This window comes from Bradyrhizobium sp. CCBAU 45384 (assembly GCF_028128665.1).
Classification (GTDB): domain Bacteria; phylum Pseudomonadota; class Alphaproteobacteria; order Rhizobiales; family Xanthobacteraceae; genus Bradyrhizobium; species Bradyrhizobium manausense.
Window position 1 is genome coordinate 169,093 of the sequence record NZ_LBIZ01000120.1, and the last position, 56,093, is coordinate 225,185.

Annotated in this window: 55 protein-coding genes and 1 pseudogene (1 of these 56 running past the window's edge); 33 read left to right on the forward strand and 23 right to left on the reverse strand. The window is 63.8% G+C overall.

Annotated features, from left to right (window positions below; genetic code table 11):
* On the forward strand, positions 1 to 783 hold the end of the coding sequence (locus XH80_RS40535; RefSeq protein ID WP_271603454.1) for a methyl-accepting chemotaxis protein. The gene continues 1,293 nt to the left of window position 1, outside the view; only the last 783 of its 2,076 coding nucleotides appear in the window; its start codon lies beyond the left edge, outside the window; the stop codon is at positions 781 to 783.
* A 9-nt stretch (positions 784 to 792) separates the two neighbouring features.
* On the opposite strand, the gene XH80_RS40540 is transcribed toward XH80_RS40535, so the two are convergent.
* From XH80_RS40540 to XH80_RS40555, 4 genes are all read right to left on the reverse strand, one after another.
* Entirely contained in the window at positions 793 to 2,760 is a 1,968-nt protein-coding gene (locus XH80_RS40540) for a carbohydrate porin (RefSeq protein WP_271603455.1), read from the reverse strand.
* A gap of 356 nt (positions 2,761 to 3,116) precedes the next feature.
* Entirely contained in the window at positions 3,117 to 4,079 is a 963-nt protein-coding gene (locus XH80_RS40545; RefSeq protein ID WP_271603456.1) for a DUF1194 domain-containing protein, read from the reverse strand.
* Between the two features lie 196 nt (positions 4,080 to 4,275).
* Entirely contained in the window at positions 4,276 to 4,539 is a 264-nt protein-coding gene (locus XH80_RS40550; protein ID WP_271603457.1) for a hypothetical protein, read from the reverse strand.
* Between the two features lie 138 nt (positions 4,540 to 4,677).
* Positions 4,678 to 5,484: a creatininase family protein gene (locus XH80_RS40555; RefSeq protein ID WP_271603458.1), complete on the reverse strand. Its 807-nt coding sequence runs from the start codon at positions 5,482 to 5,484 to the stop codon at positions 4,678 to 4,680.
* Positions 5,485 to 5,622: 138 nt separating this feature from the next.
* On the opposite strand from XH80_RS40555, the gene XH80_RS40560 reads away from it, so the two are divergent.
* The 10 genes from XH80_RS40560 (at position 5,623) to XH80_RS40605 (ending at position 13,361) form a co-directional block, all read left to right on the forward strand.
* Positions 5,623 to 6,645 carry an ABC transporter substrate-binding protein gene (locus XH80_RS40560; RefSeq protein ID WP_271603459.1) on the forward strand — a complete coding sequence of 341 codons (1,023 nt, stop codon included), beginning with the start codon at positions 5,623 to 5,625 and terminating at the stop codon, positions 6,643 to 6,645.
* A 200-nt stretch (positions 6,646 to 6,845) separates the two neighbouring features.
* Complete coding sequence (locus XH80_RS40565; protein WP_271603460.1) at positions 6,846 to 7,661, forward strand: ABC transporter ATP-binding protein; 816 nt, start codon at positions 6,846 to 6,848, stop codon at positions 7,659 to 7,661.
* Positions 7,658 to 8,476, forward strand: coding sequence for an ABC transporter permease (locus XH80_RS40570; protein ID WP_271603461.1), 819 nt, complete (start codon positions 7,658 to 7,660; stop codon positions 8,474 to 8,476). Before XH80_RS40565 ends, XH80_RS40570 begins: the two co-directional genes overlap by 4 nt.
* Entirely contained in the window at positions 8,476 to 9,465 is a 990-nt protein-coding gene (locus XH80_RS40575) for a 2-hydroxyacid dehydrogenase (protein ID WP_220001362.1), read from the forward strand. Before XH80_RS40570 ends, XH80_RS40575 begins: the two co-directional genes overlap by 1 nt.
* Positions 9,465 to 10,157 (forward strand): AprI/Inh family metalloprotease inhibitor, encoded by a 693-nt coding sequence (locus tag XH80_RS40580; protein ID WP_271603462.1) that lies wholly within the window; start codon positions 9,465 to 9,467, stop codon positions 10,155 to 10,157. The genes XH80_RS40575 and XH80_RS40580 overlap by 1 nt, the downstream gene beginning before the upstream one ends.
* Positions 10,158 to 10,308: 151 nt before the next feature.
* Positions 10,309 to 10,710 carry a YciI family protein gene (locus tag XH80_RS40585; RefSeq protein ID WP_057744429.1) on the forward strand — a complete coding sequence of 134 codons (402 nt, stop codon included), beginning with the start codon at positions 10,309 to 10,311 and terminating at the stop codon, positions 10,708 to 10,710.
* Between the two features lie 34 nt (positions 10,711 to 10,744).
* Positions 10,745 to 12,025 (forward strand): RNA polymerase sigma factor, encoded by a 1,281-nt coding sequence (locus XH80_RS40590; protein WP_271603463.1) that lies wholly within the window; start codon positions 10,745 to 10,747, stop codon positions 12,023 to 12,025.
* 101 nt (positions 12,026 to 12,126) lie between these two features.
* Entirely contained in the window at positions 12,127 to 12,501 is a 375-nt protein-coding gene (locus XH80_RS40595; RefSeq protein WP_271603464.1) for a hypothetical protein, read from the forward strand.
* A gap of 95 nt (positions 12,502 to 12,596) precedes the next feature.
* Positions 12,597 to 12,917: a hypothetical protein gene (locus XH80_RS40600; RefSeq protein ID WP_271603465.1), complete on the forward strand. Its 321-nt coding sequence runs from the start codon at positions 12,597 to 12,599 to the stop codon at positions 12,915 to 12,917.
* Between the two features lie 138 nt (positions 12,918 to 13,055).
* Positions 13,056 to 13,361, forward strand: coding sequence for a hypothetical protein (locus XH80_RS40605; protein WP_271603466.1), 306 nt, complete (start codon positions 13,056 to 13,058; stop codon positions 13,359 to 13,361).
* 24 nt (positions 13,362 to 13,385) lie between these two features.
* Here XH80_RS40605 and XH80_RS40610 read toward each other — a convergent pair whose 3' ends face one another.
* The gene (locus XH80_RS40610; RefSeq protein WP_271603467.1) at positions 13,386 to 13,652 is read right to left on the reverse strand and encodes a bestrophin-like domain; all 267 of its coding nucleotides are present in this window, start codon (positions 13,650 to 13,652) and stop codon (positions 13,386 to 13,388) included.
* 78 nt (positions 13,653 to 13,730) lie between these two features.
* Here XH80_RS40610 and XH80_RS40615 point away from each other — a divergent pair, with 78 nt between their 5' ends.
* Entirely contained in the window at positions 13,731 to 15,284 is a 1,554-nt protein-coding gene (locus XH80_RS40615) for a serine hydrolase domain-containing protein (RefSeq protein ID WP_271603468.1), read from the forward strand.
* Between the two features lie 176 nt (positions 15,285 to 15,460).
* Here XH80_RS40615 and radC read toward each other — a convergent pair whose 3' ends face one another.
* Positions 15,461 to 16,174 (reverse strand): RadC family protein, encoded by a 714-nt coding sequence (gene radC / locus XH80_RS40620; RefSeq protein ID WP_271603469.1) that lies wholly within the window; start codon positions 16,172 to 16,174, stop codon positions 15,461 to 15,463.
* Positions 16,175 to 16,467: 293 nt separating this feature from the next.
* Here radC and XH80_RS40625 point away from each other — a divergent pair, with 293 nt between their 5' ends.
* Positions 16,468 to 16,908, forward strand: a complete 441-nt coding sequence (locus tag XH80_RS40625; RefSeq protein ID WP_271603470.1) for an antibiotic biosynthesis monooxygenase family protein — start codon at positions 16,468 to 16,470, stop codon at positions 16,906 to 16,908.
* 62 nt (positions 16,909 to 16,970) lie between these two features.
* Entirely contained in the window at positions 16,971 to 17,888 is a 918-nt protein-coding gene (locus XH80_RS40630) for a sigma-70 family RNA polymerase sigma factor (RefSeq protein ID WP_271603471.1), read from the forward strand.
* Positions 17,889 to 17,908: 20 nt separating this feature from the next.
* On the opposite strand, the gene map is transcribed toward XH80_RS40630, so the two are convergent.
* Positions 17,909 to 18,727, reverse strand: coding sequence for a type I methionyl aminopeptidase (gene map, locus XH80_RS40635; protein WP_220001371.1), 819 nt, complete (start codon positions 18,725 to 18,727; stop codon positions 17,909 to 17,911).
* 174 nt (positions 18,728 to 18,901) lie between these two features.
* Entirely contained in the window at positions 18,902 to 20,218 is a 1,317-nt protein-coding gene (locus tag XH80_RS40640; RefSeq protein WP_271603472.1) for a mechanosensitive ion channel family protein, read from the reverse strand.
* Between the two features lie 198 nt (positions 20,219 to 20,416).
* On the opposite strand from XH80_RS40640, the gene XH80_RS40645 reads away from it, so the two are divergent.
* Positions 20,417 to 22,210 (forward strand): potassium/proton antiporter, encoded by a 1,794-nt coding sequence (locus XH80_RS40645; protein WP_271603473.1) that lies wholly within the window; start codon positions 20,417 to 20,419, stop codon positions 22,208 to 22,210.
* 110 nt (positions 22,211 to 22,320) lie between these two features.
* On the opposite strand, the gene modC is transcribed toward XH80_RS40645, so the two are convergent.
* From modC to mepA, 5 genes are all read right to left on the reverse strand, one after another.
* On the reverse strand, positions 22,321 to 22,983 hold the full coding sequence (gene modC, locus XH80_RS40650) for a molybdenum ABC transporter ATP-binding protein (protein ID WP_271603474.1): 663 nt from the start codon (positions 22,981 to 22,983) through the stop codon (positions 22,321 to 22,323).
* A gap of 2 nt (positions 22,984 to 22,985) precedes the next feature.
* On the reverse strand, positions 22,986 to 23,681 hold the full coding sequence (gene modB, locus XH80_RS40655) for a molybdate ABC transporter permease subunit (RefSeq protein WP_271603475.1): 696 nt from the start codon (positions 23,679 to 23,681) through the stop codon (positions 22,986 to 22,988).
* A 13-nt stretch (positions 23,682 to 23,694) separates the two neighbouring features.
* The gene (gene modA / locus XH80_RS40660) at positions 23,695 to 24,474 is read right to left on the reverse strand and encodes a molybdate ABC transporter substrate-binding protein (protein WP_271603476.1); all 780 of its coding nucleotides are present in this window, start codon (positions 24,472 to 24,474) and stop codon (positions 23,695 to 23,697) included.
* A 173-nt stretch (positions 24,475 to 24,647) separates the two neighbouring features.
* A complete protein-coding gene (locus XH80_RS40665) occupies positions 24,648 to 25,151 on the reverse strand; it encodes a hypothetical protein (protein WP_271603477.1) in 504 nt (167 codons plus the stop codon).
* A gap of 315 nt (positions 25,152 to 25,466) precedes the next feature.
* A complete protein-coding gene (gene mepA, locus XH80_RS40670) occupies positions 25,467 to 26,426 on the reverse strand; it encodes a penicillin-insensitive murein endopeptidase (protein ID WP_271603478.1) in 960 nt (319 codons plus the stop codon).
* A gap of 529 nt (positions 26,427 to 26,955) precedes the next feature.
* On the opposite strand from mepA, the gene XH80_RS40675 reads away from it, so the two are divergent.
* Positions 26,956 to 29,043, forward strand: a complete 2,088-nt coding sequence (locus tag XH80_RS40675) for a putative bifunctional diguanylate cyclase/phosphodiesterase (protein ID WP_271603950.1) — start codon at positions 26,956 to 26,958, stop codon at positions 29,041 to 29,043.
* Between the two features lie 420 nt (positions 29,044 to 29,463).
* Here the strand turns inward: XH80_RS40675 and XH80_RS40680 are convergent, their stop codons facing one another.
* Positions 29,464 to 30,615, reverse strand: coding sequence for an acyl-CoA dehydrogenase family protein (locus XH80_RS40680; protein ID WP_271603479.1), 1,152 nt, complete (start codon positions 30,613 to 30,615; stop codon positions 29,464 to 29,466).
* Between the two features lie 189 nt (positions 30,616 to 30,804).
* Between XH80_RS40680 and XH80_RS40685 the strand changes: the two genes are divergently transcribed.
* Complete coding sequence (locus tag XH80_RS40685; protein ID WP_271603480.1) at positions 30,805 to 32,412, forward strand: amidase family protein; 1,608 nt, start codon at positions 30,805 to 30,807, stop codon at positions 32,410 to 32,412.
* A 31-nt stretch (positions 32,413 to 32,443) separates the two neighbouring features.
* Positions 32,444 to 33,190: a hypothetical protein gene (locus XH80_RS40690; RefSeq protein WP_271603481.1), complete on the forward strand. Its 747-nt coding sequence runs from the start codon at positions 32,444 to 32,446 to the stop codon at positions 33,188 to 33,190.
* A gap of 4 nt (positions 33,191 to 33,194) precedes the next feature.
* Here the strand turns inward: XH80_RS40690 and plsY are convergent, their stop codons facing one another.
* On the reverse strand, positions 33,195 to 33,863 hold the full coding sequence (plsY, locus tag XH80_RS40695) for a glycerol-3-phosphate 1-O-acyltransferase PlsY (protein WP_271603482.1): 669 nt from the start codon (positions 33,861 to 33,863) through the stop codon (positions 33,195 to 33,197).
* A 225-nt stretch (positions 33,864 to 34,088) separates the two neighbouring features.
* Here plsY and XH80_RS40700 point away from each other — a divergent pair, with 225 nt between their 5' ends.
* From XH80_RS40700 to XH80_RS40730, 7 genes are all read left to right on the forward strand, one after another.
* A complete protein-coding gene (locus tag XH80_RS40700; RefSeq protein WP_271603483.1) occupies positions 34,089 to 35,075 on the forward strand; it encodes a serine hydrolase domain-containing protein in 987 nt (328 codons plus the stop codon).
* A 132-nt stretch (positions 35,076 to 35,207) separates the two neighbouring features.
* The gene (locus XH80_RS40705) at positions 35,208 to 36,239 is read left to right on the forward strand and encodes an alpha/beta fold hydrolase (RefSeq protein WP_333968971.1); all 1,032 of its coding nucleotides are present in this window, start codon (positions 35,208 to 35,210) and stop codon (positions 36,237 to 36,239) included.
* Positions 36,240 to 36,320: 81 nt separating this feature from the next.
* Positions 36,321 to 37,283, forward strand: coding sequence for a tetratricopeptide repeat-containing protein (locus XH80_RS40710; protein ID WP_271603484.1), 963 nt, complete (start codon positions 36,321 to 36,323; stop codon positions 37,281 to 37,283).
* Between the two features lie 67 nt (positions 37,284 to 37,350).
* On the forward strand, positions 37,351 to 37,875 hold the full coding sequence (locus XH80_RS40715) for a hypothetical protein (protein WP_271603952.1): 525 nt from the start codon (positions 37,351 to 37,353) through the stop codon (positions 37,873 to 37,875).
* Positions 37,876 to 38,075: 200 nt separating this feature from the next.
* Positions 38,076 to 38,492: an SRPBCC family protein gene (locus tag XH80_RS40720; RefSeq protein WP_271603485.1), complete on the forward strand. Its 417-nt coding sequence runs from the start codon at positions 38,076 to 38,078 to the stop codon at positions 38,490 to 38,492.
* A gap of 623 nt (positions 38,493 to 39,115) precedes the next feature.
* Positions 39,116 to 39,367 (forward strand): DUF3551 domain-containing protein, encoded by a 252-nt coding sequence (locus XH80_RS40725; RefSeq protein WP_271603486.1) that lies wholly within the window; start codon positions 39,116 to 39,118, stop codon positions 39,365 to 39,367.
* Between the two features lie 63 nt (positions 39,368 to 39,430).
* The gene (locus XH80_RS40730) at positions 39,431 to 39,685 is read left to right on the forward strand and encodes a DUF3551 domain-containing protein (RefSeq protein ID WP_271603487.1); all 255 of its coding nucleotides are present in this window, start codon (positions 39,431 to 39,433) and stop codon (positions 39,683 to 39,685) included.
* A gap of 21 nt (positions 39,686 to 39,706) precedes the next feature.
* On the opposite strand, the gene XH80_RS40735 is transcribed toward XH80_RS40730, so the two are convergent.
* Positions 39,707 to 39,997, reverse strand: a complete 291-nt coding sequence (locus tag XH80_RS40735; RefSeq protein WP_271603488.1) for a hypothetical protein — start codon at positions 39,995 to 39,997, stop codon at positions 39,707 to 39,709.
* 247 nt (positions 39,998 to 40,244) lie between these two features.
* Between XH80_RS40735 and XH80_RS40740 the strand changes: the two genes are divergently transcribed.
* From XH80_RS40740 to XH80_RS40750, 3 genes are all read left to right on the forward strand, one after another.
* Complete coding sequence (locus XH80_RS40740) at positions 40,245 to 40,499, forward strand: DUF2933 domain-containing protein (RefSeq protein ID WP_271603489.1); 255 nt, start codon at positions 40,245 to 40,247, stop codon at positions 40,497 to 40,499.
* Entirely contained in the window at positions 40,499 to 41,176 is a 678-nt protein-coding gene (locus tag XH80_RS40745) for a methyltransferase family protein (RefSeq protein WP_271603490.1), read from the forward strand. Before XH80_RS40740 ends, XH80_RS40745 begins: the two co-directional genes overlap by 1 nt.
* A gap of 521 nt (positions 41,177 to 41,697) precedes the next feature.
* Entirely contained in the window at positions 41,698 to 43,104 is a 1,407-nt protein-coding gene (locus XH80_RS40750; protein WP_271603491.1) for an FAD-dependent oxidoreductase, read from the forward strand.
* Between the two features lie 20 nt (positions 43,105 to 43,124).
* Here the strand turns inward: XH80_RS40750 and XH80_RS40755 are convergent, their stop codons facing one another.
* A complete protein-coding gene (locus XH80_RS40755) occupies positions 43,125 to 43,583 on the reverse strand; it encodes a GNAT family N-acetyltransferase (protein WP_271603492.1) in 459 nt (152 codons plus the stop codon).
* 503 nt (positions 43,584 to 44,086) lie between these two features.
* Here XH80_RS40755 and XH80_RS40760 point away from each other — a divergent pair.
* Together XH80_RS40760 and XH80_RS40765 are read left to right on the forward strand one after the other, a co-directional pair.
* Positions 44,087 to 44,416, forward strand: a pseudogene (locus XH80_RS40760) (DUF3302 domain-containing protein); the annotation flags it as partial.
* Positions 44,417 to 44,599: 183 nt separating this feature from the next.
* Positions 44,600 to 45,748: an HlyD family secretion protein gene (locus XH80_RS40765; RefSeq protein ID WP_271603493.1), complete on the forward strand. Its 1,149-nt coding sequence runs from the start codon at positions 44,600 to 44,602 to the stop codon at positions 45,746 to 45,748.
* Positions 45,749 to 45,754: 6 nt separating this feature from the next.
* Here the strand turns inward: XH80_RS40765 and XH80_RS40770 are convergent, their stop codons facing one another.
* Positions 45,755 to 47,671, reverse strand: a complete 1,917-nt coding sequence (locus XH80_RS40770) for an adenylate/guanylate cyclase domain-containing protein (RefSeq protein WP_271603494.1) — start codon at positions 47,669 to 47,671, stop codon at positions 45,755 to 45,757.
* Between the two features lie 261 nt (positions 47,672 to 47,932).
* Between XH80_RS40770 and XH80_RS40775 the strand changes: the two genes are divergently transcribed.
* Both XH80_RS40775 and XH80_RS40780 read left to right on the forward strand, forming a co-directional pair.
* The gene (locus XH80_RS40775; RefSeq protein ID WP_271603495.1) at positions 47,933 to 48,418 is read left to right on the forward strand and encodes a hypothetical protein; all 486 of its coding nucleotides are present in this window, start codon (positions 47,933 to 47,935) and stop codon (positions 48,416 to 48,418) included.
* Between the two features lie 21 nt (positions 48,419 to 48,439).
* Positions 48,440 to 49,138 (forward strand): hypothetical protein, encoded by a 699-nt coding sequence (locus tag XH80_RS40780; protein WP_271603496.1) that lies wholly within the window; start codon positions 48,440 to 48,442, stop codon positions 49,136 to 49,138.
* 397 nt (positions 49,139 to 49,535) lie between these two features.
* Here the strand turns inward: XH80_RS40780 and XH80_RS40785 are convergent, their stop codons facing one another.
* The 3 genes from XH80_RS40785 to lepA all read right to left on the reverse strand — a co-directional run bounded on the left by XH80_RS40785 (position 49,536) and on the right by lepA (position 53,445).
* Positions 49,536 to 50,078, reverse strand: a complete 543-nt coding sequence (locus XH80_RS40785) for an AAA family ATPase (protein WP_442869208.1) — start codon at positions 50,076 to 50,078, stop codon at positions 49,536 to 49,538.
* 367 nt (positions 50,079 to 50,445) lie between these two features.
* On the reverse strand, positions 50,446 to 51,459 hold the full coding sequence (locus tag XH80_RS40790) for an ABC transporter substrate-binding protein (protein ID WP_271603498.1): 1,014 nt from the start codon (positions 51,457 to 51,459) through the stop codon (positions 50,446 to 50,448).
* Between the two features lie 174 nt (positions 51,460 to 51,633).
* Positions 51,634 to 53,445: a translation elongation factor 4 gene (gene lepA, locus XH80_RS40795; RefSeq protein WP_271603499.1), complete on the reverse strand. Its 1,812-nt coding sequence runs from the start codon at positions 53,443 to 53,445 to the stop codon at positions 51,634 to 51,636.
* A 114-nt stretch (positions 53,446 to 53,559) separates the two neighbouring features.
* On the opposite strand from lepA, the gene XH80_RS40800 reads away from it, so the two are divergent.
* Positions 53,560 to 55,185 (forward strand): glycosyltransferase family 39 protein, encoded by a 1,626-nt coding sequence (locus tag XH80_RS40800; RefSeq protein WP_271603500.1) that lies wholly within the window; start codon positions 53,560 to 53,562, stop codon positions 55,183 to 55,185.
* Positions 55,186 to 55,194: 9 nt separating this feature from the next.
* Here XH80_RS40800 and XH80_RS40805 read toward each other — a convergent pair whose 3' ends face one another.
* Positions 55,195 to 55,512 (reverse strand): HPr family phosphocarrier protein, encoded by a 318-nt coding sequence (locus XH80_RS40805; protein WP_057744504.1) that lies wholly within the window; start codon positions 55,510 to 55,512, stop codon positions 55,195 to 55,197.
* Positions 55,509 to 55,910, reverse strand: coding sequence for a PTS sugar transporter subunit IIA (locus XH80_RS40810; RefSeq protein ID WP_007597752.1), 402 nt, complete (start codon positions 55,908 to 55,910; stop codon positions 55,509 to 55,511). The genes XH80_RS40805 and XH80_RS40810 overlap by 4 nt, the downstream gene beginning before the upstream one ends.
* Positions 55,911 to 56,093: the final 183 nt, after the last annotated feature.

Consider the following 56,093-nt stretch of genomic DNA (forward strand, 5'->3'; position numbering starts at 1 on the left):
GTCGCGTCGGCCTCCTCGGAGCTGGAGATTTCAGCGGGAACGCTGACGAGCGCCGCCGATCAATCGGAAAAGGTCACCGCCACCGTCGCGGCGGCCTCCGAGCAGGCCTCCACCAACGTGCAGACCGTTGCGGCAGCGGCGGAGGAGATGGCCTCGTCGGTCGACGAGATCGGCCGGCAGGTTCAGGACTCCGCGCGCGTCGCCGGGGAAGCCGTGCAGCAGGCCGAGCGGACCAACGATCATGTCGGCGAGCTCGCCAAGGCGGCGGGGCGGATCGGTGACGTCGTCGAGCTGATCAGCCAGATCGCGGGCCAGACCAACCTTCTCGCCCTCAACGCCACCATCGAGGCGGCGCGGGCCGGGGAGGCCGGACGCGGCTTCGCGGTGGTCGCCTCCGAGGTCAAGGCGCTGGCCGAACAGACGGCCAAGGCCACCGGCGAAATCAGCCAGCAGATCTCAGGCATCCAGGCCGCGACCGAGGAGTCCGTCGGCGCCATCAAGGCGATCAGCGACACGATTACGAGGATGTCGGAGATCGCATCCGCGATCGCCTCGGCGGTCGAGGAGCAGGGCGCGGCGACACGCGAGATTTCCCGCAACGTGCAGCAGGCTGCGCGCGGCACCCAGCAGGTTTCCGCCAGCATCGTCGACGTGCAGCACGGCGCAAACCAGACCGGATCGGCATCCGCCAACGTCCTCGCGGCAGCCAGATCGCTGTCCGGCGAAAGCACCCGTCTCAAGAGCGAGGTCGGAAAGTTCCTGGACGCGATCCGAGCCGCGTAAGACGCGTGCTCAGAACTCCCCGTGCAGCCGTCCCGAGAACACCGAGACCGGCCCGCGATCGGCATTGTAGGCGGGATTGACGATGAGCTGGTAGTCGGCGGTAAACGTCAGCGCCTTGTTCAGCGCATAGGCGTAATAGGTTTCCAGCACGCGCTCGTTCCGGTAGTTGAGCGCGCCGTCGCCGATCAGCGGACCGAGACCGCCGGCGGCGATGAAGTCACGATGGTCCTGCGAGAGGCCGTTGACGGCGCCAGCGATGGCGACGACGTCGTCGGGCCGGCCCCATTTGGTGCCCTTCACCGAGACGCCGCCGGATAGGCTGCGGTCGATATCGGTGAAGGCCATGATCTCGTTGCGGCCGTCGTTCCAGCTCCAGCGGCCGAACACGCCGATGTCATCGGTGATCGACTGTTCGAGGTTGAGCGCATAGCCGTATTTGAGGCGGCCGCGCCGGGTCTGGGTGATGTCGACGCCGAACGCGGGGTTGTCCAGCGTCTCGCGATAGCTGCCCGAGAAGGCGCTGTTGACGAAGCCGAGCGTGCGCAGCTTGCCGGGCCGGCCGAACAGCGAATAGCGCGTCTCAAGCTCCACGACATATTCGCCGCGACGGCCGATGTTCATGTCGAAATTGTTCGAGTTGGATACGGCGTCCATCAGGAAGTAGCCGCCGCGCAGTGCCCATTGCTTCTGGTTCAGCTCGGCGGTGGCGCCATAGCCCAGGCCGAGCTTGTCGGCGGCATAATCGAAAGCGCCGGACGCCCAGATCGACCAGTTCATGAAGTCTTTGCGCGGATCGTGCGCGTAGGCATTGCCGTCGAACACGTCGACCACGGAGAACTTGCCGACCTGCAAGGTCAGTCGCGAGATGTCGGCCTTGCCGGCGAGTTGAAGCTGGCCGCTGGCAAGCTCCTCCTGCTCGCCGCCGAAGCCGAAGGTCTGGCGCACGAACAGCCGCGAGGCATTGAAGTGCGGATAGGGGAAGCCGGATTTCTGCGCTTCGCCATTGGGAAAGCCCCCCGCGCCCGTGGTGTTGTTGAAGCCGAATCCCTGCAATAGCTCCGGATTGAAATAGACCTCGCCGCCGTCCCACAGCCGCGCATTGAGATAGAGCGAATTGCTCCAGGTCTGCTGGAAATCCGGCGACGGGAGCAGGCTGTTCGTTCCGGTATAGGGCGCGTGGAACGCCGGGTAGCCCTGCCCCAGCACGGTCGACTGGCCGTGAATCTCCCAGCGGCTCGATTCGGTGTCGGTGATATCCGACTTCGGATTATAGGTCGGCATATCAGGCCAATCGATCTTGCGATTGAGGCCGATCCGCAGGCTCTGGAAATCCATCGACGACGAATATTGCCCGCCTGATGGGAACGTGACGTTGGCGTGCTCGAACTTGCTGTAGAGATATTCGAGCCGCGCGCTCCAGTGCGGCGCGAAGGCGTATTCGACGCCGCCGCCCGCGATCCAGCCGAACCGGGTGTTCAGCACCTTCTCTTCATTGCCGCCCGTCGGCGTCGAGAGAAAGCGCTCGCCGGCGAAGGCCGCGCCGCCGGTCGCGTAGAACAGCCAATTGCCAGTGCTGTAACCGAGACGGGCGCGCAGGCTCGCGACATAGTCCCAGCGCTCTTCCGCGCTCGACAGCGCCGTCGCAGCCGACGACACGACATGGTTGGAGGGCAGGTAGTTCGGAAAGGAGATGTCGCCCTCCAGGCCGAGCAGCAGGCCAGAGTTCAGGCGCCAATTATAACCGGCTTGCACGCCCCCGGTCGCGCCGGTGAAGACGTTGTTGTCGGTTGCAACGGTGGGATCGGTCAGCGTCGCCGACGAGGTGCCGCGGGTGACGCCGACATGCGCGCCGATATAGAAGCCGGTCCAGTCATAGACAGCCTTCAGCGCTGGCGCCTTCAGGGGCAGGTCGGCGGCGCTGGAGGCCGCGGGAAAAGCCAGCACGCCGGCGGTGATCGCCGCCGCCGTCCGCCGCAACTGCTGTCGGTGACTTCTCAACGTCAAAACGCACGCCCCCAAGCAAGCCCCCAAAGACGCGAATGTAACCCAGCCGCCGCGACATCCCTGCCGATTCGCGACGACCCTGTCATCAGGGTCCTGGCTGTTCACGCGATCGAACGAGATGAACTCGTTTCGACGCGATTTCATCCCCGCCCCGCACTCGTCCAGAATTTATTGCTAATAATTCGCAATAGCAACTCGTGCAGAATGTCGCAGCGGATGGTTGGCATCCTTATGTGACGGTATTGCCACAAACTCCCGGCCCGGAAAAAGGATGACCCCCTCCCGGGGCCAAACTTTTTGGATAACGCGCGCCGGCGGGCGGAACGCAGCTAGCAGCCGCGGCAGATGCCCTTGATCTTCTTGGCGAGCAGCGCGTCCTCTTTCTTCGCGTCATCATTGGCCATCGGATTGTTCGCCGCCGGGTCGATCGCCGCCGGACTTTTGGCCGGCGGGCCAAACGTCGCCGGAGTGTTCGACAGCCACCGCTCCTGCCAGAGCTTCTCTCCGATCGTGCAGAGAATCCGCGGCTCCTTGTCACCGGGCCGGGCAGTCGATCCATTCGGCGTGCGGCCCGCAACCACAAGCGCCAATTGGGTCCGGGTCGCATCGTTGAAGTTTCCGCGATCGGTGATCGGTAAAGCAAAGGCACCTGAGCCTCCGATCACACAATCCTCATAGTACCAATCGAGATGGTCCATGTGGTTGATATCAGTTGGACCGAGCGGTGCAGTGGTCATCACAGGCAGGGCGGTGATGACGATGCCCTTCTGCACTGCTGTGTCACGCGCTGTGGCGACGGGACCGCCATTGTTGTTGGGGCCATCGCCCGAAATATCGATGACACAGCGTGCCCCGCGGCAGGGGTTCTGCTCGAACAGCGGCACGGCGAAATCGATCGCGCTCGAAATCGACGTGCGCGAGCCACGGCGGATCGGGGCCTGGCGGAGTTCAGTTGCCACGGCCTGCGCCGATTCCAATCCGTCAATCTGGCGCCAGGGGACGACGATCCTCTGATCGCTGGTGGATGCCCATTCGAAATAGGTCAACGCGATCTTGCCAATCGGGCCGGCCCGCAGGGATCGAAGAAATTCCGGCGATTCGATGGCCTTGGCAAAGCCTTCGCGTTGAGCTGCCAGGTCGGCCGGCTCCATCGAATACGAAACGTCGACGGCTATGACGAGTTCGAGGTCCACGGAGGGGTGGCCATCGTCCTGGGCCGCCGGCTGCGCAAATGCCTGCGTTGATGTCAGCGTTGCGATCAAGATCGATCCAATGACATCCCGCCAGTTCATGCTCGCTCTCCACCTGCCGGTTCGTATCGTGGCACGCGGAACGTGCAAGCGGAAGCAGCGGCCCGTCGCTATGGCCCGGAAAAAGGATGACCCCGCCCGGGGGGACAGCCGGGCGGGGTCGGGGGCACGACACGGGGTGGATGAGGCGCCCGTGCCGGACGCAGGATCCACGTAAGATCGGCCTCAGAATCTCGGATCAGTAGCAGGTACGAACGCGGCCGATGTACTGGCCGAAGGCGTTGTACTGGGCCACCCAGCCGCAGCGGTGATAGCCGTAGTAATAGGGTTCGTTGCTGGCGGCGATCGCGGTGCCGACGATGGCGGCGGTGGCGATGCCGGCGCCGACGCCCCAGCCCCAGCCGAGCGGCTTGGCTTGAGCGGTCGAGGTCGTGGAAGCGATAGCAGCGGTGATGGTGAGGGTCGCGAGAGCGACGGCGGCAATCCTGGTCTTGATCGACATGTGAAACTCCATCCGGGTTGAGGCGGCCGTTGTGGTCCGCGTGCCCAATTGGACGGAGGCTTGGCCGATCCGGTTCGAAGATGCTCGGCCCGGCTCGGAAAACCGGCGCTTTCGCCAGTGATTTCAGATGGATGTAGGCTAGCCGAGCGGGCCCTTGGCGAGCCTGCTCACGTCGAATTTATCGACCTCGGCGAGCAGCTCGCAAAAGGCGCGCGCGCCCTGGTCGAGCAGCTGCTCGCCTTTCTCGGGCACCGCCAGCGTGGCGTTGCCGACGGCGCCGCTCGCGTTGAGATCCTGCGCCTGCCAGGCAAAGGGTGCGGGCCGTTGGGTCGAGAGCCAGCGATATTGTTGCTCCATCGCGATGCTGCTCGCGGCAAAATCCGCGATCGCATCAGCGCGCACCTGGTCGGGATAGCGCGCCAGCATGATCGAGGTCTCGACCGCGCCACCGTGAATGCCATGGCGCACTTCATCCGATGGGAACAGCTTGTCGGCAGCCGACAGCCGCGACCACGACGTCGTCACCGCGAACAGTTTTTGATGCGCGCGAAGATCCTGCGCCACCAGCATCATCGCCGCGCTGTTGCCGCCATGGCTGGTGATGATGACGAGCTTTTTGACGCCACGTCGCGCGATGTCCTCGCCGATCCCGGTCCAGCGCCTCAGCGCCACTTCATTCGGCAGCGTCTGCGTGCCAGGATAGTCGATATGCTCGGTGGAGATGCCGACGCGTTCAATCGGCAGGAACGTCACCGGCAACGTCGCGGGCAGCAGCTCGCGCACGCGCGCCAGATAGGCTTCGGCGATCAGCACGTCGGTCTCGAGAGGCAAATGCGGGCCGTGCTGCTCGGTTGCCGCCAGCGGCAGCACCGCGATCCAGCGCGAAATGTCCGCATGGCTCGCATCGGCCCAGCGGATCTCCGTCCAGTCGCGGGAAGGCGTCATCAAGGTTTCTTTGCCCGAATTTGTCACGTAGTTTGGGTTATCAGGGGACGCGGGCCCGGCCGGTTCGCGTCCTCTGATATGTTGCGGTTTTATCGCGTTGTTGTCACATCGGCTAGAAGGGATCCACGGAGTGCATTCATGAGCCCTTCCCATCTGCGGCGAGCATTAACGGCGGGCTTGCTGGCCTCTGTCGTATCGATCCTGCCGGCGCGCAGCGAGACCCTGGACAAGGTCAGCTTCGGCACCAACTGGGTCGCCGAGGCCGAGCATGGCGGCTTCTTCCAGGCGCTCGCCGACGGCACCTACCAGAAATACGGGCTCGACGTCACCATCGTGCCCGGCGGCCCGAACGAGAACAACCGGATGCTGCTGATCGCCGGCAAGATCGATTTCTTCATGGCGGCGAACACGCTGATGTCGTTCGACGCGGTGGCCAACAACGTCCCCGTCGTTACCATCGCCGCGATGTTCCAAAAGGACCCGCAGGTGCTGCTGTCGCAGCCGGATGCGAAGGTCACCAAGCTCGAGGATCTCAAGCCGCTGACCCTGTTCGTCTCCAAGGAGGGCATGAGCAGCTATTTCCAGTGGCTGAAGTCAGAATATGGGTTCAGCGAGAAGAACGTCCGGCCCTATAATTTCAATCCGCAGCCCTTCATCGCGAACCCGAAGAGCGCCATGCAGGGTTACGTCACTTCCGAGCCCTTCGCCGTCGAGAAGGCTGCGGGCTTCAAGCCCAACGTCATCCTGCTCGCCGATGCCGGCTTCAACACCTATTCGACCTTGATCGAGACCCGGCGCGACATCGTCGAAAAGAAGCCTGACATGGTGCAGCGCTTCGTCGATGCCTCGATCGTCGGCTGGTACAATTACATCTACCGCGACAATTCCGCCGGCAATGCCATGATCAAGAAGCTCAATCCTGAAATGACCGACGATCTGCTGGCCTATTCCGTCGCCAAGATGAAGGAATATGGCATCGTCGATTCCGGCGACACCCTCAGGAGCGGCATCGGCGCGATGAGCGACGAGCGCTACACCTCATTCTTCAACAAGATGGTGAAGGCCGGCGTGGTGAAGGGCGATCTCGACTTCCGCAAGTCCTACACGCTGCGCTTCGTCAACAAGGGCGTCGGCGTCGAGCTGCGCCCGAACAAGCCGTAGGCTATGCCGAGGTTAAACAACGGTGGGGCGGCATCGTTCACCTCTCCCGTAGGGAGAGGTCGCATCGCATCGTTAGATGCGATGCGGGTGAGGGGTTACGCTCTCTCATGGGACCTGCGCCCCCTCACCCGGCGCTGCGCGCCGACCTCTCCCCGACGGGGAGAGGTGAAGAGCGTCCGCGACGCAACAGTCGGCGCCCAATGGTAGAGCGCAAACCTTCGTCGACAGTCGAGGCCAGCCTGACGGCACTTGCCGTCAACCTGGGCGGCGTGACGAAGGTCTACGACAACGGCGTCATGGCGCTGGGTCCGCTCGATCTCGCGGTGCCCAAAGGCGAGTTCATCTCGCTGCTCGGCCCCTCCGGCTGCGGCAAGTCGACGGCGCTGCGACTGATTGCGGGGCTCAGCCCGGCATCATCGGGCGCGGTGCGGGTGTCGCGCCATGAGGGTGATGTCCAAATTGGTCATGGCATCGGCTTCGTGTTCCAGGAGCCGACCCTGATGCCGTGGACCAGCGTGCGCGAGAACGTGCGGCTGCCGCTGAAGCTCGGCGGCATTGCGAAGGCGGAAGGGCGGGCGCGCGCCGATGCGGCGCTGGCGAGCGTCGGGCTTGCCGATTTCGCCGACGCCTTTCCGCGCGAATTGTCCGGCGGCATGAAGATGCGGGTGTCGCTCGCCCGCGCGCTCGTCACCGATCCTGATATCCTCCTGATGGATGAGCCGTTCGCCGCGCTCGACGAGATCACGCGCTTCCGCCTCAACAACGATCTGCTCGCGCTGTGGCGCAGCCTCGGCAAGACCGTCATCTTCGTCACCCATTCGGTGTTCGAATCCGTCTATCTGTCGCAGCGCGTCGTGGTCATGACGGCGCGGCCCGGCCGCATTCAGGCCGACATCCGCATCGAGACCGTCGAGCCGCGCGGCGAGGAGTTCCGGACGTCCACCGCGTACTCTGACTATTGCCGGCGCGTCTCGGCCGCGCTCGCGCCGTCCTATTCAGGGCAGTCGACCCTATGAACGCGCAACCTGCCGTCCCCGCAAAGCCGTCGGGCGCGCAAAGCGCGGTGCGCTTCGTGCTGCCCGTCATCGTGTTTGCGGCCGGTCTTGCCGTCTGGGAACTCGTGGTTCGCATCAAGGAGATTCCGCCTTATGTGCTGCCGGCGCCGTCGGCAATTGTCCTGACCCTGATCAAGGACTGGGCGGTGTTGTCACAATCGCTCGCCACCACGCTGCTGACGACGCTTGAAGGGTTCGTCGCCGCAAGCATCGGCGGCATCGCGCTGGCGCTGTTGTTCAACCAGTCGAAATGGGTGGAATATTCGCTGTTCCCCTATGCCGTCGTGCTGCAGGTGACGCCCGTCATCGCGATCGCGCCATTGCTGCTGATCTATCTGGAGCAGCAGACCGCCGTTGTCGTCTGCGCCTTCATCGTCGCCTTTTTTCCGGTGCTGTCCAACACCACGCTCGGGCTCAATTCGGTCGACCGCAATCTCGCCGGGCTGTTCCAGCTCTATGGCGCCTCGAAGCCGCAGACCCTGCGCTTCCTGAAGCTCCCTGCGGCGCTGCCCTATATCCTCGGCGGCCTGCGCATCGCTGGCGGCCTGTCGTTGATCGGCGCCGTCGTCGCCGAGATCGCGGCGGGAACGGCGGGGGCCGGCTCGGGCCTTGCCTACAGGATCGCGGAATCCGGCTATCGCTTGAACATACCCCGCATGTTCGCGGCGCTGCTGTTGTTGTCGCTGGCCGGGATTGTCATCTATGGGGTGCTGGCGCTAATTTCCCACCTTGTTTTACGGCGCTGGCATGAGAGCGCGCTTGGAAAGGAAACCTGATGTCTACCGGTTCGATTTCGTCCGACAAGATCGATCTTCTGATCTATGGGCCGGCGCGGCCGATCCTCGAGAACGGGTTTTCCGATCATTTCGTCGTGCACAAGGCCGAGACGCGCGGTGACCTCGAGCGGCTGACGCCGGCGATCCGCGACAAGATCCGCGGCGTGGCGGTGACCTATCACACCGTTCGCGCCGACAAGGATTCGCTGTCGCAGCTGCCCAAGATCGAGATGGTGGCGAGCTTCGGCGTCGGCTACGACCATATCGATGCCAAATACGCCGCCGAGCACAACATCATCGTCACCAACACGCCTGACGTGCTGACCGAGGAGGTCGCCGACGTCGCGATGGGCCTTCTGATCGCCACGTTGCGCGAATTCATCAAGGCCGATCGTTACGTGCGCTCAGGCCTCTGGCACACGCAGAACTATCCGCTCAGCGTCGGCTCGCTGCGCGATCGCAAGGTCGGCATCGTCGGCATGGGCCGGATCGGCCAGGCCATCGCGCGCCGGCTCGATGCCTCGCTGGTGCCGGTGGTCTATCACTCGCGCAATCCGTCCAAGGATGTCTCCTACAAGCACTATCCTGACCTGATCGAGATGGCCAAGGCGGTGGACACGCTTGTCGTGATCGTGCCTGGCGGCGCCTCGACCGAAAAGATGATCAATGCCGAGGTGCTGAAGGCGCTCGGCCCGCGCGGCGTGCTGGTCAACGTCGCCCGCGGTTCTGTCGTCGACGAGCAGGCGCTGGTCCAGGCGCTGAAGTCAGGCACCATCCTCGCCGCCGGCCTCGACGTGTTCGCGGCCGAGCCGAACGTGCCTGATGAACTGAAAGCCATGCAGAACGTCGTGCTGCTGCCGCATATCGGTTCGGCCTCGGTGGTGACGCGCAACGCCATGGACCAGCTCGTGGTCGACAACCTCAAATCATGGTTCTCCGGCAAGCCGCCGCTGACGCCGGTTGCCGAGACGCCGTTCAAGGGGCGCTGATGCAAGTTGTTCGGGCCGTTGCATTCGCCCTCGCGGCCCTGTTGGCCGCGACCGGCGTCGCACATGCGCAGGATGCGACAACCCTGAAGAAGGAGATGGTCGGGCAGTGGGAGCTCTCGACCACCGAACGCAGCAAGACCTGCGTCGTCACGATGAAGGGCGATGCCGCCGCGCAAGGCTTCAGGCTCGAGCTGGAGCCGGCCTGCAAGGCCGCGCTGCCCTTCACCAAGGATATCGTCGCCTGGAGCATCAAGGGCCTCGATATCGTCCGCCTGCAGGATGCGTCAGGTGAATCCGTGATCGACTTCACCGAGGTCGAGGCCGGCATCTTCGAGGGCCTGCGCCAGGGCGAGGGCGTCTACATCCTGCAAGATCTCGCCGCCGCCCGCTCGATGGCCAAGTCGATGGACCAGATGATCGGCGACTGGGCGATGGTCCGGGGCAATGGCCAGCCGATCTGCGGGATAACGCTGACCAACACGGAGGCCGATCAGGACAATTTCCAGGTCTTCCTCAAGCCGAAATGCGATGCGGCCATTGCCCAGTTCAACCCGACGCAATGGCGGCTCGAGCGCGGCCAGATCATCCTGATGTCCAAATCAGGCGAGGTCTGGCAGTTCGAGGCCGACGACAATGCGCAATGGCGGCGGGTTCCAGACACGGCCGATCCCCTGATCATGCTGCGCCAATAGGCGCGGTCCGTTAACTTTTCTGCCCCGCAATTTTCCAGTGGTCCAATTTTTTCTGAGGCCATGTCGATCCGGCCCCGGCTGGATCGTCATCTGGGTAGCGAGCTGATCGCGCGGCCGAACCGGCCGCGTCTCGCTTTACCAGGAGTTTTGCATGCGCTTCATGTACATCGTCACCTCCAGCCAGCCCATGAAAGGCCCCAGCCCCGCGCTGATGGAGGCCATGCAGAAAATATCCGAGCGGGAAATCAAGGCCGGCCGGATGCTCGACAATGGCGGCTTGATGCCGCTTGCATCAGGCGCCCGTGTGCGCATCGTCGACGGCGAGCTCAGCGTGATCGACGGTCCCTTCATCGAGGCCAAGGAAGTGGTCGGCGGCTACGCCATTTTCGAGCTGCGCGACAAGGCGGAGGCCCTGGCCATGGCCAAGGAATTCATGCAGCTCCACCTCGATCACATGCCGGGCTGGGACGGGACCTGCGAATTGCGGGCGTTCGCCACGCCTGATGTCGACGGCGCCTGCGAGGTGAACGCGAAGGCAGCTGCCCACGCCTGATGGACGACAGCATCGCGCGTCATGGTCGGCGGCGATGACGGCCGCCGACATCGATCAAGCCGTCCGTGCCACGATTCTCGCAACCTGGCGCGTGGTGCAGCCGCGGCTGATCGCGACGCTGTCGCGGATGCTGCGCGACGTGCCACTTGCGGAAGAGCTGACCCAGGACGCGCTGGTGGCGGCGCTGGAGGCGTGGCCCATCACGGGCGTCCCGGACAATGCCGGCGCCTGGCTGATGACAGCAGCGAAGCGCCGTGCGCTCGATCATTTGCGTCGCGGCAGGATGCTGAGCGACAAGCACGCCATGTTGGCGCGGGACATGTTGCAGGAGCAGGACATCGTGCCCGATTTCGATGCCGCGCTCGACGACGACATCGGCGACGAATTGCTGCGCCTGATCTTCACGGCCTGTCATCCGATCCTGTCGCGCGAGGCGCGCGCGGCGCTGGCGCTGCGCATGATCTGCGGCCTCACCACCTGCGAGATCGCGCGCGCCTATCTCGTACCCGAAGCCACCATCTCCCAGCGCATCGTTCGCGCCAAGCGGACGCTGTCGAATTCCGGTCTCGCCTATGAGACGCCATCCGGCAATGCCCTGTCGGAGCGTCTCGCCTCGGTGCTCGAGGTCGTCTATCTGATCTTCAACGAGGGCTATCTCGCGGCGCGCGGCGAGGAATGGCTGCGTCCGCAGCTCTGCGACGAGGCGCTGCGCATCGGGCGCGTGCTCGCGGGTCTTGCACCCGACGAGCCGGAAGTGCACGGCCTCGTCGCCTTGATGGATTTGAATGCCTCGCGAGCCCGTGCCCGCACCGACGCGAACGGCGATCCCGTTCTGCTGATGGATCAGGATCGCGCGCTCTGGGACTGGTTGCAGATCCGCCGCGGCCTGCGTTCGCTCGAACGCGCCGGCGAGCTCGGCGGCAGCGGTGGATTCTACGCGCTCCAGGCCGCGATTGCGGCGTGCCACGCCAGGGCGGAGACGGCGGAAGCGACCAACTGGCAGCGCATCGCGCAGCTTTACGCCGAGCTGGCACGGCTGGTGCGCTCGCCGATCATCGAGCTCAACCGTGCGGTCGCCGTCGGCATGGCGGAAGGGCCGCAAGCCGGCCTCGACGTGCTGGATGCGGTCGCCGGCGACCCGGCGCTGGCGAGCTATCATCATCTGCCGGCGGTACGCGGCGACCTGCTGCAAAAGCTTGGACGGCTCGCAGAAGCGCGGCAGGCTTTTGCAGCCGCCGCGCATCTTGCGACCAACGGACGCGAGCGCGCGCTGATGCAGCGCCGCGCCGCGGCGCTCAGCGATCAGTCTCTCTAGAGCATGATCCGCGCAAGGGTGTGATCGCCAGGCGCACCCCCGGGAACCCGGCGGTTGGCAGTCTGTTAGCAATGGAGACGGTCGGTTCAGGGAATCCTGCAATGGCCAAGCGCGTCCTTGCGATCGGCATCGAACCCGGCAGTGCGGACTACAGCACCTTTCCGCAGCTCACGCCGGCGCTCGTGCGCAACTATATCGAAGCGCAGCTCCTGCGCCTGCGCGGCCTCGGCTACGAGGTCACGAGCTGCCTGATCGATCTCGATGCCACCGCTGAAGCTGCCGTGACGGCGGCGCTGCGCGAGGAGCACTTCGACTGCGTCGTCATCGGCGCGGGCCTGCGCGAGCCGAAGGAGCGGCTGCTGCTGTTCGAGAAAGTGCTCAACCTGGTCCATCACCTGGCGCCGCAGGCTTCCATCTGCTTCAACACGACGCCCGCCGACACGGTGGAGGCCGTGCAGCGCTGGGTCGATCCGTAGCCGTCGCGATCGCCCCTTTCCGGTAGCGCACTGTTCCTGTTGCATGATAGGATCCATGCAACCATGCCTAGAGCGTAACTTTGCCGGGTCCTGCGATGCTCAGAGCCGTCGTCATCATCGTGGTCGCCTTTGCGTTGTCCGCCTGCGATGTCGTCGCCGTCGTGAAGGACGGCATGCGTCAGGCCGCGGCGGTCGAAGGCGATCTCGAGCAGTCGACCGGCGTCAAGCCGCAGGTCGGCTTCAACTGGCACAATGGCCGTCTCGCCTCGGTGACCGTCCTGTTTCCGAAGCCGTATGCGGCGAAACCGCTGGGTGACCTTGCCGGCCTCGTGCGCGCGGCGGTGACCAGGGAATTCAAGCAGGAGCCGGACGCGATCGTGCTCTCTTTCACCCTGGACAAAGGGTCCTCGATCTGAGGGGACCAATGGTCATCCATGGGCGTCGCGACAGGCGGGCGCTTGGCGCAAGCGGCGGGGCGCGCCGGGTCCAAACAATATTCTGGCCCGGCATCGTCCCAGCCGTTATGACTGGCCGCATCAGATGGAGGATTCGGGATGCTTCGACGCCTTGGAATTGCGGTGTGTTTCTCGGTTGCTTTTGCCATCCCGGCCCATGATGCGCTGGCGCAGGACGCCGTCGGCGGTGCCATCATCGGCGGCGTGGGCGGAGCGATCTTGGGCGGCGCGCTTGGCGGTGGCCGCGGCGCGGCCATCGGTGCCGTCGTCGGCGCCGGCACGGGCGCTGCGATCGCCGCCGAAGGCGAACGCCGCCGCTCCGGCTATTATGCCTATCAGCGCGGCTGCTACATGCAGCGCCCCGACGGCCGCTACCTCCCGGTCGATCCGCGATACTGCTATTGAACCGCGCGGCGCTGGCGCTTTCCTCTAGGCCTTGCCCGGCGCTTCCGGCATGATCTGGCGCAGCGGCTCCGGCGAGATCGAGATCTGGCCGGTGAACGGACGGTCGTGCGCTGCGATCAGCAGCACCGAGGTCGCGACGCCGGTCGCGAACAGGCCCATCGCGATCGCCGATCCCAGGCGGTTGTCGCAATGCAGGAAGCCGATCACCAGCAATTCGCACAGAGCCTGGAGATAAAGGTACCACCATTTCGCCGCGTTCACCGAAGCGGGACTGACGACGATGCGCTGCACTCGCTGCGCGGATGCGGCAATTGACAGTCAGGCCCCAGGTAGAAGAAGATTTATCCTGCAATCAGTCGGCGAGGCTCCATGCGAAAGCTACGATTTGCCGTTTCGGGCGCAGCGCTTGCTATGCTCGTGCTCGCGGCTTCGGTCTACAGCCATTCGGTCTATGCTCAGGACGAAGCCGCAATCGTCTGGCCGACACGGCAATGGCAAACGTCTACGCCGGAAGAGCAGGGCATGGATTCGGCGGCGCTTGCCAAATTGCTTGATTTCGGCGCAACCCGCAGCCTCGACAGCCTCCTGTTGGTCCGGCACGGACGAATCGTGCTGGATGCCTATTACGCCCCGTATGCCGCCGACATTCCGCACCGGATAAACTCCGCTACCAAGGCGGTGGTCGGCACCCTGGTTGCGATCGCCCGCAAGGACGGGCTCTTGGACAGCTTCGACCATCCGATGCTGGATTTTTTTGGCGATCGCACCATCGCGAATGTTGATGACGGAAAGAAAGCCATAACGATCCAGAACCTGCTCGACATGACCTCCGGCCTCGACTGGAAGGAGCCGCTGGACGGGCGCCCCGATACGATGATCGAGATGAGCCGTGAGCAGGACTGGACCCAATTCGTCCTGGATCGCCCAATGTCGAGCACGCCGGGCGACATCTTCAATTATAACAGCGGGGGTCCGCATCTACTGTCCGCCATCATTGCCAAGCTCGCAGGGATGAACACCGCAGACTATGCCAAGGCAAAGCTGTTCGGCCCACTCGGGATCAGCGTCTCGAACTGGTGGCGCGATCCCCAGGGCATTCCGATCGGCGGATTCGGTCTGGCATTACTGCCCCGCGACATGGCCAAGATTGGCTATCTTTATTTGCGCAACGGCCAGTGGGAGAACACGTCGCTGCTTCCGCTCGACTGGATCGACAAGGTCAACCATGCAACCGTGAACATGAATATGCCCCGGGCACCGGACCTGCGGTACTCCAACTTGTTCTGGGCGCTTCCCGAAAAGAATGTCTACATCGCGGACGGGTATCACTGCCAGCTCATCATGGTCTTGCCGCGGCTGGACATCGTTGCGGTCACGACCGCCAGAGACTTTTGTCCGTTGGGCAGGCTGGCAGATTTGATTGCCGGTGCGGTCAAATCCGAAACGGCCTTACCTCCGGACGCCGCCGGCGCAAACCTGCTTGCGGAGAAGATTCGCGAGCTATCGACCGAAAAGGCGACGGAGGTTGGGGCTACGCCCGAGATCGCATCGGTAATATCGGGAAAGACCTACAAATTTCCGGCGAATGCGCTGGGTGTGAAATCGTTGTCGCTGACCCTCGTCGATCCAAATCCGCACTATGATCTCCAGGCATACGCGCGGGATCGGGGTCGACAGTTGCTCCAGTCCAGCGATCCGATTGGACTTGATGGTCTATATCGCAAGGGACAGCCGACCGCCTCCGGAATATTTGCGACCAAGGGGAAGTGGTTGAACGACAAGACGTTTGAGATCGAGCGCGAGGCGGTCGGAATGGATGAACTACAGAAATGGACCTTGTCGTTCGACGGTGACCGGCTCAATCTGCGCAGCAAGGATCGGGAAGGCCGCGACGTTTCGGTGGACAGTGAGCCTGGCGGATAGAGCGTGATCCGGACCCGAACGGCCGCGTTAGCCAAAAGTGTGAAGCGGTTTTCCCTCGCGAATCAGCGGAACGCGTTTGCGCGGAGATCATGCTCAAACAAAGGGCCAAAGCGCGATGACGATTCAACGCAATTTCATCGCGCTTTAGTGAAACCGTCGCGGTCCTGCAACGGGCCTTATATCAGCCTCATGCCTTTCAAGCTTGCATGCCCGTTCTTGCCGACGATGATGTGATCGTGCACGGCAATGCCGAGCGGCTTGGCGATGTCGATGATCGCCTTCGTCATCTGAATGTCCGCCTGCGAGGGCGAAGGATCGCCCGAGGGGTGGTTGTGCACGAGGATCAGCGCGGTCGCCGACAGCTCCAGCGCGCGCTTGATCACCTCGCGCGGATAGACCGGAGTGTGGTCGACGGTGCCGGTCTGCTGCACCTCGTCGGCGATCAGCTGGTTGCGCTTGTCGAGGAACAGCAGGCGAAACTGCTCCTTGTCGGCGAAGGCCATGCTGGTGCGGCAATAGGCGATCACCTCGTTCCAGGACGACAGCGCGTTGCGGCTGTTGACCTCGCCCTTGGCGACGCGATGCGCCGCCGCCGCGATCAGCTTGAGCTGGTTGATCGCGGCCTCGCCGACGCCGTCGACCTCGCGCAGGCGCGCCACCGGGGCATGCACGACCTCGGCGAATGAGCCGAAGGTCTTGATCAGCGTCTTCGCCAGCGGTTTGGTGTCGCGCCGCGGCAGCGCCGGAAACAGCGCCATCTCAAGCAGCTCATAGTCGCTGAGCGCGTCCGGGCCGGCGCTGTAAAAGCGCTCGCGCAGCCGCTCGCGATGGCCGAGATAATGCGGCGTGTCCTCTAGCTTGCTTTTGTCGGCATCGGTCCTGGCGGGCATCGCCCGCCAGCATTGCCGCGGATTGTCGCTTTTGCAACCACCAATTGCGATGAAGCAGAGTGCGCTCGCAAAATGGCCGGAAGGGCGGGCTGGACCTTCAACCGTGCCTAAGGCCAGAGCTTTTTCGTCGACCCTGTCGCGAAGGCTGACCGTCGTCGTGTTCACCAACACCGCGCCGGAGGGCGGATTGAGCAAAAAAAATTCGCGGCCGACCGTTTCCTTTTCACCTCCCGTTCGTCTCAGCGGTATGGGCCTCGCCGAGCGGCCAGCACAGTCTTCGAAGGAGAACATCGATGCCAGAGATCAAACCGGCGCCGTCGCGACGCGCCATCGTTGCCACCGGCCTCGGGGCCGGCGCCCTGCTCGCCGCCCCGATCGTCCCGTCCTACAGCCAGACCAGGAGTTCGACCATGGAAGCCACCATCCGCACCGGCAGCGACATCACCACCCTCGTCAACGTCTTCACGGTCGAGCCTGGTAACCAGCAGAAGCTGGTCGAGCTCCTGAAACAGGGCACCGAGAACTTCTTCAGCAAGCAGCCCGGCTTCATCTCGTCCAGCGTCCACGCCGGCAAGGAGGGCGGCCGCGCCGTCAACTACTCGCAATGGCGGAGTGCGGGGGACATCGAGAATTTCCGCAAGGACCCGGAATTCGCGCCTTACATCCAGCGCCTCGCCGCGATCGCCAAGGCCGAGACCATCCTGTGCGAAGTCGTCGAGGTCAACCATGCCTGACCCGTGTGTGGCGCTGCGATCTCGATTGACGTATCACGGATTCGGATGACGGGAGGTCCGGCTTGGCAGACGATGTGACCGGCAATGGCACGGGGGCGGTCCGGCAGACCGCCCTTCAGGCCCTCGAACGCCTTGCCGTGGAGATGCGGCCGCAGCTGCATCGCTACTGCGCGCGCATGACGGGCTCGGTCATCGACGGCGAGGACGTGCTTCAGGACGCGTTGCTCAAAGCCTTCGAAGCCGCGCCGCGGACCGAGCCGCTGGACAATCCGGAGGGCTGGCTGTTCCGCATCGCCCATAACGCGGCGCTGGATTTCCTGCGCCGGCGCGCCCGCTACAACGCTGCTCACGCCGATGACGATCTGGACATGATCCCCGCTTTGACCAGCCCCGTGACCGAACGCGAGGGCGTCACCGCGAGCCTCGGGACCTTCATGCGCCTGCCGGTGACGCAGCGCAGCGCGGTGATCCTGCGCGACGTGCTCGGCTATTCCGTCGATGAGGTCTGCAACATCATGTGCGCCAGCGTGGCGGCGGCCAAGGGCGCGCTGCAACGCGGCCGCGTTCGCCTGCGCGAACTGGCGGCGGAGCCTGACGACGTCAGGCCTCCTGAACTGGCGGCCGCCGATCGCGCCCGCCTGATGCATTATGTCGAGCGCTTCAACGCGCGCGATTTCGGTTCTCTGCGCGACATGCTGGCCGACGACGTGCGGCTTGAGATGGTCAACCGGACGCGCCGGGCCGGCCGCCGCGATGTCGGCGAGTATTTCCACCGCTATGCCGAGACCAGCCCGTGGCATTGCGTCCCGGGCTTCGTCGACCGGCGCCCCGCGATCATCATGTTCGACCCGCAGGATCCGTCAGGTCCGCCGCGCTACTTCGTTCTGCTCGACTGGGAGAACGGCAACATCGTCAACATCAGGGATTTTCTGTTCGCGACTTACGCGATCGAGGGCGCCGAGCTGATCACGCTGGACTGATGAGTTGAGGTGGAAGCAGATCAGCCGATCTGCTTCTCGCCGTGCCGTTCCGACAGCGTGAAAATCTCGACGCCGGTGGCGGTGACGCCGACCGAGTGCTCGAACTGCGCCGACAGCGAGCGATCGCGGGTCACAGCGGTCCAGCCGTCGGACAGGATCTTCACATGCGGCTTGCCGAGATTGATCATCGGCTCGATGGTGAAGAACATGCCGGGCTTGAGCTGCACGCCCTCGCCCGGACGGCCGATATGGATGATGTTCGGCTCGTCGTGGAACATGCGCCCCAAACCGTGGCCGCAGAAATCGCGCACCACGCTCATGCCCTGCGGCTCGACAAAACTCTGGATGGCGTGGCCGATGTCGCCGGTGGTGGCGCCGGGCTTCACCGCGGCGATGCCGCGCATCATCGCCTCATATGTCACCTCGATCAGCCGCTCGGCCTTGCGCGCGATTGGGCCGACCGCGTACATCCGGCTGGAATCGCCATACCAGCCGTCGACGATGAAGGTGACGTCGATATTGACGATGTCGCCTTCCTTCAGCGGACGGTCGCCGGGCATGCCGTGGCAGACCACGTGGTTGAGCGAGGTGCAGGTCGAGTAGCGATAGCCGCGATACATCAGCGTCGCCGGATAGGCGCCATGGCTGAAGGCGAATTCGCGGACGAATTCGTCGATGCGATCCGTCGGCACGCCCGGGCCGACGATGTCGGTGAGTTCGTCGAGGCACTTTGCGACCAGAGCCCCCGCCTTGCGCATGCCGGCAAAGGCGTTCGGCCCATGCAGCTTGATCTGTCCGGTCTTGCGCAGCGAGGTATCGGTGGCTTCGACGTAGCTCATGCGGTCGCTATCTTCTGGAATACGGCGGAAGGGCTTGATTTGAGGCCCTAATTTAATGATTGCGGGATTTCGTGCAAGCTTGGCCAGAGCGTTTTCGAGCGAAGTGGGGACCGGTTCGCGTGAAGAAAACGCGCCAAAACGAGAATTCCGCCGGCCATGCGGCCGAAAGCGGTCTCAATTCGGGACTTCTACGGTGGTTTCCACCGGCAGCGCCCCGCCGCGGACGCGGATTTCCCGGACGGGGTAGGGAACCCGGATGCCCTCGCGCTTGAAGGCGTCCCACAGCGCCAGCATCACGTCGCTCTTGACGGCATCCATGCCGTCGGGATCCGCGAGCCAGAGCGTCAGCGAGAACTTCATGCCAGCCTCCGCGAACTCGGTCAGCAGGCAGTTCGGCGGCTTGCCCTTTTGTGCGCGCGGATGGGCCGAGGCGGTCTCGATCGCCAGCTTGCAGACCAGCTTCGGATCGGCGTCGTAATTGGTGCCGAAGGTGATCTTCACCAGCGTGTTCTTGTCGGTGTAGGTCCAGTTGACGACCTTCTGCGTCACCAGATCCTCGTTCGGCACCAGGAATTCGCGGCCGTCCCCGGCGGCCACGGAAATATAGCGCGTCTTCATCGCGCTGATGCGCCCGGTATTGTCGCCGATGGTGACGAGGTCGCCCGGCTTCACGGATTTGTCGGCGAGCAGGATGATGCCGGAGATGAAGTTGGCGACGATCTTCTGCAGGCCGATACCTATACCGACGCCGACCGCGCCGGAGAACACCGCAAGCGCCGAGAGGTCGATGCCGACGGTGCCGAGCGCGATCACGATCGCGACCGCAAGCAGCCCGATGCGGATGATCTTGATCAGCAGCACCTGGACCGAGGGCGTCAGATCGGTCGTCGAGTTGATCTTGCTCTCGGCGAAATTGCTGGCGATGTTGGTGAGCCAGAGCGCGAGGATCAGCAGTGCGCCGGCCTTGAGCAGCAGCAGCGGTGTCAGCCTGAGACCGCCGAGCACGATGGCGTAGGAATCGAGCAGGTCGACCGTGGCCTCGAGCTGGCCGAGGATGGACAGCGCCGCGACGAACCAGGCCGCAACCGACACGAGCTTTACGAAGAATGCATTGCGCAGCACCGAGGTCAGCAACCGGATCACCAGCCAGGCGAGCCCGAGCTTGGCGGCGACCATCAGGAGATAGCTGCGGCTCGGCCAGGTCGCGTGATACATCACCACGCGGAAGATGATCACCAGCAGGGTGAACACCGCCGTCGAGGCGCTCGCGACCATGACACGGGCGAAGTGCCGGAGCGGCAGCGGCCAGCGCATCGCCACCGAGCTCATGTCGACGCGGTTGTGAACGCCGGTATCCGCCGCATAGGCGATGCCGGCCGCCGTCAGGATCAGACCGAACTGCAGGTAGAACCAGGGCGAAGAGATCTCCGCTCCGACGCTGCGCGCAGTCGTCTGCACGAACTCCATGAGGTCTTTGAGGTCCATGTCCATCAGGCGGTCTCGTCGGGAAGCAGGCGGAAGGATTTGATTCGAAGGCGCCGCAGCGGCCGGACCATCGATACACCGGCATGTGAAGCGCGTTAAGGCCGCAAAATAAGGGCAGATTGCCGCGAGCGGGCGAAAATGGGTTGGCGCAGGAGTGTGGCGACGATAAGGATGCAATTCCAGCGATTTGTACCCGGAAGGTGGATGGCTTCCCTCGACTCTTTCAGCATCGCCATTCTGCTCGGTGCCGTCCTCGTCATGGCCGGCATCCTGTCGAGCCTGCTCGCGCTGCGCTTCGGCGCGCCGCTGCTGCTGGTCTTTCTCGTGATCGGCATGCTGGCAGGCGATGCAGGCCCCGGCCAGCTCCAGTACAACGATGTCGGCACCACCTATCTGGTCGGCTCGGTGGCGCTGGCGCTGATCCTGTTCGACGGCGGCCTGAAGACGCGCTTTGCCAGCATCCGCACCGTGCTCGCGCCCTCCGTGGTGCTCGCCACCGTCGGCGTGCTGCTGACTGCGCTGATCACGGCGCCGTTTGCGAAATTCGCGCTCGACCTCAACTGGACGGAGTCGCTGCTGGTCGGGGCGGTGGTGGCCTCCACCGACGCGGCCGCGGTGTTCCTCCTGGTGCACACCCAGGGCCTGCGGCTGCGCCCGCGCGTCGGTGCGACGCTGGAAGCGGAATCCGGCACCAACGATCCCTTCGCGATCTTCCTGACCCTCATGCTGGTCGAATACATCTCGCTGGGCTCGAGCACGCCGGGCCATGTGGTGATGGAGTTCGTCCAGGAGGCGTTGCTCGGCGCCGTCGTCGGCGTGATCGGCGGGCGCCTCGTCGTCATCGGGCTCAACAAGGTCGCGCTGCCGCAGGGCCTGCACGCCCCGTTCGTGACCACGGCCGCGCTCGTGATCTTCGGCGGCTCGCAGATCATGCACGCCTCGGGCTTCCTTGCCGTCTATCTCGCCGGCATCATCATCGGCAACCGGCCAACGCGCGCGCATAATTCGGTGGTGGCGTTTCTGGATGCCGCGACCTGGCTGGCGCAGATCGTGATGTTCGTGCTGCTGGGCCTGCTGGTCTCGCCGAGCCGACTGGGCTCCAGCGTGCTGCCGGCGATCGCCGTCGCGCTGGTGCTGATGCTGGTGGCGCGGCCGATCGCGGTGTTCGTGTGCCTGGCGCCATTCCGCTTCAACTGGCGCGAAAAGATCTTCATCGCCTGGACCGGCCTGCGCGGCGCGGTCGCGATCTTCCTGGCGTCGATCCCGATGCTGGTCGGCCTGTCAAAAGCCTATCTCTATTTCGACGTCGCCTTCGTCGTGGTGATCATTTCGCTGCTGCTGCAAGGCTGGACCTTGGCACCGGCCGCGCGAAAGCTGCACGTGGCGCTGCCGCGCACCGAGCGCGGGCCGCGCCGCATCGAGCTGGATCTGCCCGGCCAGCTCGAGCAGCAGCTCGTCGGCTATCCGGTGCGGCCGAAGAGCCTGTATTTCCGCCGCGGCCTGATCCCGTCCTGGTCGAAGCCGACGCTGGTGATCCGCAACGAGCACATCCTGACACCCGTGGAGGCCGATCCGGTCGCGCCCGGCGACTACATCTACCTGCTGGCGCCGCCGGAGAAGGCCGAGGCGCTCGACCGCTTCTTCGTCGACATGCAGCCGAGCACGGCGCCCGATCCGCATCTGCTCGGCGACTTCATGGTGTCGGGCGAGCACACGCTCGCCGAGCTCGCCGAGATCTACGGCGTGAAGGTGACCGAGGACGAGGGCAAGCTCACGCTTGCCGATTATTTCGACGTCCATCTCGACCGCGCGCCGAAGGAGGGCGCCGAGCTCGCGCTTGATACCATCGTGCTCGTCGCACGCAGCATCTCCGGTGGCCGCGTCAATGTCGTCGGCCTGCGCCTGCCGGAAGACGACGAGACGCCGGTACCGCTGACGCGGCGGCAAGCGCTGCGGAAGAGGCTCGCGGAGATTTGGAGCTCGGTGGCGGGGGTGTGACCCTGTAGGGTGGGCAAAGCGAAGCGTGCCCACGCATTTTGCGTGATCGAGAGAGGTGGTGGGCACGGCGCAAGGGCGCCTTTGCCCACCCTACGAAAGTGGCTACAGGATCATGTCAGCACCTTCACGCCGCCGAACGAGGTCACGCGGCCCTGTCTCAGCATCACGATCTGCGTCGCGAGCTGGCGCAGCTCGGCGACGTCATGGCTGACATAGACCATGGGGACATTGGCTTCGTCCCGCAGCCGCACCAGATAGGGCAGGATCTCGAGCTTGCGGGCCTCGTCGAGCGCGCCGAGCGGCTCGTCGAGCAGCAGCAAACGCGGCTTGGACAACAGCGCGCGGCCGAGCGCGACGCGCTGGCGCTCGCCGCCCGACAGCTTTCCGGGACGCCGATCAAGCAGCGCGCCGAGGTCGAGCAGCTCGACGACGCGCGTGCGCTGTGCCGGATCGGCCGCAAGACGGTTCATCCGCCTTCCATAGTCGAGATTTTGCGCGACGTTGAGATGCGGAAACAGCCGTGCATCCTGAAAGACGTAGCCGATGCGACGGCGCCAGGTCGGCACATGAATGCCTGATGCGGTGTCGTCGACCGTCTCGCCGTCGATGACGATGGTGCCGCGGTCGGGCCGCAGCAGGCCCGCGATCATGTTGATCAGCGAGGTCTTGCCGGCGCCGGACGCGCCGAACAGGCCGGTGACGCGGCCCTCGCTGGCGAAGGTCGCGTGCAGCGAAAATTCGCCCAGCTGTTTTCCGACATCGACGCGCAGCATGGTCAATTTCCGTGCAGGCGCGCGGTGGCGCGGCGTGCGAACCATTCGGCGCAGATGAGCGCGCCGAGCGCGAGCACGATCGAGACGATCACCAGTCGGCCTGCAGCCGCGTCGCCATCGGGCGTCTGGATCAGCGAATAGATCGCCGACGAGATCGTCTGGGTTTCGCCGGGAATGTTGGAGACGAAGGTGATGGTGGCGCCGAACTCGCCGATCGCCTTGGCAAAGCCCAGCACCATGCCGGCGAGCACGCCGGGCAGCGCCAAGGGCAGCGTCACCGTGAAGAACACCTTGAACGGCGCGGCGCCCAGCGTCTCGGCGGCCTGCTCGAGCTTGCGGTCGATCGCCTCGATCGACAGCCGCATCGGCCGCACCAGCAGCGGGAACGACATCACGCCGCAGGCGAGCGCAGCTCCGGTCCAGCGGAACGCAAAGACAATGCCGAGATGATCGGCGAGGAAGCTGCCGACGAGGCCGCGGCGGCCGAAGGTGAGCAGCAGCAAATAGCCGGTGACGACGGGCGGCAGCACCAGAGGCAGGTGCACGACCGCATCGAGCACGGACTTGCCCCAGAAATCGCGGCGGGCGAGCAGCCACGCCAGTGCAATGCCGAATGGCGTTGCCACCAGCGTCGCGATGATGGCGACCCTGAGCGAGAGCAGGATCGCCGTCCATTCAGCGGGGGAGATGTCGAGCATCAAGTGCTAAAAATCAGGTCGTCGGGCTGATCAGGAACTTAAAGCCGTATTTTTCCAGAATCGTCTTGGCCGCTTTGGTCCGCAGGAAGGCGAGATAGTCGTTGGTCTCGGGCTTGGCGGTGGTGGTTGCCGCGACCGGATAGATGATCGCGGGATGCGAATCCGCCGGGAAGGTGCCGACGATCTTCACGCCGGGCTCGACCTTGGCGTCGGTGGAATAGACGATGCCGAGATTGGCCTCGCCGCGGGCCACCAGCGTCAGCGCGGCGCGCACGCTCTCGGCCATCGCGAATTTCGGTTCGGCAGCCTGCCAGGCGCCCAGCTTCTCCAGTGCGGCCTTGGCGTATTTGCCTGCTGGCACGGACTTGACGTCGCCGGTCGCGATCCTGCCGTCGCCGGCGAGTTTTGCGAGATCAAAACCTTGCGCGATCGTGACGTTGTCGATCCTGGCATCCTTTGGTGCGATCAGCACGATGCTGTTGCCGAGCAGGTTGACTCTGGAAGGCACGTTGATGGTCTTCTTGGCGACGGCATAGTCCATCCAGTCGGTATCAGCCGAGATGAACACGTCGGCCGGCGCGCCCTGCTCGATCTGTTTTGCCAGCACCGAGCTCGCAGCATAGCTGACGCTGAATTTGATGCCGGTCTTGGCGGTGTAGGCGGCATCGACCTCGTCCAGCGCGTTCTTCATCGAGGCGGCGGCGAAAACCGTGATGGTCTTGTCCTCGGCGCTGGCAGGTGCGAGGCCCGCGAGCATGACGAAGGCAATGAAAAGTCCGGCGATACGATACATCGATGGCGCTCCGTGCGAGCCCGCGCGCGCAAACGCACGCGCAAATCTGGCGGTGGGTGGTTGGATCGCGACGGGCGGAAGCGCTGTTCCACGTCCCCCGCGACGGCTTACGGCCGGCGGGGATATCGCAGCTGCGAGGATAGCAGGCTAAGGCCGGAGGTCAAAGGACCCGCTTATTGCGCTGGCAGGATGGAAATGGACAGGGAATTGTCCTTGGCGCCGCTGATCTGGAGCACGAAGGGCTTGTCCGACAGCTCGTATTTCATGGCCTTGCGGATGCCGTCACAATCGGTCGCGCCGCTGAAGGCCACGGGTTTCAGGACATGCCCCTCCTGGACCAGATCGACCCAGGCGCCGGAGGACAGACTGATCGTGTAGAGACCGGCCTTGGCCGCCTGGATGCTGATGAAGCCGGCAAAGGTGCCGTCCTTCGGCGCGCGCTCGGGCGGCGACGGCAGCTTTGCTTCGTTAGGTGCGACCAGCCCCAGCGTGATCGCCGAGGAGGGCACCGCAGCCTGCTCGGCTCCCGACGCCAGCTTGGCACGGTCAGGTGCAGTCAGCGCGGCACGGTCGCGCTCGATCGACCATTTGAACTTGTCGCAGCCGCTGGGCTCCTCCGCGGCAAAGGCAGAGGTCGCGCTGATCGAGAGCACGGCAAGGAAGCTGAGGGCGCGCATGTCAATTCTCATCGTTGGCCACGCGGTGGCGCGGCGTGCGGTCAGGTTTTGTCGGAGGCGGGATGCGCATCCCGAAATGCCGCAGGCTTACGGCCGTGGGGCAAGGCGGATATTAGTGCCTTTGGGGAGTGCGTACCAACCAACTCATCGTCATCCCGGGGCGCGCGTAGCGCGAGCCCGGGATCCATAACCGCAGGATCGCATTTGGCGAAGAGTCGGAGTGACCACTTCGCGCCTCACGACGTCCTGGGAGTATGGGTCCCGGCCTGCGCCGGGACGACGGCGGTGTGTGAGGCACCAGCGTGCCCACATGCCCTACGGCTTCGCGTCCGGCGCCCGCAGCACGGCTTTGCAGGCCGCCGGCATCTGCGCCAAGGTCATCGGCGGCTTTGGTTTCGGCGGCTCAGGCGGCGGCTTGGGATGCAGCACGCCCTCGCTGAACCAATAGGCGAGATCGGAGGGCTTGCAGCCTTCGTCCTCGGATTGCGACGGCTGGCCCTTGCAGTCGCTGGCGCCGGCCGGGCAGCGCATGCGGATGTGGAAGTGATAGTCGTGGCCCCACCACGGCCGGATCTTCGACAGCCAGGAGCGGTCACCCTTGGCCTCACGACACAGCGCCTTCTTGATCGCAGGATTGACGAAGATGCGCTGCACCGCCGGCTCCTGCGCCGCATCGCGCAGCACCAGCACATGGCCCGATGTGAAGACTTTGGGATCGATGTCGAGGCGATCCTCGCGCACCATCATCACCGCCGACATCTCCTCGCGCTCCTCGCGCGAGAGCCGGTGGTCCGGCATCGGCGTCAGCCAGATGTCGGCGTCCAGCCCGATCTGATGGCTGGCATGGCCTGACAGCGCCGGCCCGCCGCGCGGCTGGCCGATATCGCCGACCAGGATGCCCGGCCAGCCCGCGTCCTTGTGCGCCTTGGCCGCCAGGCGCTTGATCAGCGCGATCATGTCGGGGTGGCCGTAGTTGCGATTGCGCGACAGCCGCATCACCTGCCAGGTGTCGCCGTTGAGCGGCATCTGCTCGGCGCCGCCGATGCAGCCCTTGACATAGGAGCCGATCACGTGCGCCGGCCCTTTCGAGGGCAGCAGTTTTCGCGCGAACAGCTCCTTGGCGCCGATCTTGGGATCATTGGGATTGGCGAGCGGCGGCAGCGGCTTCGGGTTCACGCTGCCCTTGTCCTGGGCCAGCGCGCCGCCAGCGGCCAGGACTTTTATGACGACGAGCGTCATCGCAAGCAGGAGAGGAATGATGCGGCGGCGACTCATCTTGACACTCTTATAGCCCATCGCGGAGCCGATGCCGCGCGCGGCGATGCGCCCAGCACGACATTTAATTTTCCGCCGATCATCCCCATGCCGGCCGTTCCTTAACGGTGCGATAACTCTATCCTGCATTGACCAAAATTCGTGCGTGGAGCGAGATGCGCGTGCCGCCTGCATGCAAGCGGCGTCTGTTCCGGAATTGATTCATGGAGACTGCGCGTTTTTGCGCCTTCTCTCTCGCCGATCGCGACGCGGAAGCAGGTTCGACGCGCCTGGCGAGGCTTCTCGCGCCTCGCGAACGGGCAAAATGGTCCGACGCTCGGCCCGCTTGTCGGTGCCGCCGCTGGCCAGGATTACTTTTCTTTCAGATACTTGGAGCAAGAGTTGCGGCCGCTGGGCGCGGTTAAGGCGTGTGAAGTTGAGTTTGGGGTCCAAAAAAACAAAAAAGCGAAAGCAGGGCGTGGTCGCGGGACAGCCGCGCCAGCCGCGCTTTGCGCGCGCGAATCGTCCGCTGATCGAACGCGATCTGCTCATGCAGAGCCGCGCGGAAGCTGAAGCCGCCATCGCGGAAGCCCGCAGGTCGCACGACCGGCTGCGCCAGGCCGTCGATCTCCTGCCGCAAGGCATCGTCATCCTCGATCCCGAAGGCCGCTACGTTCTCTGGAACAAGCAGTACGCCGAGATCTACAGCAAGACCGCCGATCTGTTCCAGGAAGGCGCGCGTCTGGAGGACACGCTGCGCGTCGGCGTCGCCCGCGGCGACTATCCCGAAGCGGCCGGCCACGAGGAGGAGTGGATCGCCGCACGGTTGAAGAAGCTCTACGAGCCCGGCAAGCGTCATGAGCAGACGTTGTCCGACGGCCGCGTCATTCTGATCGAGGAACGCCGCACCGATGACGGCGGCGTGGTCGGCCTGCGCGTCGACATCACCGAATTGAAGCAGCGCGAGGCCTCGTTCCGCCTGCTGTTCGACGGCAATCCCGTCCCCATGATCGTCTGCGCGTTGGACGACGAGCGCATCCTCGGCGTCAATGACGCCGCGATCGCGCATTACGGCTACAGCCGCGCCGAGTTCGAGCGGCTGAAGATCCGCTCGCTGCAGGCCTTCGACAGCGAGCCGCCCTGGACCGCCGACCGGTCCAGCGACGAGCAGGCCGCGCGCATCTGGAAGCACGTCAAGGCCGACGGTGCGCTGATCGACCTTGCGATCTATTCCCGCGAATTGACCTATGCCGACCGGCCCGCGGTGCTGCTGGCGCTGATGGACATCACCGAGCGCAAGCGCGCCGAGGCGCGGCTTGCCTTCATGGCCCAGCATGACGCCCTGACCGGCCTGCCGAACCGCAATTTGCTGCGCCAGACCATGGACGAGATGCTGCTGCACACCCGCCGCAGCTCCGAGAAGGTCGCGGTGCTGATGCTCGGGCTCGACAATTTCAAGGCGGTCAACGACACGCTGGGGCACGCGATAGCCGACAAGCTGTTGCGCGGCGTCGCCAAGCGGCTGCGCTCGACCTTGCGCGAGGAAGACGCGCTGGCACGGCTCAATTCCGACGAGTTCGCGATCGCGCAGAGCGGCCTGGCGCGGCCCGAGGACGCGGTGGGCCTCGCCAAGCGGCTGCTCGAGGCCATCGCCGATCCCTATCTGCTCGACGGCCATTCCGTGGTGATCGGCGCCTCCATCGGCATCGCGATGGCGCCCGGCGACGGCGAGGAGTCCGAAAAGCTGCTCAAGAGCGCCGGCATGGCGCTGTCGCGCGCCAAGCAGGATGCGCGCGGCAGCTTCGCCTTCTTCGAGGCCGCGCTCGATGCCAGGGCGCAGAGTCGCCGCAAGATCGAGGTCGAGCTGCGCGATGCCATCCAGAACGACGTGCTGCGCCCCTATTATCAGCCGCTGATCGACCTATCGAGCGGCCGAATCACCGGCTTCGAGGCTTTGGTGCGCTGGCCGCATGCCGAGCGCGGCATGGTCTCGCCGGCCGAGTTCATTCCGGTCGCTGAAGAGACCGGGCTGATCAATCCGCTCGGTGGCCTGATGCTGCGCCGCGCCTGCCTCGATGCCGCGACCTGGCCGGACGACGTCCGCGTCGCCGTCAATTTGTCGCCGTTGCAGTTTCGCAGCGGCAATCTGCTGTCGGTGGTGACGGACGCGCTGAAGCATTCCGGCCTGCCGCCGCGCCGGCTCGAGCTCGAGATCACCGAGACGCTGCTGCTGGAGAAGAGCGCGCAGGTGCTGGCGACGCTGCATGCGCTGCGTGCGCTCGGCGTGCGCATCTCGATGGACGATTTCGGTACCGGCTATTCCAGCCTCAGCTATCTGCGCAGCTTCCCGTTCGACAAGATCAAGATCGACCAGTCCTTCGTGCGCGATCTCGGTGCCAACCGCGAGGCGCAGGCGATCATCCGCTCCATCGTCAGCCTCGGCAAAGGCCTTGGTGTCACCATCACCGCCGAAGGCGTCGAGACCGAAGCCGAGCTGAGCTGCCTCCGCGCCGAAGGTTGCGACGAGGGGCAGGGTTTTCTGTTCAGCAAGGCCCGGCCGAACGTCGAGATCATCAGCCTGCTCGCGGCGCAGCGCGGCATTGATGGCGCGGATGACGACGACGCGCTGGTGGCGTGATCCAAAGCGCGATTCATCATGATTCTCCAATGTAAGGGACGCGCCGCTCTCTCGGCTAACCTCTCCCGCTTGCGGGAGAGGTCGCGCCGAAGGCGCGGGTGAGGGCTTTCTCCTCTTTGGGGGTTCTCGCGAGGGAGACACCCTCTCCCCAACCCTCCCCCGCAAGCGGGGGAGGGAGCGCAGCGTCAGCGCGGGTTGGCGTCTGCATCTCACGTTCGCGAGCTTCGCGTCTAATACCCGGAGTAGGGGCCGGAGGGCAGGCAGGAATCGTCGACATAGCCGTAGCCGCCGCCATAGTAGCCGCCCCCGGCACATTCGCACCCGGCCGGGCTACGCCTCGTCGAGGGACGCAACTTTCTGCTGGCATCGCCGTTCGAAGGATGTGCTGCTGCGGGTCGTGGCGGACGATGTGGCGGCCTCTCAGCCGCCGGCGAGAATCACCTTTCCCACATCCTCATAATGCGTATCGCGCGCCTGGATCTGCTGGGTGATGGCGTGCATGTCGCGAAACCGCCGCTCGAACGGGTTGCCGCGGAATACGGCCGTGGCGCCGGCCATGCGATAGGCGGTGTCGACCACTTTTGCCGATTGCTGAATGGTCCAGGTCGCGGCGAGGCGGACGGCGCTCCGGTGCGCCGCGCTGAAGACGCCTGATGCCGAGAGGTCGTGCCACATCGCATGTGCTGTCGCGTAGAGATAGGCGCGTGCGGCGCGCAGGTCACCTTCGGTGCGGCCGACCAGGCCCTGGACCGCCTGATTGTCGCGCATCGCGTGTGCGGCCAGTGACTGGTGCTTGCCGCGCGCCAGCGCGATCGCCGCATCCAGCGTCGCGCGCGCGACGCCGAGCGAGACCGCTGCAAAGCCGAGGCTGAAGGTCGAGCCGGTCGGCAGCCGGTAGAGCGGGCCCGGCTCGCGCAAGGCTTCCGGCACGTCGCGGAATACGGCGAAGCGATCGGGGACGAAGAGGTCTTTCACCTCATAGGAATCGGTGCCGGTGCCGGCAAGGCCGATCGCCTGCCAGACGTCGTGCAGCACCGCGCTGGCAAGCGGAAACAGGATGGTGCGCAACTCCGGCGACCCATCGGCATTTTTCCGGGGCGTGCCATCGGCATTGACGATGCGGACATGCGCGCCGAGCCAGCTCGCCTGCCGCGAGCCCGAGGCAAAATCCCACCGCCCTGTGACGCGGTAGCCGCCTTCCACCGCGTGCGCCTCATGCGCCACCGCGCCCCAGGCGAGGATGCCTGATGCGGTGTTGAAGATCTCGTGCGCGCTATCGTGGTCGAGGGCGGCGGCGATCATCGCGCAGACGCTGTTTTGGCCGAGGCACCAGGCCGTGGAGGCGTCGGCCTTGGCGACCTCCTCCAGCATCTGCATGAAGATCTCTGGCGGTGCTTCCGATCCGCCGAGGCTCCGCGGCAGCAGCGCGCGATAGAGCCCGTTCCCGATCAGCGCCTGGACGACGCCAGACGTCAGCCGCCGTGTCCGCTCGATCTCGTCTGCTTCGTCAGCAATCAGCGGCGCGATGGCCCGCGCCCGCGCGACGAGATCGAATCCGACAGTTCCGTCCATGTCTGCGCTTCCTCGCCCCTTCTACCGTGAGCGGTGAAACGCGATGGTGGTCTATTCGGCGGGAGGGATCAAGGTGGCCCGTGTCGTCAGCCACGCGCACAGAGATGAAACGCCTTGCTGCGCTCCTGATCACCTTGTCGAGCCATCGGGTTGAATGCTACGTTTTGTAGCATATACGAGGGGCACGTCATGAAGAAGCCAACCCGCGGCGCCGCCACGCCGCCCGAGCTGAGGCTCGAGGATGCGCCGATGAGCGATATCATCGAGGCCCTCGCCGGCGGGCGCACCACCGCGACCGCGCTCATGAAAGCCTATCTCGCCCGCATCGCAGCTTATGACCGCGGCGGGCCGGCGCTGAATTCCGTCCGCGCGCTCAATCCGGACGCGCTCGCGATCGCAGGCGAGCTCGACGGCACCAGACCGTCGGCGAAACGGCCGCTGGCCGGCGTGCCGATCCTGGTCAAGGACAACATCGCGACCTCGGACCGGCAGCCGACCACGGCGGGATCGCTGGCGCTGGAGGGTGCGCGCGCGCGGCGCGACGCCACGGTCATCAAGCTGCTGCGCAAGGCCGGCGCGGTGATCCTCGGCAAGGCGAATTTGACCGAGTTCGCCAACATTCTCGCGGTCGAGATGCCCTCGGGCTATTCCTCGCTCGGCGGTCAGGTGAGGAATCCTTTCGCGCCGGCGCTGATGGGCGATCACGACATCCCGGTCGTCACTCCGGGTGGATCGAGCTCGGGGTCGGCTGTCGCCGTGGCGGCCGGTTTGTGCGCGGCTTCGATCGGCACCGAAACCTCGGGCTCGCTGCTGCATCCGGCCAGCCGCAACGGCATCGTCACCGTGAAGCCGACGGTCGGGCTGATCAGCCGCGCGGGCATCGTGCCGATCGCGCACAGCCAGGACACGGCGGGGCCTATGACACGCACCGTACGCGACGCGGCGATATTGTTGAACGTGCTGGCCGTCAGCGACCCGCGCGATCCCATCACGGAGCGGCTGCGCAGGCCGGCTGACTACACCGCCGATCTCGCCCGCGATGCGCTGAAAGAGGCGCGCATCGGCGTGCCGAGCGATCCCTCCGATCCGCTGAACGATTGCTATTACGGCAAGCTGCCGCCCAACGGCGCCAAGCTGATGGCCGAGGTCATCGGGATGTTGCAAGATCTCGGGGCCGTCATCGTGCGCGCCAACATGCCGACGCGTGGCTGGCTGGCCGGCCCCGGCACCAAGATGGCCGTGCTCAACCGCAATCCGCTGAGCAAGAACAAGGGCAATCCGACCGGCGCGCCGATCGTGTTTCTCTACGAGCTGAAATACGGTCTGAATCTCTATCTGAAGGATTGGGCGACCAATACCGAAATCAAGACGATGGCCGACATCATCGCTTTCAACGCGGCGAACGCGAAAGAAGCCTTGCGCTTCGGCCAGGACCTGTTTCTCGCCGCCGACCTCACCAAAGGCGATCTGAGCGAGCGCGAGTACAAATCCGCGCGCGCCATGGATCTGCTCGCGGCCAGGACGCATGGCATGGATGCCTACATGAACCAGCACAAGCTTGATGCCGTCCTGTTCCCCGCCGCGATGGGCGCAGCGATTGCTGCCAACGCCGGCTATCCCAGCGTCATGGTGCCCGCAGGCCTCGACCCTGGCGCCGACGGTACGGACATGGATTGCCCGGTCGGTGTCACCTTCGCAGGCCGTGCCTGGAGCGAGCACAAGCTGTTGCGGCTCGCCTACGCCTATGAGCACGCCTCGCAGCTGCGCAAAGCCCCGCCCGGCCTGCCGGCGCTCTGAACCTCGGCCGTGCGGCCTGCGACCAATTGTGATGCCGATCGTCAGAATCCTCCTGGTCCTGCTCGCCTTCGCCTCGCCCGCCTTTGCGCAGGATGGCATCCACGAGCTGAACGCCGCGCGCGATGCCGCCAAGGCCTTCAAGGCCTATATCGACGGGGTCGCGAAAAAGGGCCAGCGGCCTGACCTGACCCGGCCTGACGTCGCCGCCATGCTTGGCCACATCTACGACGTCGACGCATTCGCCCTGCTGCCGCCCCCGGAGGCGAGCGACATGAACTGGCTGCCGGACTGGATCGACGCCGCCAACCAGAGCCACAAGCTCTTCATCTTCTACGGCGCCAAGCCGGGGCCACAGCCTGATCTCGTGGCGGCCGGGCGCAATATGATCGAGTATGGTGACCAATACGCGACGGCGGTCAGCTTCATGATCCGCGGCCTCGCCCGCGAGGCGGTTGCGAGCCAGATGTTCTGGAACGAGCTCCCGCCGGAGCATCGCACCCGCATCCGCGAGGAGGGATTTGCGGGCCTCCGCAGGAACAGCGCCCTCTACATCCTGTCCACGGTCTGCGCGGCGATCCAGGGCGCCAGCAAGCCCGAAAACGCCCGCCTGGTGGCGGCTTCGCTGCGCGACACGCGCGAGGTTTGGGCGAGCTATCTGTTGCCGGAGGACCGCACGCGCGTGATCGCCGAGCTCGCCGACCTGCCAAAATGGGCGCCGGACGAAGTCGCCCGCGCCGATCTCGGCAAATTCACAGCTGCGCTGCAGGTGGTGAATTAGGCGCTCACGAAACCGGGCTGCTTTGCCCGAGCCGCGGCTCCGTGCCCGCGAGCAGCCGCTGAATATTGGCGCGATGGCGGATGATCACATAGAGGCTGCCTGCGATCACCAGCAGCCGATAGGGCAGCGGGTGCGGCAGGCTGCAGAGGAGAATGACGGCGGTCATCGCCGCCAGCATCGAGCTCAAGGAGACGATCCGCGACAGCGCCAGCGCGATGCCGAAGACTGCCGCCGCACCCAGTCCCACCGGCCATGATATCGCCAGCAGCACACCAAGACCGGTCGCCGCCGATTTGCCGCCGGTGAAATTCAGCCAGATCGAGCGGCCGTGACCGAGCAACGCGGCAATGCCGGCAAGGCTCACCCCCCATGGCACCCAGGCTTGCAGATCGGCCGCCGTCGGCGAGGTCGGAGACATTACGCCATACAGCCAGGGGCAGAACGCGCGGGCAATGAGGATCGCAGCCACGCCCTTCAGCACATCGACGACGAGCACCGCCAGGGCCGGCCATTTGCCAAGAGTCCGCAGCACATTCGTCGCGCCGGTCGATCTGGAGCCATGCGCCCTGATATCGATGCCCCCAAGCAGTTTGCCCGCGAGATAGCCCGTGGGTATCGAGCCGAGCAGATAGGCGATCACCAATCCGGCTGCGCTCGCGATCCAGAAAGCCATCGATACGTGTCCAATGTCCGCGACAATATGTTATCGCGGACTTCGCCTGATCGCCATCATCCCCTCGCGCCGTGTTGCATTCGCCTGCCTGAAATGAAGGCTCGTCCGACGCTTGCAACGCCGCAAAACGGTCACACATCGAACGGCATTCTCGCGATGTCGTCGTGGGGAATGGTGGGGCCTGACATGCGGACATGGACCAGCGTCGTTGCAGCGGTGTGTGCCATGATCTTCAGTCCCGTCACCGCCGAGCCTGCATCAGCCTGCGGCAGTCCGCACGAAATTCACGACGGATGGGCGATGTCCGCGCCGGACAAGCAAGGGCTGAACGCGGCACTACTGTGCGCGATGGACGAGGGTATCCGCGGCGGCAAGCTCGCCAATGTCGACGACATCATCGTCATCAGGCGCGGCGTGCTCGTCTACGAGAGCTACTACGACTATCCGCATCAGCTCAATTACGACGCGACCACGCGGCACAACGGCTATTCCATGACCAAGAGCGTGGTCTCGCTGCTGGTTGGCATCGCCATGGATCGCGGTTTGATCAAGGATCTGGACGCTCCGATCGCGTCGTATCTGCCCGACGATGCGAGCTTGCGCGGATCCGACAACGATCGCATTACGTTGCGCCATCTCCTGACGATGTCGGCAGGATTGGGCTTCGAGAGGGCTCCCGGCGTTTCCTTCCAGTATAACAATGCGGAAACGGAGTTGATCGGCACCATCCTGAAGAAGGTCACCGGGAAAGGCGTCGACGTGCTGGCTCGGGAGAATATCTTCGCCCCGCTCGGGATCGAGGATGTTGCCTGGTATAAGCATCCGGTGAACGGTCTTCCCACGTCGTCGAGCGGCCTGAGCCTGCGGCCGCGCGATTGGGCGAAGATCGGCCAGCTCGTTCTCAATCGCGGTGCCTGGAACGGCAGGCAGATCGTTTCGGCCTCCTGGATCGATCAATCGACGGCCGCGCACATCGAGACGGACAAGGCCGCGTTCAGCTATGGCTATCAATGGTGGGTCGGGCATTCGCCCGACAAGGACGGCGCCATTCAATGGGCCGCTGCACTTGGCTTCAATTCGCAAAAGACCATCATCATCCCCGCGCTCGACATGGTCGTCGTCTTCAACGCGGGCCGGGAATCCAAGAACATGGTCGCGCCCGAGCTGGACCTGCTGGATCGCTACATCCTGCCGGCGACCTCGCGGAATTGATCGAAGCATCGGCGTTACTCGGCCGAGCTGGTTATGCAAGCCATGCATAATCATATTTTGACCTGACATTGGATTTCCACCGGTCAGGCCGGCACCTTCCCGGAAAAGCCAATTCCGTCCGGGGAGTGCGATATGTCCGACAACAGGCAGGCAGAACGTCCGTCCGATGCGAGCTTGACCCGCCGCCGCCTGGTGGCGCTGGCGGCGACGACCACGGGCGCGATTGGTTCGACGATGCTAAATCTGCCCGCGTTCGCCGAGGAGAAGACAGCCGTGCCCACCGATCAGATCGAAAAACTGCTGCCGGGCTTTCACGGCAGTCGCATCAAGACATCGGGCGCGGAGATCAATACTTTCGTGAAGGGCGAGGGCGCGCCGCTGTTGCTGCTGCACGGCCATCCGCAAACGCTGGTGTGCTGGCACAAGGTCGCGCCAAAGCTCGCCGAGCGTTTCACGGTCGTGCTCACCGACCTCAGGGGCTACGGCGATTCCAGCAAGCCCGACGGCGGAAAGGACAGCATCGCCTATTCCAAGCGCGAGATGGCGCGCGACCAGGTCGAGGTGATGCGCGCGCTCGGCTTCGAGCGCTTCTTCGCGGCAGGTCACGACCGCGGCGGGCGCGTCCTGCACCGCCTGCTGCTGGATCATCCCGCCGCCGTGACCAGGGCTGCGGTGCTCGACATCGCGCCGACCGCGACGATGTACGCCAGGGCGAACAAGGAGTTCGCCATGCGCTACATGTGGTGGTTCTTCCTGAGCCAGCCGGCGCCGCTGCCGGAAACCCTGATCGGCAACAATCTCGACTTCTATCTGCAGGCGCATATCAACAAGCAGAACAAGACGCCGGGCGCGATCGATCCGCTCGCCCTCGCGGAATACCGCCGCTGCTATACGGCTGAGACGCTGCACGCCGTCTGCGAGGATTACCGCGCCGCCGCCGGCATCGATCTGGTCCACGATGCGGCCGATGCAGACAAGCGGATCGCGTGCCCGTTGCTCGCGCTGTGGGGCGAAAAGGGCGTCGTCGGATCGACCTACGACGTGCGCCAGACCTGGCGCGAAAAGGCCGTGGAGATCAGCGGCGAAAGCCTGCCTTGCGGACATTATCTGCCCGAGGAGGCGCCGGAGCTGGTGATCGAAAAGCTGCGCAACTTCTTCACTTGATCCCGCCCGCATTGAACCTGCCCGGCCTCCAGGCGCACCAAAGCCACTGAAGCCCCTGACATCAGCGGCGAGGAACGTGCGATGAAGGCCCTGAAAGCATCGATCTGTGTTGCGATGACCGCGCTCGCGCTAAGCTTGTCGCTGGCCACGCCGTCTCATGCAAGCGAGGATGAGGCCGGCACGCTCACCCGGCAGATGAAAGAGCTTTATCGGGCCGGCAAATACACCGAGGCGCTGCCGCTCGCCCAGCAGGCGCTGGCCCTGCGCGAGAAGGAATTCGGCGCCGACGATGCCCACGTCGCGATGCCGTTGAATGACCTCGGCACCATTCATTACAATCTCGGTCAATATCCGGTCGCCGAGCTCCTGTACAAGCGCTCGCTGGCGATCCGGGAGAAGACGCTCGGCCCTGACGATCCCGAGGTCGCGATGGTGCTGAACAATCTCGGCGAGCTCTACCGCGTGGAAGAGCGCTACGCCGATGCGGAGCCGCCGCTGAAGCGGTCGCTCGCGATCGGCGAGAAGGCGCGCGGTCCCAACGATCCCTCCATCGTGCTGGCGCTGAGCAACCTCGCCGCCGTCTACAGCAATCAGCACCGCTACGACCAGGCCGTGCCGCTGTTCAAGCGCGGGCTCGCCGTGCTCGAGAAGGCGCACGGTCCGGACGATCCCGAAGCCACGGTGCTGATGAGCAATCTCGCCGACGCCTATATCCACCGGCATCGCTATGCCGTGGCCGAGCGGCTGCTCAAGCGCGCGATGGCGGTAACGGAGAAGGCGTATGGGCCCGATCACCCCGATATCGCGCAGGCGCAGAACAACCTGGCCGCACTCTACGGGCGCCAGGGCCGTCTGGCTGACGCCGAGCGGCTGTACAAGCAATCGGTCGCCACCATGGAGAAGACGCTCGGCCCCAACCATCCTGACATTGCCGACGTGCTGGAGAATTTGGCCGATCTCTACAAGGATGAGGGCCGCTACGCCGACGCGCAGCAAGTCATCAAGCGGTCGATGGCCATTCGCGGCAAGACAGGGGCGATCTGAACAGGCCCGCGCGAAGCGCCTTTGCTGTGAGGATCATCGCGGATCGCGTTGAGAGGTTGCCGTGCCGATGCTTGCAAGACTGCTCGGACTTGTCCTGGCCCTGTCGTGGCTCGGATTGTCTGCCGCAACGGCCGCCGGCGGCCCGTCGAAGGACACTTGGCGCGGCGCATGGACGCTCGAGATGGACCGCTACGACCGGCCATGGCTCACCTTTAACGACGTCAACCACAAGACAGTGTTTCGCTTCGGCTGCGGGACGCATTACGAGCTCGATGCGGTCTATCCGGGGCAGGCCCCGAAGCAGGATCACACCGAGGCCACGATCACGATCGGCAACGGCAAGACGCAGATGGATTTTGCCGGCTTCACCTACGCCGCCCCCGAAAACTTCCCACCTGACACCTCGTGGTTCAACCAGGCGGACCTCGGCCATCCCGACCTCAGCGAGGACAAATGGGGCGAGCTGGAAACTCAATTCCTGGATCTCCTAAGCTCCGGCCAGCCGCTGACGGTTTCGGCCGAGGGCAAGAGCTACGTGCTGCCGCCAGTCAAGGCGTCGCGCTGGCGCGCGCGCTTTCAGAAGGTCTGCTGACGCGCCGGCCGCAAGCAGGCCGGTCGTCCTCGGCGTCAGCTTTTCATTTTTTATCGCATTGACGGCGCGACCATGTCGGCATGGGCGGGTCTCGACCGTCCTTGGGTGGACACGCCGCGGAAGTGCTGTCAACCAATCCCGCGCACGGGCCGCGATGTCGTCACCTCGCGCCGTCAAATATCGAACTGGAGCAATAACCCATGAGAATCACCGTCGAAACCAGCGTCGCCGCCCCCATCGATCAGGTCTGGCGTGCCTACACGACGCCTGCCGACATCGTGAAGTGGAACGCCGCGTCGGACGATTGGCATACGACCAGGGCGACGGTCGATTTGCGCGAAGGCGGCCTGTTCTCGTCCCGCATGGAGGCCAAGGACGGCAGCATGGGTTTCGACTTCGCCGGCACCTACACGAAGATCCTCGAGCACAAGCGGATCGAATATGCCTTCGGCGATCGCAAGGCCGAGGTCGATTTCGTGCCTGGCCCCAAGGGCGTTGTCGTCCGCGTCGCCTTCGATGGCGAAACCACCCATTCGGTCGAGCAGCAGCAAGCCGGCTGGCAGGCGATTCTCGACAACTTTGCACGATATGTCGAGGCGAAGCAGAAGGCGTCGTAAGGCGCCGAGTTAACAAAACAGAGGCTGCCGAGCGGGGCTCAGCAGCCTCTTTCCGTATCAGGTGACAGGGCGATAGCGTCAGCGACGGGTCGGATCTTTGGCTCTGCCTGGACGAAGGGCCTGGGGACCTCCTCCCTGACCGCCATTGCTGCCGCCTGCCGACGCGGCCCCGCCAGTGCTTCCGGGTCCAGCGCTGCCGCCCATCCCGGTTGTGCCGCCGCTCGATCCGGTACCCGCCGAGGAGCCGGCTGCTCCGGTCCCCACACCGGCACCGCCTGTTCCGGCACCAGCGCCGGCACCTGCTCCGCCAGCGCCGCTGCCGCCTGCCTGCGCGTGGGCGAAACCGATCGACGCTCCGGCAAGCAGCGCGCACATGGTCAGCGAGAAAATTGTCTTTCGCATCGTTCAACTCCGTTTGAGGTTGTGCCGGTCAACCGAAGCCGCGTGAGGACGTTCCTAACCCGATGGTGATCCCTCGTGACAGATGAGGCACGATGTCGTGCGCTGCAGGATTGGTGCTTGCCCTTTCGGGGAACAATTCGTAAGCCATGTTCAGCCGACCGGCGACATTGCCAGGGTCCAGCATTTTGCGGCGCGGTTCGGCTGACAAGATGGAGGATCTCATGCGAATCGCCATTCTGGTTGTTGTCATGGTGGTGGGGCTCTCTTCCGCAGCCCGCGCTGACCGTGATTATCCCTGGTGCGTCATGGGCGGAGAGCTCGGCTATTCCGGCGACTGCATGTATGAGACGCGAGAGCAGTGCCTGGCCTCGGCATCCGGACGATGGAACCTCTACTGCGATATCAATCCGCGCGTGAGGTTCAGGCAGGCGGCGCCGCCTCCGCCTCCGCGCCGGACGCAGAGATCACAGTAAGTCCGGCAAGCGCTCGGCAGTACGCTGCTGCAAGCCGGATTCGAAAATCCCCGGAGTCACATGATGCGCGCGGTTCTTCTTCTCCTCGCCTGGATCGCAATGTCTGCGTCCACGCCGGCCTCAGCTCAACGGTTCAACGGCAATTATCCGGTCTGCCTGCAGACATGGGAGTGGGGCGGCGGCACCTATATTTCATGCCAATATAGTTCGTGGGAGCAGTGCAGGGCGGCGGCTTCAGGCCTTTCCGCCATGTGCTTGACGAACCCCTATGTGCAGGAACGGCCGGCCGAGCCGGTCCGCCTTCCGCGTCCCCGATAGGTGCGCTTGCGCAGTCGAAGCTCACAGCCAATTGTCTTCGACAAAGCACCAGATCAATCCGCAGGTCAGTGCCAGGCCTGCCAGAAGCTTGTGCGGACTGATGATCAGGATGCCGGGCAGTGGCACCGCTCCATAGGACAAGAGCAGCCAGATCGCGATCGTCGCCAGGGGCACCACCACGATCCCCTCGACTCTCCGAAATCCAAGCAGGCGATCGGGGAGCCAGAACACGGCAATGATCGCGAGCCCTATCGCTCCGATCACGATGGCGAGGTAGAGGCCGTATGCAACGGCCATTGCGAGCGTATGCATGCGTCGATCCCGATGAAGATCGCAGGATCGGATCGTGATGGCGCACCTGTTAACGATGCGTGCATACCGGCCCTGGCGATGGGCCTTGCCCTGGCCTGTCTCGGGCTTGCCCGGATGCGGAAGCGGGCCTGTTGACCGTCGTGTGAAATTCCTCGGCCGGGCAAAGGGGCCTTCGCCGAAGGCTTGACGTGCATCAACAATGAAGACAACCGCGCCGCTAAGCTCCGGCAATCGCAGGAGCATAGCTATGTCGGTGCAGGACCATTCCGACGATCGAGAGCGCCACCAAGAGGGCATGTCGATCAAAGCCAAGGCTGGCATCGCGCTGATAGGCTTCCTGATCATCGCCGGCGTGCTCTTGTTCACCGAGCACAGGGCGCACGTGCTCGGGCTGTTCGTCTGGCTGCCGCTCCTCGCCTGTCCGCTGATGCACTTCTTCATGCATGGAGGACACGGCCACCATCACGGCGGCGATCGTCTGAACGGTCGAAGGAACGTGTGATGCACGACACCGCACCCGCCTACGGCCTCTGGAGCCTCGTCATCGTCAATTCGGCGGTCTTCATATTGTTCGCCTACAGCTTCTTCAAGCCGCAGACCTCGCGCGACTGGCGCTCCTTTGGCGCCTTCAGCGCGTTCCTGGTGGCGCTGTTCGTGGAGATGTACGGCTTTCCGCTCACCATCTACTTCCTGTCGGGCTGGCTGCAGTCGCGCTTTCCGGATGTGGACTGGTTCTCGCATGACGCCGGCCACCTGCTCGAGATGATGTTCGGCTGGAAGACCAATCCGCACGCCGGGCCGTTTCACGTTCTCAGCTACGTCTTCATCGCGGCCGGCTTCATCCTGATCTCGGCCGCCTGGAGCGTGCTGTACGAGGCACAGCAGACCCGCGGCCTCGCCACGTCAGGCCCTTACAGTTATGTCCGGCATCCGCAATATGTCGGCTTCGTGCTGGTGATGTTCGGCTTCCTGCTGCAATGGCCGACGATTCTGACGCTGGCGATGTTTCCAGTGCTGACCACCATGTATGTGAAACTTGCGAGAAGCGAGGAGCGCGAGGCAAGGACCGAGTTCGGCGAGGCCTATGCGCGGTACGCTGCCGAGGTCCCGGGCTTCATACCGCGCCTGAGCCGGATCCTTGGTCCGGGCTCCTCAGACAGCAGCCTTCACCACGGCTGAGCCGGGACGGCGACGATGCGCAAGACGTTGGGCCGCTGGCGTCTGTGATCGATGCTCCAGGCGGCCTCCGGTGTCCTTTTGATCGGCGTCGGCATCAACTTCCAACTCCCGACCAGCTGCTTCGATGCGTCGTCCGCAAACACGGGTCCAGACGGAAAGTAGCAATAGAGCTCGTAGGATGGGTAGAGCGTCAGCGAAACCCATCAATCCCTCCGCCTGTGGCGAGGCATGATGGGTTTCGCAAGGGCTCAACCCATCCTACGCGCTGTCGTGTCAACACCGGAGAGACGGATCTCTCGGAAGCAGATCGGATACGGCTGGCGAGGCCGAACGTCGCGCACGAGCCATCGCCGACCAATGGAACTCATAAGGCAAGCTCAGGGGAGCTTTGAACCTCCCCTTCGCCTCATCGACCTATGTCTTGGGTGACCCGTGTCCGAGTGAACTTGTGTCGTTGCTGTTCGTGGTCGACGATCGCGATTTCTCCACTTCGTCGTCCGGCGAACTCCGGGGAGGAACGGATGAGCAAAGTCGTCATCTGCGGCGGGGGTGTGATCGGATTGTGCGCAGCCGCGATGCTTGGTCGCGACGGCCACCGTGTCACAGTCCTGGAGGCCGATCAGGCAGATCGGCCGATGGCGTCCGCCATTGGATGGGAATCGTGGGAGCGCCCGGGAGTTGCCCAATTCAGGCAACCTCACAACCTCACTGCGCGGTTTCGGATGATCAGCGATCAGGAACTGCCTGGCTTGACGGATGAGTTGCTTGGCGCCGGCTGCGTTTGGGTGGACTATCTCGACAGTCGCTCGCTTCCCCCGACCCTGACAGACAAGGCACCGCGTCCCGGTGATGAGGCCTTGCGTTTCGTCACGGGGCGGAGGCCGATCGTTGAATGGGCCGTCGCCGCCATGGCGCAAGCCGCACCCAACGTGACCGTCCGCCGTGGCATCAAGGTTCGCGAATTGATCACGGGCGCAGCGGCTGTCGGTGCTGTGCCGCACGTGACCGGGGTCCGCACCACATCGGGCGAACAGATTCGCGCTGATCTCGTCATAGACGCCATGGGGCGGCGAAGCCCGGCCCGCGAATGGATTCCCGGCGCGGGAGGCCGCGCTCCGATCGAGGAAGCCGAAGACAGCAACTTCGCCTATTTTACCAGATATTTTTCCGGGCCTCAGCGCCCGCGCAGGATGGGACGCGCGCTCACGCCGATGGGCTTGTTCTCGATCCTGACCCTGGACGGGGACAACGACACCTGGTCGGTCACCTTGTATACCTCGTCAAGGAACAAGGCGATGCGGGCCTTGCGCGATCCGGCCACGTTCCATCGTGTGGTGTCGGCATGCCCGCGGCAAGCCCATTGGCTGGACGGAGAGCCGATCACATCAGTCCTTCTGATGGCAGGGGTCATCGATCGTTACCGGCGGTTTGTCGTCGATGGCCAGCCGGTGATCACGGGATACGCCGCGGTCGGTGATGCCTGGGCGTGTACCAACCCGTCCGCCGGACGCGGCCTGAGCGTCGGTCTTCTGCACGCACAGGTGCTCCGCGACGTCGCTCGTCGTCACGTCAACGATCCCGTAGCGTTCTGTCTGGAATACGACGCCGAGACCGAGCGCCGGGTCGGTCCGTTCTATCGAAACCAGATCGCTGCGGACCGCGCGCGGATCGCCGAGATGAACGCGCTGGAGGCAGGCCTGCCGATGCCGGCGCCCAACCCGGTCATGGCAAAGCTTCTCCTTGCCTCATCCGAGGACGCCGACGTGCTCCGTGGCATGATCGAAATCGCGCTGTGTGTTGCGCTGCCTCAGGAGGTCATGGCCAGACCGCGCATCGCCGCAAAACTCGCTGCAATGGAGGGCTATTCGCTCCCGCCGGACCCGAACATCATCGACCGTGATCGGATGGCGGCGCTGCTGGACGGCTGATCCCTGCGACGAAATCGCGATCATGTTGGCCGAGCGTTTGTTGCGTCCGGCATTGTTCTCTCGTGAGACCAGGCCAGACCGGCAACGCGGCGAAATCCAATCGCTTCCCAGAACCGCGCCGCGGTCTGATTGCCAGCATGTACGGTCACGGTCGAAACGCTGCCAGAGGCGTTCTGCAACAGCGCAGTGGCAATGGCTTTGGCAACATTGCGCCGCCTGAACGCGCGATGCACGTAGAACCGTCGCATTCGCCACGTCGGTTGTCCCGCCAGGGCAGGTTCGTCGGTCATTGTGCCGATCCCGGCGAGTCTGCCGTCGAGATAGCAGGCGTAGATTGCATGAAAAACGGCAGGGATTTCTGTCAATTCCGTGGCCAGCCGGGTCATGTGCCGATGGCCATCCGCGATTGCGTCCGCCTCCAAATCGGCGAAGCCGGTCGGCAATTGATCAGCCATTCGTTCAAGTGAAATGTCCGCCACTCTTGGAGTCCCGTCAAACGCCGTTAGAACCGCACCCGATTGGATCCGCGGCTCGCAGGACCTCCTGGTCGGAGAAGGACGTCACGCCGCAGCAGTCGGCCGGCGCATCGGGCGCGTTAGTCACCCATCAGAATGCCCATAAAATAAAAAGCGGCTACGATGACCGCTAAAGCTGCCAAAAGGTAGATTGTACCCTTCGTTCTCCCCGGCCCTGCAGAGCGCAGGGGCCGCTCGACGTCCGGCTCCCTCGGTTCGAAAAGCGTCATGATCGTATCCCCTCTGCGCTTGCGCCGATTGCGAATACGCGCTCACCCCGTGACGGCCTGGATCCCTCACACCTAACCACCGATTCTCGCGAGACCTTGACTTACCTCAATACTCCCGGGAACCGGCTGGGCAGCTTGCGCTGGTGTCCGGCTTTCCAGGTTCACCCGAGACAGGTCGGTCGGGTGGATATCCGGCGGATCGACATGGACCCTTGTGGCTAGCCGAGAGGGAAATTCATGGAAGACCCGTTCCTGAATTACTTCGCATTGGGCTTGTTATTTTTCGTCGTGATCGTGCTGGTCTACGGCATCATCGCGATCCACGACATTCCGGCCCGGATCGCGCACGCACGTCATCATCCGCACCAGGACGCGATCCACGCCGCCGGTTGGATCAGCTTGTTCATGCTGCACCTGCTGTGGCCGTTCCTCTGGATCTGGGCGATGATGTATCGTCCGGATCGCGGCTGGGGTTTCGGTCAAAAGCCGGGCGAGCCAAGCTCTCCAAGGGAGGCGATCGCGGAACTGGAAGAGCTCAGACGTCGAATGGCAGATGTCGAGGCCAGGCTCGAGATCGGCGACCGGGCAGCTTCACCCAACAAGGGACAGAGCCGGCCTGCGCTCGCTTCGCTGGAGGCATCTGATCTGACCATCGAGGAGCAGGCTCCGGCAACAGAAGCGGTAGCCGCGGGGGATCGCGGCACCCGGCGATAGCTGCTTCGCTCTCAAAGCTCGAGCGGGAGGCCACTCATGGAAATATTACTGACTTTGACCTACGTGGCGATCTGTGTTGCCATCTTCAAGATTTTCAGAATCCCGGTCAATCAATGGACGCTGGTGACAGCCGCTCTCGGCGGCATCTTCGGGCTTTCGCTGCTGTTCATAACGATGGCCTACAACCATCCGTTCTCCACCAACGCGCGCATATATTTCACCACCGTGCCGATATTGCCTGCGGTCAAGGGCCGTGTGGTCGAAGTGCCGGTCGCGGACCGTACCAATCGGCACCTCGAGGCGGGAGAAGTTCTCTTCAAGATCGATCCCAAGCCTTACGAATATGTCGTCGGGGAGAAGCGAGCCGGGCTGGCGGACGCGGAGGCCAATGTCGCTCAACTCAAGGCGTCAGTTGATCAGGCCGCGGCGGCGACCGCAAAGGCGAAGGCCCAACTGCAGCTCGCCCAGGAAAACTTCGACCGGCAGTCCTACTTGTTCAAGCAGAACGTCGTCGCGCAGGCCACTCTCGACACCGCAACCCGCAATCTCGATGCGTCAAAACAGGCGACGGCCGAGGTAGTTGCTGCCGAAGATCGTGCCCGGCAAGCGTACGGCGCGACAGTTGACGGTGAACACTCGGTCATCGTGCGCCTGCGCAACGAGCTTGCCGATGCGCAATACGATCTGGACCAGACAATTGTTCGAGCGCCTTCGGGGGGCTTCGTAACCGAGCTTGCTTTGCGGCCAGGCGTGTATGTGGTCCCGGCACCCTTCCGTCCCGCGATGATTTTCGTCAACGACAGCGACAAGGATCGGGCTCTGGCAGCGGCGTTTCAGCAGAACGCCCTGCAGCGGGTCAAGGAGGGGGATGAAGCTGAAGTCCTGTTCAAGGGCGTACCGGGCCGGGTATTCAAGGCAAAGGTGCGCCTCCTGATTGATGCGATTGCCAGCGGCCAGCTTCAAGCCACAGGCACGCTACAGAATGTCGGGGGTGCGGAGGTGCCCGCAGATCGAGCCATGGTGGTTCTTGATCTCGTCGATGACATCTCAGGTTACAAGCTGCCACTTGGTTCGGCAGCAGAAGCCGCCATCTATACCGAACATTTTCACGACCTGTCATTGCTGCGAAAAATCCTGCTGCGCATGCGGAGCTGGCAGAACTACGTCTTCCCCGAGAGCCTTTAGGAGGCTTCAGCCCGTGCTGTGGGCCGGAGCTCTCGTCCTGTCAACGAGTTGGTATACCTCGAGGCCCTCGAGCTTGCCTTTGACTTGGTGGGTTCCCTGGCTGATGCAGTGGAAGCCGTCCGGGAGCATCTCGAAAATCTCGCGGCTGATCAGGGTGATCGACTCGGCGTCGGGGTCGACAACCTTTCCGAGGCTTTCCAGGCGCTGCGTCGCGTTCACCGCGTCGCCGACGATCGTGTAATTGATCCGGTTGGGCGCCCCGATGTCACCTACGATGACGGTCCCCATGTGGACGCCGATCCGGAGGCGCACCGGCGCGAGGCCATTGGCGATCCGTCTCTCATTATCTGCCGCGATGGCCTGCTGGACTGCGACCGCCGCGCGACAGGCCGACGCCGCCGGATTGTCCACGCGGCCTGGCGCGCCCCAGAAGGCCATGACGGCGTCGCCGATAAACTTGTCGATGGTGCCGCCCTCCTGTTCGACACAGGCTGAGACAAGGGTGAGGTGGTGATTGATGAACTCGGCGACCTCGGCAGCCGTCATGCTCTCGCATGCCGCCGTAAAGCCCACGATGTCGGTGAACATGATGGCAAGCGTTCGTTCTTCCGTGCCGGCACCGATCCGTCCTTCCTTGACGAGGCGTGTGACCAGTGTGCGAGGCACGTAGCGGCCAAAGGCGCGCAGCCCATCAAGCATTGCGTTGAATGACTGTGCGAGCCCGTTGATCTCGCGAATTCGGCTCCGCGCCAGCGGTGCAACCGCGTCAAAATCAAGGGTACCGATCGCTGCGGCGCTGCGCGCGGCCCGCCGGATGGGGCGAGCGATCGCCCCAGCCATGATTGCGGTCGCGATCAGCGATATCCCGAGCATGGCAGAAGCGACGATCGAGGCCCAATAGAACAATCGAAGGGGGGCATCGACCGCGCGTGCCAGAACGTAGGCTCCGATCGTGATCGGCGTGTCGCCGTATCCGAAGATCTCGCGCGCAAAGATGAAGTAGCGCTCCCCGTCGACAGTGTGCTGGCGTGCCACGGTTCCTGTCGGCGGACTTATCCCGACGACGTCGAGTGGCGGCAAACTGGCAAAATCGGCAATGACTTCGTCGCCGAACGCGCGAAGCATGGGCAATGGAGCTTCTTCAGATTGCTTGCGGTTTCCATCGAGCGCAAGAGGATGCGCGAGAACACGGTTCTGCCCGTACAACATGAAGGCCACCGAACGCGGCGGGTCGCTCACTTCTGCCGACAGCTTTGACAGGGCATCGGTCGAGACTGCAATGGCGACAAACCCTGTGTACAGATCTCCCTTCCAGACGGGAACGCGATAGTTCAGCGAAGTCGTATGCGTCGGCTCGCGATAGAGCGGCGGCCCCCAATAGGGCTGTTTGCGGGTTCGGACCTCGTCAGATATCTCGGCGAGTTGACGGTCCCGGGCGATATCCAGACGGTCCAATCGAACTTCTGTATTGGTTTTGCCCCGAACGGCGCGCAACGCCTTGCCACTGGAATCGGCAAGGAGGAGGCCGCCGACCTGGGGGGCCGCTGCCATTGTGCCAATCAAGAAATCTCCAAGAGCAGGGTCGTCGAATGCATAACGGCTATCGCTCATCGCTGTCGCAATGAAGGTTGCCTGAACGACTCCTGCGTCCAGGTGTCGCCGCAGGGCCATCTCCTGGATCGCAAGCCCGCGCGCGATGAGGCGCGTGGCGAGTTCGTCCACGACGCTGCGGCCGGTGATCCAGTTCAAGGCCAGAATTGAACTCACCGAAACCAACACGAGCAATCCCATGCTCAGCAATAGGGTCGGCATCAGCCCCAGCCGAGGTCTATCCCGCCCGGACAGGATCTGCTTCGATAAGATGTCGCTCATCTGGAAGGTGACCGTGTGGGTGGAAATTAACTGGTCATGCTTGCGTTGCACCAAATTATATCACGCGCGGTCAGCCGGCGCCCTGCGGTCTGCCGTACCACCTCATTCCGATCGAGCAGATTTCTTGGGACCTCCGATGCAATTGACATAAGAGGTCTCTACTTCTGCTTTGATCCGTTGATCTAAATCAACGGTTGAGCAGCCGCCGTGCTCACCGTCGCTCTGCCGACGAATGGCAATCGATCGGGCTAGCGAGCGGAGGGGTAGAATGCAAAGCCCATTCTGGTCGGACCGCCGACGGCGAGGCGCGGGATGCGGCGGCGGCAATTTCTTGGATTGATCAGCGGCGCGGCGGCGTGGTCATGCGCGGCCCGTGCGCAAAGCGGATACCGGCTAGGTTCTCTCAAACTGACCGAGCCCAATGGGAGGCCCGTTCATATCAACGTGGCGCAAGTCACCTACATCAGATCCGACACTCAAGTGTCCGACGCCAACGCAGAACTCGGTCTGGCGAGTGGGAAAATCCAGGGCGTGCAGGAGAATGTCGACGACGTCATGCGGCTGGTAGCCGCCAGACAACGTGGCGAAGCGACTTGGATCAAGTTGACCGAACCTAACGGCATGCTGATTTACGTCAACGTATCACAAGTCGCCAGCGTCAGGTATGACAGTCAGATTCCCGGCGCAAACGCTGAACTCGGATTTGCGAGCGGGAAGGTTCACGGCGTGCAAGAGACTGTCGATGATGTCATGCAGTTGATCGCGGCCATTGCAGGGCAACCAGGAAAGCCGCCATGATCAACCGCCAGATCAAGCCCCATGTTCGCTTCAGCAACGAAGTCTGCCTTGCGCAACCGTGGCCATAGCCTCACGGTTGTTGTCTTGATCTTGTTTGCCATCTCTCTTGCGCAGGGCGCCATCTCCTACACGATGACGCTCGGTGCGTTGCGAGGCCTTCTGCCGAGTGATGTGTCGTTGTTTGGAAGGGGCCTGATTGTCTTGCGAGTTGGCCTGGTTGCGGCGCTGTGTTTGTTGTGGCTCTTCAAACTCAAGCATGCGCTTTTCCGGCTCATCATTCTTGTCAACGCCTGGTTCACGCTGGGACTGCTGGGCCAGACCAGCGGCCTCATTGCCACCCTGTTCGGTTCCGGTTCGCCCGCGGTCCGCACGCTTCTGCTCGACGTCGGGCTGATGGCGGTGTCGAACATTTTGATCTTTTCAATCTGGTATTGGATTATCGATCCTCCGGGAGTTGAGGAGGTCACGCGTGCCGGGGAGCCATGGGAGTTTCTGTTTCCACAGCGCGGGAGCAGCTTGCCACATTATGAATCGTGGTCTCCGCTCTACGCCGATTATCTGTTCCTCGCATTCACCACCAGCTACGCGTTCAGTCCAACCGACGCGCTGCCGCTGACGCGTCGCGCCAAATTGCTGATGCTTCTGCAGGCGGCGATCTCGGTTGTTACGTTGACTGCGATTGCCGGCAGCGCGATCAATATTCTTGCCGGTGGAAAGTGACTTGGTTGGCGAAGACAAAGATGAAGTCGCCCGTAGTCATCGCCGCCATCGCTTGATCTATGTCAACGCTGCTCGCAACTCCCATACCAAGCTTCCATCTCAACAGCGGAGGGACGCATGAGGCGAGTGGTGACGTTGCTGCTTGTCGGATTGGCCATCAGCCCGGCGTGGGCCCAGGACGGCAAAGGACAAGCCCAGAAGCAACCGACACTCATTCAGCAAGCGCGGCCAGGCGTCACGTATGAAGACTGCGTCGCTCGATGCAACAAGTGCGGCTCAGGAATGAACCCCGACTGTGTCAGGAATTTCTGTACCGGCTATCCGCATAGGAAACGAGGGGCGACGCCTTTGCCGGTCGTTTGTCCAGAGACAGACTGATGGGCCTCCAGCTCAACTCCTACGAGCTAACTTCAATTCGCTCCTCATCGTCTCCGAGTGGTTCAAACCGGCTCTTGAGAGCGTCGAAGGTGTGCCGGACGATATACAGGCTTCCGTCGAGATAGAGGTTGCGCTGCTCGACGCGTCGCCAGGCTTCGTCGTCCGGACAATCTAAACGATAGAGCCGCGCGTTGGCCCCCAGGGCCAGAACGGTCGCCCTGATCTCGCTCCGCTGGGCTCGGGACCAAAAGCCGAAATCAAGCACGACGTCGAGCCCGAGCTCCACACATCTTGTCCAATGCGTCTCGATCAACTTGGAGACACGTTCGTGGAAATCCGCAAACCGATCAACGGCAGGATCGCCGCCATAGAGACGCGCCATCCATTCGTCGTGACTGAAGCGGATGGCGGGCAACTTTCGCTCCAGCCTCCGCGCGAAGGTTGTTTTCCCGGCACCGATGTATCCGTGGATCAGGTGAGCGGTTGGCATATTGCTGTTCCGAGGGGCCGGCTTATTCAGATGCGGGCGGATGAAATTATGGCTGAATGACAATCTACTCAAGGTAGCAAAAAAGAAGCGAGCACGCTAGGTTGCGGCGCTCGATAGGCGGATTTTCTCCCTTTGCTGGCTTTCTACCCTACGGGCGTTATGTCGCTGACAGGCGCTTTGGCCAAGGAATCCCTCATGAGCCGAACGATGCATGTACCCACGGGAATCTTCGATAGCTCGCGCTAAGGATTCGCGCAGGTTGCCACTGTCCCCACACCATTCGGCGTGGTCGTGCATGTGTCCGGCCAGGTTGCTTGGGACGCAGATCAGCGAAACCCATCAAACTCGACCCCGGGTAAAGGTCTGGATGCTCGCCAGAGCGATGGGCCTCGCAAGGGCTCAACCTTTCCTACGAAGTCGCCCCACCGTGCGAGCCGCGCTATTCGATAACCTCGTCGGCGGCTGCGAGCAGCGTTGGCGGCACTGTGAGGCCGAGCGACCGGGCGGTTTTGACGTTGATGACAAGCGAAAATTTCGTCGGTTGCTGGACCGGCAGGTCGGCGGGCTTTTCACCTCTGAGAATGCGATCGATGTAGCTCGTCGCGTCCAGGAACTGACCCGTCACGTCGATGCCATACGAGAGCAGGCCGCCTGCCGTGGCGAAGAATTTGAAGCCGTAGACGGAGGGTATCCGGTAGGTGGCAGCTAACGTGACGATGAGTTGCCTGTTGGACGATGTGACAGTGTCTCCGGGAATGATCAGGCCGCCGTTCGGTTCGTTCCCTAAAGCCGTCAGAGCCGGCTCAATGATCGAGGGGTTACTCACCACGACTTTGGTGCTTTCGACGGAGAACTTCGGTGCCGCCTTCTCCGCCGAAAGAGCAATCGCATCGCTGGACGACGAGTTTCCAACCATCACCGATACGCGCTTGACGCCAGGCGCGATCTGCTTGAGCAGTTCCACGAACTTCGCTCCTTCCACCGGCTGATTGGTAAAGCCGGTGATGTTTCCACCGGGGCGCGCAAGACTTGCGACGAAACCCGATCCCACCGGGTCAGTGACAGTCGTAAACACCACGGGGACGTCGCGGGTAAGCTCCCGCAAAACTCGCGTAGCCGGGTTCGCATTCGCAAACATCACGTCCGGCGACAATTTGAGCAACTCCGCTGCCGCGGTCCGAGCGCGCTCAGTCTGGCCCCCATACCAGCGGTAGTCGATCCTGATATTCCGGCCCACGGTCCAGCCAAGTTTGTTGAGGCCTTCCTCGAACGCGGCGACCCGGGCCTGAGACTCCGGATCATCCTCCGAAGTAACCAGAAGCACGCCAATCCGGCGCATCTGTTGTGCGCGGGCCGCAAGGGGCCATGTCGCAACCGCGCCGCCAACAACCGTGATGAATTCTCGCCGTTTCATCCCCGCGCTTCCATCTCGATCTTTGGTTTGATAGGACATCGTCGCCTGCCGGCTGCACCGCTGCCATGATGCCAGTATGCTCCTGTTTTGCCCGACGGAGCAAGTTAAATTCGTAAAAATCGAAATAGCGCCGCGCCGCCAAAGCGTCGGCTACTGTGCATGGGGTTGTTTTCGAGTTTTGTGTCGTTCGGCTCCGAGAGTCTCGGACCGGCCTCAGCTATCCACCTTCAGCGCGGCAATAAAAGCTTCCTGCGGAATGTCGACCTTGCCGAACTGCCGCATCTTCTTCTTGCCTTCCTTCTGCTTCTCCAGAAGCTTGCGCTTGCGCGTGATGTCGCCGCCGTAGCACTTCGCGGTGACGTCCTTGCGCAGCGCGCGCACGGTCTCGCGCGCGATCACCTTGCCGCCGATCGCCGCCTGGATCGGGATCTGGAACATGTGCGGCGGAATCAGCTCCTTCATCTTCTCGACCATGGCGCGGCCGCGCCCCTCCGCGCGGGTGCGGTGGACCAGCATCGAGAGCGCGTCGACCGGCTCGCCGTTGACCAGGATCTGCATCTTGACGAGATCGGCCGGCTTGTAATCGGTGAGATGATAGTCGAACGAGGCGTAGCCCTTCGACACCGACTTCAGCCGGTCGTAGAAGTCGAACACGACCTCGTTGAGCGGCAGATCGTATTTCACCATGGCGCGGGAGCCGACATAGGTCAGCTCCTTCTGCGCGCCGCGGCGGTCCTGGCACAGCTTCAGCACGCTGCCGAGATATTCGTCGGGCGTCATGATCGTCGCTTCGATCCAGGGCTCCTGGATCTCCTCGATCTTCACGACGTCGGGCATGTCGACGGGATTGTGGATCTCGAGCTCGGTGCCGTCGGTCAGCTTCATCTTGTAGATCACGCTCGGCGCGGTCGCGATCAGATTGAGGTCGAACTCGCGCGACAGCCGCTCCTGGATGATCTCGAGGTGGAGCAGGCCGAGGAAGCCGCAGCGGAAGCCGAAGCCGAGCGCGGCCGAGGTCTCCATCTCGAAGGAGAAGCTGGCGTCGTTCAGCCGCAGCTTGCCCATCGCGGCGCGCAGCGTCTCAAAGTCGTCGGCGTCGACCGGGAACAGGCCGCAGAACACGACGGGGATCGCCGGCTTGAAGCCCGGCAGCATCTCGGTGACGGGCTTGCGGTCGTCGGTGATGGTGTCGCCGACGCGGGTGTCTGCGACTTCCTTGATCGCGGCGGTGATGAAACCGATCTCGCCGGGGCCGAGCTCGTCGACCTGCTGCATCTTCGGCGTGAAGAAGCCGACGCGCTCGACGTCGTAGGCCGCGCCCGTTCCCATCATGCGGACGCGCTGGCCCTTCTTCATCGTGCCGTCGACGATGCGCACCAGAACGACGACGCCGAGATAGACGTCGTACCAGCTGTCGACCAGCAGCGCCTTCAACGTCGCATCGCGATCGCCCTTCGGCGGCGGCAGGCGGGTGACGATGGCTTCCAGCACATCGGGGATGCCGAGGCCGGTCTTGGCCGAGATCATCACCGCGTCCGACGCATCGATGCCGATGACGTCCTCGATCTGCTGCTTGACCTTCTCGGGCTCGGCCGCGGGAAGGTCGACCTTGTTCAGGACCGGAACGATCTCGTGATTGTTGTCGAGCGCCTGGTAGACGTTGGCGAGGGTCTGCGCCTCGACGCCCTGGCTGGCGTCCACCACCAGCAGGGAACCTTCGCACGCCGCCAGCGACCGCGACACCTCGTAGGCGAAGTCGACATGGCCGGGCGTGTCCATCAGGTTGAAGATGTAATCCTTGCCGTCCTTGGCGCGGTAGGCGAGGCGCACGGTCTGCGCCTTGATGGTGATGCCGCGCTCGCGCTCGATGTCCATGGAATCGAGCACCTGCTCCTTGCCCGCCATTTCGCGGTCGGAGAGGCCGCCGGTCATCTGGATCAGGCGGTCGGCCAGCGTCGATTTGCCATGGTCGATATGGGCGACGATGGAGAAATTGCGGATGTTGGAAATGGGGACGGTCGTCATGGGCGCGGGATACCACTCACATCCCCGTGCGGCAACCATATTGCTGTATTTTCAGGGCGTTTCTTCACGCCAAGCTGATTCCACGATGGTCCAAAACGCGCTACGCAAGCGCCCATGTCCACCACCTCGATCCCCTCCGCCCGACCGCGCGTAAAAGCCCGGGTCAGCTTTGACCGTTTCCGGGCCTGGCTGGTTGCCTACGCGATCGCCCCCTCCGCCCGGCTCTGGCTGGTGATCCAGCTGGCCATCCTCCATGCGGTGATCTGGACCTTCATCCTGATCAACCTCAAGGCAGCGCAGGACGTTCACATGGACGTCGCAGAAGCCTGGGGCTGGGGCCAGAAATTCCTGTGGGGCTATGGCAAGCATCCGCCGCTGTCGGGCTGGATCGCCGGGCTCTGGTTCAAGGTCTTTCCCGCGACGGACTGGGCGACCTATGCGCTGGCGATGGCGACCGTCAGCGTCGGCATGGTGATCTGCTGGCTGGTGAGCTTGCGTGTGGTCGATCCGCGCCGCGCCTTCCTGGTCGTGGTGATGGTCGCGCTCTACCCGATCTTCAATTTCAAGGGTTTCAAGTACAACCCCGATCTTTTGCAGCTGGTGACGCTGCCGCTCGTCGTGCACGCTTATCTCAACGCGTTCGAGAAGCGGAGCTGGCAGTCCGGAGTCTGGCTCGGGCTCGCCGGCGCGCTGGCGCTGATGACCAAATACTGGGTGCTGACCATGATCGGCGCCATCGGCCTTGCCGCGCTGATCCATCCGGAACGGATGCGGTTCCTGCTGTCGCCGGCGCCCTGGGTCGCGATCGCGACGATGGCCGTTGCGATGATCCCGCACATCATCTGGCTGGCGGATTCGCATTTCGTGCCGCTGACCTATGCCGGCGATACCTACAGCATCGAGGACGCCGGTCTCGTGCATCAGCTCGTGCTCGGTTACGTCCTGCACAATGCCGCGCTGCTGGCTCTCCCCGTCACGCTCGCCGCACTTGCGATGGCGCTGGTACCGCCATGGTGGACCCTGCTGTTGCGCGCACCCTTGCGCATCGTCACGCGGGCTTGGGCGCGCGGCGTCAATCCCGGCGTCGATGTTTCCCAGGCGCGCAATATCTGGATCATCCAGATCATCGTCGCGGTCGGCCCGCCGCTCGGCGCGCTCGCCTTCAGCATCTATATGAAGACCGACTGGGGCATCTCGCTGTTCTTCCTGGTGCCCTTGGCGCTGGTCGCGATTCCTGCGCTGCGGGTGCAGAGCGCCGTGCTGTTCAACATCGTAGCGATCTGGCTCGTGCTCAGCGTCGCGACGCTCGTCGCTTCGCCCTGGATCGCTGCGCGCGAGATGGCGGCGAACAAGGACAACACGGCGACCTACGGCGCGCGCTCCGAGCTCGCGCGCGAGCTGACGCAAGCCTGGCATTCCCGCTTCGCCTCGCGCTGGGCGGTCGTCGCCGGCACGATGGAGTCGATCCAGCCGATGGTGTTCTACAGCCCCGACCATCCGGTCGCGTTCATCCCGAACGAGGCCTGGAGCTCCGGACTGTCGTCACTCGACGACGTCAAGAGATACGGCTTCATCGGCGTGTTCGATCCGACCGACGGCCGCCTGCCCGCGTTCGAGAAATGGGTGTCGGAGATCGCGCCGAACGCCGAGCGGATCGTGATGACCACGCGCCGATTCACCCATGGCAAGGCGGGCCCGGCGATGACGTGGAACATCTACATTGCCCCGCCGGCGAAGTGATCGCGACGCCTAAACGCCCTCCTCGTTGAATTTGCTTTCAACGAGTTCGGTGATTGCCGCAAGCGCAGCTTCCGCATCAGTGCCGGCTGCCGCGACCGTGATCGTGGTCCCCGGTCCTGCGGCAAGCATCATCAGGCCCATGATCGAGGTGCCGCCGACGGTCTCGCCGCCGCGCGTCACCCACACCTGCGCGTTGAAGCGCTCCACCGCCTGGACGAATTTCGCCGAGGCGCGGGCGTGCAGGCCGCGCTTGTTGATGATCAGGAGCTCTTTGGAGATCGCGCCGGCGGGCGCGCCCGCCCCGGCTTGTGGCGCGTCGTCGCTCATTTGCCGGCGAGCACGCGGCTGGCGATGGTGACGTATTTACGGCCGGCTTCCTGAGCCATCGCGATCGCGTCCGGCAGCGGGCGCTCCTCACGTACCTTGGCGAGCTTCACCAGCATGGGCAGGTTGATACCCGCGAGCACTTCGACCTTGGGCCGGCTCATGCAGGAAATCGCAAGGTTCGACGGCGTGCCGCCGAACATGTCGGTGAGGATCGCAACACCGTCGCCTGAATCGACGCGGTTAACCGCCTCGATGATGTCGCTTCGGCAGAGATCGGAATCGTCTTCAGCGCCGATCGTAATCGCTTCGATTTGCTTTTGTGGACCCATCACATGCTCAAGCGCCGCCTTGAATTCGTCGGCAAGGCGCCCGTGGGTCACAAGTACTAGACCAATCATCGGAAAACTCCCGCGGGCGCTTTTGGTGCGCCGCACGAACGCGCCACTTTGACCATCCAGAGCCCCCGCGCAAGAGGGGATGTTGCGTATCTCCCTGAATCTAGACGGATGGATGAGGGGAGCTGCGCCGGTCTACTCGGTCGCGAGTGTGGGGTTCATATGGTTACCATTTCCCTTCAAACA

Bases quoted from the DNA above. Each gene is read 5' to 3' on its own strand.
- XH80_RS40545 (WP_271603456.1), bottom strand. From the start codon at position 4,079: ATGAACTGGCGGGATGTCATTGGATCGATCTTGATCGCAACGCTGACA.
- XH80_RS40550 (WP_271603457.1), bottom strand. From the start codon at position 4,539: ATGTCGATCAAGACCAGGATTGCCGCCGTCGCTCTCGCGACCCTCACC.
- XH80_RS40555 (WP_271603458.1), bottom strand. From the start codon at position 5,484: ATGACGCCTTCCCGCGACTGGACGGAGATCCGCTGGGCCGATGCGAGC.
- XH80_RS40560 (WP_271603459.1), top strand. From the start codon at position 5,623: ATGAGCCCTTCCCATCTGCGGCGAGCATTAACGGCGGGCTTGCTGGCC.
- XH80_RS40565 (WP_271603460.1), top strand. From the start codon at position 6,846: ATGGTAGAGCGCAAACCTTCGTCGACAGTCGAGGCCAGCCTGACGGCA.
- XH80_RS40570 (WP_271603461.1), top strand. From the start codon at position 7,658: ATGAACGCGCAACCTGCCGTCCCCGCAAAGCCGTCGGGCGCGCAAAGC.
- XH80_RS40575 (WP_220001362.1), top strand. From the start codon at position 8,476: ATGTCTACCGGTTCGATTTCGTCCGACAAGATCGATCTTCTGATCTAT.
- XH80_RS40580 (WP_271603462.1), top strand. From the start codon at position 9,465: ATGCAAGTTGTTCGGGCCGTTGCATTCGCCCTCGCGGCCCTGTTGGCC.
- XH80_RS40585 (WP_057744429.1), top strand. From the start codon at position 10,309: ATGCGCTTCATGTACATCGTCACCTCCAGCCAGCCCATGAAAGGCCCC.
- XH80_RS40590 (WP_271603463.1), top strand. From the start codon at position 10,745: ATGACGGCCGCCGACATCGATCAAGCCGTCCGTGCCACGATTCTCGCA.
- XH80_RS40595 (WP_271603464.1), top strand. From the start codon at position 12,127: ATGGCCAAGCGCGTCCTTGCGATCGGCATCGAACCCGGCAGTGCGGAC.
- XH80_RS40600 (WP_271603465.1), top strand. From the start codon at position 12,597: ATGCTCAGAGCCGTCGTCATCATCGTGGTCGCCTTTGCGTTGTCCGCC.
- XH80_RS40605 (WP_271603466.1), top strand. From the start codon at position 13,056: ATGCTTCGACGCCTTGGAATTGCGGTGTGTTTCTCGGTTGCTTTTGCC.
- XH80_RS40615 (WP_271603468.1), top strand. From the start codon at position 13,731: ATGCGAAAGCTACGATTTGCCGTTTCGGGCGCAGCGCTTGCTATGCTC.
- radC (WP_271603469.1), bottom strand. From the start codon at position 16,174: ATGCCCGCCAGGACCGATGCCGACAAAAGCAAGCTAGAGGACACGCCG.
- XH80_RS40625 (WP_271603470.1), top strand. From the start codon at position 16,468: ATGCCAGAGATCAAACCGGCGCCGTCGCGACGCGCCATCGTTGCCACC.
- map (WP_220001371.1), bottom strand. From the start codon at position 18,727: ATGAGCTACGTCGAAGCCACCGATACCTCGCTGCGCAAGACCGGACAG.
- XH80_RS40640 (WP_271603472.1), bottom strand. From the start codon at position 20,218: ATGGACATGGACCTCAAAGACCTCATGGAGTTCGTGCAGACGACTGCG.
- XH80_RS40645 (WP_271603473.1), top strand. From the start codon at position 20,417: ATGGCTTCCCTCGACTCTTTCAGCATCGCCATTCTGCTCGGTGCCGTC.
- modC (WP_271603474.1), bottom strand. From the start codon at position 22,983: ATGCTGCGCGTCGATGTCGGAAAACAGCTGGGCGAATTTTCGCTGCAC.
- modB (WP_271603475.1), bottom strand. From the start codon at position 23,681: ATGCTCGACATCTCCCCCGCTGAATGGACGGCGATCCTGCTCTCGCTC.
- modA (WP_271603476.1), bottom strand. From the start codon at position 24,474: ATGTATCGTATCGCCGGACTTTTCATTGCCTTCGTCATGCTCGCGGGC.
- XH80_RS40665 (WP_271603477.1), bottom strand. From the start codon at position 25,151: ATGCGCGCCCTCAGCTTCCTTGCCGTGCTCTCGATCAGCGCGACCTCT.
- mepA (WP_271603478.1), bottom strand. From the start codon at position 26,426: ATGAGTCGCCGCCGCATCATTCCTCTCCTGCTTGCGATGACGCTCGTC.
- XH80_RS40675 (WP_271603950.1), top strand. From the start codon at position 26,956: ATGCAGAGCCGCGCGGAAGCTGAAGCCGCCATCGCGGAAGCCCGCAGG.
- XH80_RS40680 (WP_271603479.1), bottom strand. From the start codon at position 30,615: ATGGACGGAACTGTCGGATTCGATCTCGTCGCGCGGGCGCGGGCCATC.
- XH80_RS40685 (WP_271603480.1), top strand. From the start codon at position 30,805: ATGAAGAAGCCAACCCGCGGCGCCGCCACGCCGCCCGAGCTGAGGCTC.
- XH80_RS40690 (WP_271603481.1), top strand. From the start codon at position 32,444: ATGCCGATCGTCAGAATCCTCCTGGTCCTGCTCGCCTTCGCCTCGCCC.
- plsY (WP_271603482.1), bottom strand. From the start codon at position 33,863: ATGGCTTTCTGGATCGCGAGCGCAGCCGGATTGGTGATCGCCTATCTG.
- XH80_RS40700 (WP_271603483.1), top strand. From the start codon at position 34,089: ATGATCTTCAGTCCCGTCACCGCCGAGCCTGCATCAGCCTGCGGCAGT.
- XH80_RS40705 (WP_333968971.1), top strand. From the start codon at position 35,208: ATGTCCGACAACAGGCAGGCAGAACGTCCGTCCGATGCGAGCTTGACC.
- XH80_RS40710 (WP_271603484.1), top strand. From the start codon at position 36,321: ATGAAGGCCCTGAAAGCATCGATCTGTGTTGCGATGACCGCGCTCGCG.
- XH80_RS40715 (WP_271603952.1), top strand. From the start codon at position 37,351: ATGCTTGCAAGACTGCTCGGACTTGTCCTGGCCCTGTCGTGGCTCGGA.
- XH80_RS40720 (WP_271603485.1), top strand. From the start codon at position 38,076: ATGAGAATCACCGTCGAAACCAGCGTCGCCGCCCCCATCGATCAGGTC.
- XH80_RS40725 (WP_271603486.1), top strand. From the start codon at position 39,116: ATGCGAATCGCCATTCTGGTTGTTGTCATGGTGGTGGGGCTCTCTTCC.
- XH80_RS40730 (WP_271603487.1), top strand. From the start codon at position 39,431: ATGCGCGCGGTTCTTCTTCTCCTCGCCTGGATCGCAATGTCTGCGTCC.
- XH80_RS40735 (WP_271603488.1), bottom strand. From the start codon at position 39,997: ATGCATACGCTCGCAATGGCCGTTGCATACGGCCTCTACCTCGCCATC.
- XH80_RS40740 (WP_271603489.1), top strand. From the start codon at position 40,245: ATGTCGGTGCAGGACCATTCCGACGATCGAGAGCGCCACCAAGAGGGC.
- XH80_RS40745 (WP_271603490.1), top strand. From the start codon at position 40,499: ATGCACGACACCGCACCCGCCTACGGCCTCTGGAGCCTCGTCATCGTC.
- XH80_RS40750 (WP_271603491.1), top strand. From the start codon at position 41,698: ATGAGCAAAGTCGTCATCTGCGGCGGGGGTGTGATCGGATTGTGCGCA.
- XH80_RS40765 (WP_271603493.1), top strand. From the start codon at position 44,600: ATGGAAATATTACTGACTTTGACCTACGTGGCGATCTGTGTTGCCATC.
- XH80_RS40775 (WP_271603495.1), top strand. From the start codon at position 47,933: ATGCGGCGGCGGCAATTTCTTGGATTGATCAGCGGCGCGGCGGCGTGG.
- XH80_RS40780 (WP_271603496.1), top strand. From the start codon at position 48,440: ATGTTCGCTTCAGCAACGAAGTCTGCCTTGCGCAACCGTGGCCATAGC.
- XH80_RS40790 (WP_271603498.1), bottom strand. From the start codon at position 51,459: ATGTCCTATCAAACCAAAGATCGAGATGGAAGCGCGGGGATGAAACGG.
- lepA (WP_271603499.1), bottom strand. From the start codon at position 53,445: ATGACGACCGTCCCCATTTCCAACATCCGCAATTTCTCCATCGTCGCC.
- XH80_RS40800 (WP_271603500.1), top strand. From the start codon at position 53,560: ATGTCCACCACCTCGATCCCCTCCGCCCGACCGCGCGTAAAAGCCCGG.
- XH80_RS40805 (WP_057744504.1), bottom strand. From the start codon at position 55,512: ATGAGCGACGACGCGCCACAAGCCGGGGCGGGCGCGCCCGCCGGCGCG.
- XH80_RS40810 (WP_007597752.1), bottom strand. From the start codon at position 55,910: ATGATTGGTCTAGTACTTGTGACCCACGGGCGCCTTGCCGACGAATTC.